Annotated in this window: 49 protein-coding genes and 7 tRNA genes; 18 read left to right on the top strand and 38 right to left on the bottom strand. The window is 65.6% G+C overall.

Annotation, left to right across the window (positions count from 1 at the left end; all coding sequences use genetic code 11):
* Positions 1-178 precede the first annotated feature (178 nt).
* The 3 genes from dsbG to ABE522_RS11790 form a co-directional block, all read right to left on the bottom strand.
* Positions 179-1,015 (bottom strand): thiol:disulfide interchange protein DsbG, encoded by an 837-nt coding sequence (gene dsbG, locus ABE522_RS11800; RefSeq protein WP_346591832.1) that lies wholly within the window; start codon positions 1,013-1,015, stop codon positions 179-181.
* Between the two features lie 29 nt (positions 1,016-1,044).
* Complete coding sequence (locus ABE522_RS11795) at positions 1,045-1,842, bottom strand: TlpA family protein disulfide reductase (RefSeq protein ID WP_346591831.1); 798 nt, start codon at positions 1,840-1,842, stop codon at positions 1,045-1,047.
* A 101-nt stretch (positions 1,843-1,943) separates the two neighbouring features.
* Positions 1,944-2,987: a GlxA family transcriptional regulator gene (locus tag ABE522_RS11790; RefSeq protein WP_346591830.1), complete on the bottom strand. Its 1,044-nt coding sequence runs from the start codon at positions 2,985-2,987 to the stop codon at positions 1,944-1,946.
* A gap of 424 nt (positions 2,988-3,411) precedes the next feature.
* Here ABE522_RS11790 and ABE522_RS11785 point away from each other — a divergent pair.
* The 8 genes from ABE522_RS11785 to ABE522_RS11750 all read left to right on the top strand — a co-directional run bounded on the left by ABE522_RS11785 (position 3,412) and on the right by ABE522_RS11750 (position 5,378).
* Positions 3,412-3,487, top strand: a tRNA-Ala gene (locus ABE522_RS11785).
* Positions 3,488-3,538: 51 nt separating this feature from the next.
* A tRNA-Glu gene (locus ABE522_RS11780) sits at positions 3,539-3,614 on the top strand.
* Between the two features lie 181 nt (positions 3,615-3,795).
* Positions 3,796-3,871 (top strand) — tRNA-Ala (locus tag ABE522_RS11775).
* Between the two features lie 49 nt (positions 3,872-3,920).
* A tRNA-Glu gene (locus ABE522_RS11770) sits at positions 3,921-3,996 on the top strand.
* Positions 3,997-4,040: 44 nt separating this feature from the next.
* Positions 4,041-4,116, top strand: a tRNA-Ala gene (locus ABE522_RS11765).
* A gap of 49 nt (positions 4,117-4,165) precedes the next feature.
* Positions 4,166-4,241 (top strand) — tRNA-Glu (locus ABE522_RS11760).
* Between the two features lie 57 nt (positions 4,242-4,298).
* Positions 4,299-5,246 (top strand): SOS response-associated peptidase family protein, encoded by a 948-nt coding sequence (locus ABE522_RS11755; RefSeq protein WP_346591829.1) that lies wholly within the window; start codon positions 4,299-4,301, stop codon positions 5,244-5,246.
* 46 nt (positions 5,247-5,292) lie between these two features.
* A tRNA-Leu gene (locus ABE522_RS11750) sits at positions 5,293-5,378 on the top strand.
* Positions 5,379-5,487: 109 nt separating this feature from the next.
* Here ABE522_RS11750 and ABE522_RS11745 read toward each other — a convergent pair.
* The 12 genes from ABE522_RS11745 to ppsR form a co-directional block, all read right to left on the bottom strand.
* A complete protein-coding gene (locus tag ABE522_RS11745; protein WP_346591828.1) occupies positions 5,488-5,703 on the bottom strand; it encodes a hypothetical protein in 216 nt (71 codons plus the stop codon).
* A 77-nt stretch (positions 5,704-5,780) separates the two neighbouring features.
* A complete protein-coding gene (locus ABE522_RS11740; protein ID WP_346591827.1) occupies positions 5,781-7,958 on the bottom strand; it encodes a PAS domain S-box protein in 2,178 nt (725 codons plus the stop codon).
* 227 nt (positions 7,959-8,185) lie between these two features.
* The gene (locus tag ABE522_RS11735) at positions 8,186-10,567 is read right to left on the bottom strand and encodes a Tex family protein (RefSeq protein WP_346591826.1); all 2,382 of its coding nucleotides are present in this window, start codon (positions 10,565-10,567) and stop codon (positions 8,186-8,188) included.
* Between the two features lie 182 nt (positions 10,568-10,749).
* Entirely contained in the window at positions 10,750-10,965 is a 216-nt protein-coding gene (locus ABE522_RS11730) for a hypothetical protein (protein ID WP_192083640.1), read from the bottom strand.
* Between the two features lie 253 nt (positions 10,966-11,218).
* The gene (locus ABE522_RS11725; RefSeq protein ID WP_346591825.1) at positions 11,219-11,686 is read right to left on the bottom strand and encodes a hypothetical protein; all 468 of its coding nucleotides are present in this window, start codon (positions 11,684-11,686) and stop codon (positions 11,219-11,221) included.
* A complete protein-coding gene (locus tag ABE522_RS11720; RefSeq protein WP_346591824.1) occupies positions 11,656-11,862 on the bottom strand; it encodes a PspC domain-containing protein in 207 nt (68 codons plus the stop codon). Before ABE522_RS11720 ends, ABE522_RS11725 begins: the two co-directional genes overlap by 31 nt.
* A gap of 74 nt (positions 11,863-11,936) precedes the next feature.
* Positions 11,937-13,004 (bottom strand): class III poly(R)-hydroxyalkanoic acid synthase subunit PhaC, encoded by a 1,068-nt coding sequence (locus ABE522_RS11715; protein WP_346591823.1) that lies wholly within the window; start codon positions 13,002-13,004, stop codon positions 11,937-11,939.
* Positions 13,001-14,077 carry a class III poly(R)-hydroxyalkanoic acid synthase subunit PhaE gene (gene phaE / locus ABE522_RS11710; protein WP_346591822.1) on the bottom strand — a complete coding sequence of 359 codons (1,077 nt, stop codon included), beginning with the start codon at positions 14,075-14,077 and terminating at the stop codon, positions 13,001-13,003. Before phaE ends, ABE522_RS11715 begins: the two co-directional genes overlap by 4 nt.
* Before the next feature lie 13 nt (positions 14,078-14,090).
* The gene (locus tag ABE522_RS11705) at positions 14,091-14,705 is read right to left on the bottom strand and encodes a CDP-alcohol phosphatidyltransferase family protein (protein ID WP_182655747.1); all 615 of its coding nucleotides are present in this window, start codon (positions 14,703-14,705) and stop codon (positions 14,091-14,093) included.
* Positions 14,706-15,023: 318 nt separating this feature from the next.
* The gene (locus ABE522_RS11700; protein WP_346591821.1) at positions 15,024-15,512 is read right to left on the bottom strand and encodes an NUDIX hydrolase; all 489 of its coding nucleotides are present in this window, start codon (positions 15,510-15,512) and stop codon (positions 15,024-15,026) included.
* A 41-nt stretch (positions 15,513-15,553) separates the two neighbouring features.
* On the bottom strand, positions 15,554-16,066 hold the full coding sequence (locus ABE522_RS11695; protein WP_346591820.1) for a DUF1249 domain-containing protein: 513 nt from the start codon (positions 16,064-16,066) through the stop codon (positions 15,554-15,556).
* A 177-nt stretch (positions 16,067-16,243) separates the two neighbouring features.
* Positions 16,244-17,065: a posphoenolpyruvate synthetase regulatory kinase/phosphorylase PpsR gene (gene ppsR, locus ABE522_RS11690; protein WP_346591819.1), complete on the bottom strand. Its 822-nt coding sequence runs from the start codon at positions 17,063-17,065 to the stop codon at positions 16,244-16,246.
* Positions 17,066-17,211: 146 nt separating this feature from the next.
* Here ppsR and ppsA point away from each other — a divergent pair, with 146 nt between their 5' ends.
* On the top strand, positions 17,212-19,590 hold the full coding sequence (ppsA, locus tag ABE522_RS11685; protein WP_346591818.1) for a phosphoenolpyruvate synthase: 2,379 nt from the start codon (positions 17,212-17,214) through the stop codon (positions 19,588-19,590).
* A gap of 253 nt (positions 19,591-19,843) precedes the next feature.
* Complete coding sequence (locus ABE522_RS11680; protein WP_346591817.1) at positions 19,844-20,752, top strand: mechanosensitive ion channel family protein; 909 nt, start codon at positions 19,844-19,846, stop codon at positions 20,750-20,752.
* A gap of 118 nt (positions 20,753-20,870) precedes the next feature.
* Here ABE522_RS11680 and ABE522_RS11675 read toward each other — a convergent pair whose 3' ends face one another.
* The 6 genes from ABE522_RS11675 to ABE522_RS11650 form a co-directional block, all read right to left on the bottom strand.
* A complete protein-coding gene (locus ABE522_RS11675) occupies positions 20,871-21,983 on the bottom strand; it encodes an alkene reductase (protein WP_346591816.1) in 1,113 nt (370 codons plus the stop codon).
* 127 nt (positions 21,984-22,110) lie between these two features.
* The gene (locus ABE522_RS11670; RefSeq protein WP_191768333.1) at positions 22,111-22,959 is read right to left on the bottom strand and encodes an EcsC family protein; all 849 of its coding nucleotides are present in this window, start codon (positions 22,957-22,959) and stop codon (positions 22,111-22,113) included.
* Positions 22,960-23,107: 148 nt separating this feature from the next.
* Entirely contained in the window at positions 23,108-23,677 is a 570-nt protein-coding gene (gene orn / locus ABE522_RS11665; protein WP_101099185.1) for an oligoribonuclease, read from the bottom strand.
* Between the two features lie 66 nt (positions 23,678-23,743).
* Positions 23,744-24,265, bottom strand: coding sequence for a tRNA adenosine(34) deaminase TadA (gene tadA, locus ABE522_RS11660; protein ID WP_346591815.1), 522 nt, complete (start codon positions 24,263-24,265; stop codon positions 23,744-23,746).
* The gene (gene mntR, locus ABE522_RS11655) at positions 24,258-24,713 is read right to left on the bottom strand and encodes a manganese-binding transcriptional regulator MntR (RefSeq protein ID WP_346591814.1); all 456 of its coding nucleotides are present in this window, start codon (positions 24,711-24,713) and stop codon (positions 24,258-24,260) included. The genes tadA and mntR overlap by 8 nt, the downstream gene beginning before the upstream one ends.
* A 235-nt stretch (positions 24,714-24,948) precedes the next feature.
* A complete protein-coding gene (locus ABE522_RS11650; protein ID WP_346591813.1) occupies positions 24,949-26,076 on the bottom strand; it encodes a DNA adenine methylase in 1,128 nt (375 codons plus the stop codon).
* Positions 26,077-26,472: 396 nt separating this feature from the next.
* Here ABE522_RS11650 and ABE522_RS11645 point away from each other — a divergent pair, with 396 nt between their 5' ends.
* The 5 genes from ABE522_RS11645 to ABE522_RS11625 are packed head-to-tail and all read left to right on the top strand — an operon-like array spanning position 26,473 to position 31,113.
* Entirely contained in the window at positions 26,473-27,123 is a 651-nt protein-coding gene (locus ABE522_RS11645; RefSeq protein WP_346591812.1) for a hypothetical protein, read from the top strand.
* Positions 27,123-28,445, top strand: a complete 1,323-nt coding sequence (locus ABE522_RS11640) for an XVIPCD domain-containing protein (protein ID WP_346591811.1) — start codon at positions 27,123-27,125, stop codon at positions 28,443-28,445. Before ABE522_RS11645 ends, ABE522_RS11640 begins: the two co-directional genes overlap by 1 nt.
* A complete protein-coding gene (locus tag ABE522_RS11635) occupies positions 28,438-29,106 on the top strand; it encodes a hypothetical protein (protein ID WP_346591810.1) in 669 nt (222 codons plus the stop codon). Before ABE522_RS11640 ends, ABE522_RS11635 begins: the two co-directional genes overlap by 8 nt.
* Before the next feature lie 22 nt (positions 29,107-29,128).
* Positions 29,129-29,782 (top strand): hypothetical protein, encoded by a 654-nt coding sequence (locus ABE522_RS11630; RefSeq protein WP_346591809.1) that lies wholly within the window; start codon positions 29,129-29,131, stop codon positions 29,780-29,782.
* Positions 29,779-31,113, top strand: coding sequence for an XVIPCD domain-containing protein (locus ABE522_RS11625; RefSeq protein ID WP_346591808.1), 1,335 nt, complete (start codon positions 29,779-29,781; stop codon positions 31,111-31,113). Before ABE522_RS11630 ends, ABE522_RS11625 begins: the two co-directional genes overlap by 4 nt.
* Before the next feature lie 251 nt (positions 31,114-31,364).
* On the opposite strand, the gene ABE522_RS11620 is transcribed toward ABE522_RS11625, so the two are convergent.
* From ABE522_RS11620 to ABE522_RS11560, 14 genes are all read right to left on the bottom strand, one after another.
* Positions 31,365-32,057, bottom strand: coding sequence for a DUF4189 domain-containing protein (locus tag ABE522_RS11620; RefSeq protein ID WP_346591807.1), 693 nt, complete (start codon positions 32,055-32,057; stop codon positions 31,365-31,367).
* Positions 32,009-32,323 carry a DUF4189 domain-containing protein gene (locus ABE522_RS17515; protein ID WP_406846345.1) on the bottom strand — a complete coding sequence of 105 codons (315 nt, stop codon included), beginning with the start codon at positions 32,321-32,323 and terminating at the stop codon, positions 32,009-32,011. The genes ABE522_RS11620 and ABE522_RS17515 overlap by 49 nt, the downstream gene beginning before the upstream one ends.
* Before the next feature lie 254 nt (positions 32,324-32,577).
* Positions 32,578-33,708, bottom strand: coding sequence for a TrbL/VirB6 family protein (locus tag ABE522_RS11615; RefSeq protein ID WP_406846343.1), 1,131 nt, complete (start codon positions 33,706-33,708; stop codon positions 32,578-32,580).
* 64 nt (positions 33,709-33,772) lie between these two features.
* The gene (locus ABE522_RS11610) at positions 33,773-34,564 is read right to left on the bottom strand and encodes a hypothetical protein (protein ID WP_319275042.1); all 792 of its coding nucleotides are present in this window, start codon (positions 34,562-34,564) and stop codon (positions 33,773-33,775) included.
* Positions 34,565-34,597: 33 nt separating this feature from the next.
* On the bottom strand, positions 34,598-37,045 hold the full coding sequence (locus tag ABE522_RS11605) for a VirB4 family type IV secretion/conjugal transfer ATPase (protein ID WP_346591806.1): 2,448 nt from the start codon (positions 37,043-37,045) through the stop codon (positions 34,598-34,600).
* 50 nt (positions 37,046-37,095) lie between these two features.
* Positions 37,096-37,425: a VirB3 family type IV secretion system protein gene (locus ABE522_RS11600; protein WP_080335038.1), complete on the bottom strand. Its 330-nt coding sequence runs from the start codon at positions 37,423-37,425 to the stop codon at positions 37,096-37,098.
* Entirely contained in the window at positions 37,418-37,804 is a 387-nt protein-coding gene (locus tag ABE522_RS11595) for a TrbC/VirB2 family protein (protein ID WP_042612597.1), read from the bottom strand. The genes ABE522_RS11600 and ABE522_RS11595 overlap by 8 nt, the downstream gene beginning before the upstream one ends.
* A gap of 66 nt (positions 37,805-37,870) precedes the next feature.
* On the bottom strand, positions 37,871-38,848 hold the full coding sequence (locus ABE522_RS11590) for a lytic transglycosylase domain-containing protein (protein WP_406846342.1): 978 nt from the start codon (positions 38,846-38,848) through the stop codon (positions 37,871-37,873).
* A 49-nt stretch (positions 38,849-38,897) separates the two neighbouring features.
* Complete coding sequence (gene virB11 / locus ABE522_RS11585; RefSeq protein WP_042612595.1) at positions 38,898-39,941, bottom strand: P-type DNA transfer ATPase VirB11; 1,044 nt, start codon at positions 39,939-39,941, stop codon at positions 38,898-38,900.
* A 27-nt stretch (positions 39,942-39,968) separates the two neighbouring features.
* Positions 39,969-41,192 (bottom strand): TrbI/VirB10 family protein, encoded by a 1,224-nt coding sequence (locus tag ABE522_RS11580; RefSeq protein WP_346591805.1) that lies wholly within the window; start codon positions 41,190-41,192, stop codon positions 39,969-39,971.
* Positions 41,189-41,962 carry a TrbG/VirB9 family P-type conjugative transfer protein gene (locus ABE522_RS11575; protein ID WP_042612593.1) on the bottom strand — a complete coding sequence of 258 codons (774 nt, stop codon included), beginning with the start codon at positions 41,960-41,962 and terminating at the stop codon, positions 41,189-41,191. The genes ABE522_RS11580 and ABE522_RS11575 overlap by 4 nt, the downstream gene beginning before the upstream one ends.
* A complete protein-coding gene (locus tag ABE522_RS11570; protein WP_042612592.1) occupies positions 41,959-43,080 on the bottom strand; it encodes a VirB8 family type IV secretion system protein in 1,122 nt (373 codons plus the stop codon). Before ABE522_RS11570 ends, ABE522_RS11575 begins: the two co-directional genes overlap by 4 nt.
* Positions 43,081-43,165: 85 nt before the next feature.
* Entirely contained in the window at positions 43,166-43,645 is a 480-nt protein-coding gene (locus ABE522_RS11565; protein WP_346591833.1) for a hypothetical protein, read from the bottom strand.
* Between the two features lie 407 nt (positions 43,646-44,052).
* The gene (locus tag ABE522_RS11560; protein WP_406846344.1) at positions 44,053-45,714 is read right to left on the bottom strand and encodes a type IV secretory system conjugative DNA transfer family protein; all 1,662 of its coding nucleotides are present in this window, start codon (positions 45,712-45,714) and stop codon (positions 44,053-44,055) included.
* Between the two features lie 258 nt (positions 45,715-45,972).
* Here ABE522_RS11560 and ABE522_RS11555 point away from each other — a divergent pair, with 258 nt between their 5' ends.
* The 3 genes from ABE522_RS11555 to ABE522_RS11545 all read left to right on the top strand — a co-directional run bounded on the left by ABE522_RS11555 (position 45,973) and on the right by ABE522_RS11545 (position 48,210).
* Positions 45,973-46,449 (top strand): DUF4189 domain-containing protein, encoded by a 477-nt coding sequence (locus tag ABE522_RS11555; protein WP_346591803.1) that lies wholly within the window; start codon positions 45,973-45,975, stop codon positions 46,447-46,449.
* Positions 46,433-47,482 carry a DUF4189 domain-containing protein gene (locus ABE522_RS11550; RefSeq protein ID WP_346591802.1) on the top strand — a complete coding sequence of 350 codons (1,050 nt, stop codon included), beginning with the start codon at positions 46,433-46,435 and terminating at the stop codon, positions 47,480-47,482. Before ABE522_RS11555 ends, ABE522_RS11550 begins: the two co-directional genes overlap by 17 nt.
* A gap of 62 nt (positions 47,483-47,544) precedes the next feature.
* A complete protein-coding gene (locus tag ABE522_RS11545) occupies positions 47,545-48,210 on the top strand; it encodes an NAD-dependent epimerase/dehydratase family protein (RefSeq protein ID WP_346591801.1) in 666 nt (221 codons plus the stop codon).
* Positions 48,211-48,218: 8 nt separating this feature from the next.
* On the opposite strand, the gene ABE522_RS11540 is transcribed toward ABE522_RS11545, so the two are convergent.
* The 3 genes from ABE522_RS11540 to ABE522_RS11530 form a co-directional block, all read right to left on the bottom strand.
* A complete protein-coding gene (locus tag ABE522_RS11540; protein WP_346591800.1) occupies positions 48,219-48,608 on the bottom strand; it encodes a DUF6180 family protein in 390 nt (129 codons plus the stop codon).
* Positions 48,609-48,646: 38 nt separating this feature from the next.
* The gene (locus ABE522_RS11535; RefSeq protein ID WP_346591799.1) at positions 48,647-49,849 is read right to left on the bottom strand and encodes an OmpA family protein; all 1,203 of its coding nucleotides are present in this window, start codon (positions 49,847-49,849) and stop codon (positions 48,647-48,649) included.
* A gap of 190 nt (positions 49,850-50,039) precedes the next feature.
* Positions 50,040-50,546 carry a nuclear transport factor 2 family protein gene (locus ABE522_RS11530; protein WP_346591798.1) on the bottom strand — a complete coding sequence of 169 codons (507 nt, stop codon included), beginning with the start codon at positions 50,544-50,546 and terminating at the stop codon, positions 50,040-50,042.
* Positions 50,547-50,999: the final 453 nt, after the last annotated feature.

The following is a 50,999-nucleotide window of genomic DNA, read 5'->3' as shown; positions in this document are numbered from 1 at the left end:
GGGTTGGCGGGGGCGTTGAGCGCCATGGATGGCGCGAAACGAGGCCCGCAGGAGCGGCTCTTGCCGTCCCCCGCCAATCCACCCCGCCCCGCCCACAGGCAGTCCTGCACCTACTGGCGTTTGCTCTTGCACTTGAGCAGGTGCCGGGCCGCAGGCCCGGCAATACACCAACCCGACCTCAGCGCGGCCCGAACATCAGTTCCAGGTCGTTGCCCTGCGGCATGCCGGAACGACGCTGCACGTGCCCGTCAGCATCCTTGAACAGAATCCCCGGCGTGCCCTGGAAACCCATTTCCACCATCAACGCCTGGTTCGCATCCAGCTTGCGCGACGCGTCGGCACTGATCGCCACCGGTTGGATGCCACCCCGGCCAAAGGCGTGCTCGTTTTCCAGCAGCGCAGCGCTCGGATCGGCCGCGGACAGGATCGCCGCCGCCTTGCCCGGACTGTCCTCGCGGATCACGCCCACCATGATGTGGCGCAACTGCACCTTGCCGGCATCCACCCATGGCCGCGCCGCCTCCCAGAACTTGTGGCAGTACGGGCAGTTGGCATCACTGAAGGTGTACACCACCCGCGGCGCAGTCGCCTTGCCATCGGCCACCCAGGCACTCGCTTCAAGCTGGGACCAGACCTTGACGGTCATCGGCCCTGCGACTTTTTCGGTCAACAGGTCGCGCGCCACGTCATTGCCTTGCGCATCGAACAGGCTGCCCACCACCACATGCTTGCCATCGGGGGTCAGGTAGGCGGCGGCAGGCTGCTGGCCGCCGACCATGCCGGCAAACCCGCGCAGGCCACCGGGCGCCTCGAACTCGGAAACCACTTCGAAGCCAAGCTTCTGCAGGCCCTTGATCGGTGCCGGGACGGCGGAGGGGTCATCGCCGGCGCCAGCGGTCGCCGGCGTTTCCTGCGCCGCGCTCTTCGGCGCCTGCGCCTGGCCACAGCCAGACACCACCAGCAGGATCGGCAACACCAGCGCCGCCGGTGCGGCGCGCAGATACGTGGAAAGCATGGGAACTCCTGGTTGAATGCCCGCGCAGGCTACCGCAGCCGGCGCAGTTTGTGCTCAAGGCCTGCAGCGGTCAGTTCGCCCAGGTGCAGTTCACGAAGATGGCCGTCACGGTCGAAGAACAGCGTGCTGGGATACGCCTGCACGCCCATCGCCTGCCCGGTCAGGCCGGCTTCGTCCAGCAGCACGCCGTGCAGGCCGGGTGCGTGCGCGCGCAGGAATTCCTGCACCGTCGCGGCCTCTTCGCCCTGGTTCACGAACAGGAAACGCACCTGCGGATGCGCCTGCTGTGCCGACGCAAGCACCGGCATTTCGCGGATGCACGGCCCGCACCAGCTGGCCCACAGATTCACCACCACCGGACTGCCCTGCCCGGCCGCCAGCCCGACCGGTTGGCCAGCCAGGTCATGCAGTACCACCTGCGGCAGGCGAACCTGCCCGGCCTGCCAGTGCTGCAGCCCCACGCTTGCACCGCACCAGCCGCCTGCGGCCAACAGCGTTGCGGCGATCACGGCCGGGCGCAGCGGGGGGTGTCGGCGCAGCTTCCACGCACCCCAGCCCACCGCACAGGCGAAAAATCCGATGGGATCGAAACCGCCATCACCGATCCGCAGGATCGACCATGGATCGGCCAGGTACAACGGCGCCGCGCGCAGCACGAACAGCAGCCGTGCAGCCAGCAGCCCCAGCAGGAACATGTCCACCAGCAGCGCAGTGGCCGGCCGCCACGGCACGCCGTGCGGACGTGGCCACAGGCGCGCCACCAGCAACGCCAGCAGCAGGAATGAAATGGCCAGTGCCACCGGCAGTGGCACTGGTCCCAGGCTCATCATCACAGTCCTGTCATCAAAGGGCCCCTGTCCGGCAGGTTCAACGGGAACGAGGGTCCTTCACCGTCGCCGCCGCGGCAAGTCACGGAACAGACGTCCATTCAGGCTGCGTGCCGGTCGATCGGCCGGACCGGGCTGCCCATCGGCGAAGCCCCGGCCTGCGCCGCCCGCTGCTTGCCTGCCACCATGCGCCGGTAGGTCGCCGGGGTCATGCCGACGATGCGCAGGAACAGGCGACGGAATGCGCTCTGGTCCGCATAACCGACCCCCCACGCCACTTCATCGATGGCCCCGCCCAGTTGCAGCAGCAGCTGGGCCTTGGCGATACGCAGCCGCTGGCAGTACTCGATCGGTCGCAGCCCGGTTGCTTTCAGGAAGCGGCGCTGCAGCGTGCGCGGTTCCAGCCCCGATGCCTGGCAGATCGCGCCCAGCGTGGCACCGCGTGCCGCCGTGGTGTGCAGCCAGCGCTGCGCCTTGAGTACGTCGCGATCACCATGCGCGAAGTTGGCGCTGAAACGCTCGAGGTCCTGCTGGATGCCCGCGGGCACGACGATGCCCTGCTGGTGTGCCACCGCCGCCATGACGCCCTGGCCATGCACGCGGTAAAGCAGGCGCAAGGCGAGGAAACGCCATGCCTGGGAGCCGGTCACGGTCAGCAGGTCACCATCGTCCACCAGCAGGCGCTCACTGGGGACCCAGCTTCCGCCCTGGGACGACAGCCCGGGCAAACGGGTGGCGTCCACGCTGGCAACGGTCCGGCCAGCGAGCAGACCGGCGCGTGACAGCACGCCGATTCCGTCATTGACCGCTGCCATCAGGCTTCCACCGTCGTAGTGCGCGCTCAACCAATCCAACAGCACCGACTCGTCACGGATCTGTCCGTTCTGGCTGACCTGCCCGGGCAGGGCAATGATCGCGGGCACCGTCGCATCCAGCATCTCCGCGCCGGCCACCCGCTGCGGCCCGCCTCCATCACTTGCCATGATCCAGCGTGACACCAGGATGCGTGCCGTGTGCCGGCCCTGTTGCTGCGCGAGCCGGTTTCCCACATGCGCCATTTCGGCCAGCATTGACGCAGCCGAAGGGTCTGCGCCCGGATATTCCACTACTGCGATTTCAGTCAGCTCGTTCTTGTTTGCGTCCATCAGCTCCTCCTCTTGCCTCCCGCGAACAGAGCCGCCGCCATTGACGGCGTGGCTCTTCGGTGGCTGCAGGTTAGGAATCGCATACAGGCCGAGGCTATGAAGAAAGCTGCAAACTGCGTCAGAAGCCTTGCTTTTCAGCAGCTACTGACTCTAGACCTCACTCAGTGGTTGACGAAGGTCACATTCGAGCATGTGATGAATCGGGTTCAACGTGCCCGTGGTGCCGATGGGTCCATTGCTCGCTTCGCCGTGCCGGCGCCTGCGGTACCGGCTCATGCGGGGCCCGGGTCGATCCTGTGATCGGCAGCCCATTGCGGCTGCATCCGCAGCGCCCGCGCGCGCGTCCGGATCGGCATGCAGAAAACTGCAATAAAGGCTTGCCAACCCCAGTACCCATCGCTATGATTTCGCACCTCGGCGACGTGGGGCCATAGCTCAGCTGGGAGAGCGCCTGCATGGCATGCAGGAGGTCAGCGGTTCGATCCCGCTTGGCTCCACCAAACTTTCGGCATTAGGCCGTCGGAAGGTCGCGAATAATTGATGAGCAATGCGTCCCCATCGTCTAGAGGCCTAGGACATCACCCTTTCACGGTGGCGACCGGGGTTCGAATCCCCGTGGGGACGCCACTCATCTGGACAACCGGGACCCGGCCGAAACCGGGTCTTTTTTGTTCATCGCCTTCGGCCTTCACGGGCATGGCGCTTGTCGGGTCTTCACTTCGGTGGGTGTACCCTTCAATTGCCGGGAAGCTTCAAAAAAGCTTCCACAAACGTGAATAAGCCGGTATGATAGGCGGCTCGGTTAAACGGGGCCATAGCTCAGCTGGGAGAGCGCCTGCATGGCATGCAGGAGGTCAGCGGTTCGATCCCGCTTGGCTCCACCACTTTCGACATTAGGCCGTCGAAGGTTCTACAACTTGAAGTTTTTCGTGCGTCCCCATCGTCTAGAGGCCTAGGACATCACCCTTTCACGGTGGCGACCGGGGTTCGAATCCCCGTGGGGACGCCAGTTTCAAAACGGGAACCTGACCCATCAGGCAACCGGGTTTCAATGGGGCCATAGCTCAGCTGGGAGAGCGCCTGCATGGCATGCAGGAGGTCAGCGGTTCGATCCCGCTTGGCTCCACCACTCCAGGCATTAGGCCGCCTGGACAGCAGTACAACTCAGGTTTTCGTGCGTCCCCATCGTCTAGAGGCCTAGGACATCACCCTTTCACGGTGGCGACCGGGGTTCGAATCCCCGTGGGGACGCCAATTCTGCAAGAACCCGGCTTCGGCCGGGTTTTTCTTTTCCTGCGCTAAGCTGCCTGCATGTGCTACTCCGCCCAGATCCGCGCCGACTACGCCAAGCTGGTCCGCCATTACGGCGCGACGATGTCGTTGGAGGAGTTCTCCCGTCTTTACACCTTCGACCCCGCCAAGAAGCGGCCGAAGACACCGAAGGCGATGGATGATGGTTTCCGCGGGGCCCGCACCGACGCCGGCCGCGACATCGTGGCGATGATCCAGCAGTGGCATGCCCAGGAGCAGGCCGAACTGGAAGGCGAACTGCGTCGCCAGCATGAGCGCCGCGCCATCGCCCAGGCCGCCGTGGCCGCCAGGCCCACGCAGAAGGCACGCAATGAACTGCGCATCGCCGGCAACCGCATCGAACGCGCCCAGTCCCGCCTGGATGACCTGCAGCGCAGTCAGCAGCTGCCGCGCGACAACCGCATTTTCCCCGGTACCTATGCGCCGGTGATCGTGGCCGAAGAAGGCCGGCGGGTGATCAAGCCGATGCGTTACCAGTGCCGTCTGCCGGACAAGCCGGCACGCAACGACGCACTGTATCCGGGCACCTACAATGCGCGCCGCGACAGCCTGGAAGGCTATTGGCGCGGCGCCTTCGGACACCGCCACGGCGTGGTGGTGGTGCAGTCGTTCTACGAGCATGTGCCGCGCAAGGGCCTGCCGCTGCAGGCCGACGATGACGAAAGCGACGTGGTGCTGGAGTTCCAGCCACAGCCGCGGCGCGACCTGCTGATCGCCTGCCTGTGGGCCGAATGGGAAGGGCCCGAGGGCCGCCTGTTGTCGTTTGCGGCGGTCACCGACACGCCGCCGCGCGACGTCGCCGCCACCGGCCACGACCGCGGCATCGTGCCGATCCGTGAAACGCATCTGGATGCGTGGCTGAACCCGGACCCGGCCAACCTGGCCGCGCAGTACCGGATTCTCGACGACCGCGAAGATATCCAGTACGTCTGGAGCGAAGCGGCCTGAGGCCTACCCGTGGCGCGCGGTTTTGTTTACACTACGCGGCCACGCTGCCGGTGTGGCGGAATGGTATACGCAGCTGACTCAAAATCAGCCGGGGGTGACCCCATGAAGGTTCGAGTCCTTTCACCGGCACCAGCGACACGGAAAAGCCAGGCCACGTGCCTGGCTTTTTCATGGGTAGTGACGACCGCTGGCCGTCATGCCCGGTGGGGGCCGTCATGCCCGGTGGGACGACCGTTGGTCGTCACGCTTTCCGCCACAGCCGCCAGCTCACCCAGCCCCCATGTCCCAGCGTGGCACCCAGCAGGGCCACCACCAACCAGCGCAGCGCGCTGGCCAGTTCCACCTGCAGCGGTGCACCCTGCACCTGCTCCAGCAGCAGCCAACCCAGCACCGCGGCCACCCACGCCGCTGCCGCCGGCCCATAGGCGCGAAGCACTTCCCGATCCCAACCTGCCATGCCATTCCCCGGTGTCTCTGAAGGTGCGGGCAGTGTCCCCTGCCCCGCTCTCACCGGCTGAGACCTTCACGCCCCGATCAGTCACCTTCCGGGGGCGACGCCAGGCCCAACGGTTCGGACTGCACGTTGTTGCGTCCGGCCGCCTTGGCGCGGTAACACTGCACGTCGGCCGCGGCCACCGCTTCATCCACGCTCATCCCGGTACTGATCGAGGCGATGCCGATGCTCACCCCGACCTTGATCCGGTGCTGCTCCCACGGGATGGCCAGCCCGCCGATGGTGTGCAGCAGTTCGCCCGCAATGCGCCGTGCGCGGTGCAGTGAACACCCCGCCAGGATCACCGCGAACTCGTCGCCCCCGAGCCGGGCCACCACGTCCGAATCGCGCACGCCATGGCGCAGCACGTTGGCCACCGCCCACAGCACGGCATCGCCGGCCAGGTGCCCCCAGGTATCGTTGACCGGCTTGAACTGGTCCAGGTCGATGAACATCAGCGAGGCCGCCTGCCCGGTGCGGTCCACGTGCGCGATCGCCTGCTGCAGGTGCGCTTCGAAGCCACGCCGGTTGACCAGGTCGGTCAGCGGATCCATTTCGGCCAGCTGCCGCGCCTCGCGCTGCCGCGCACGCAGCTGGGTCACATCGCGTATCACCCACACCGCGCCACGCAACACGCCGGCGTCGTCATGCAACCAGGCCTGCGAGACATCCACCGGCATGTTGCCGCCGTCGGCCTGCACCAGCAACAGGTCCGAATGCAGGTCCACTGCGTTGCTGTCCGGATCCAGCAGCACCGATATGTCCAGCGGCGAGAGCGGCGCATACTCGGTGGTCAGCTGCATCATCTCGCGCACGTGGTGGCCATGCAGCGCGGCACCGTCCGGCCCGCCCAGGGCGCGCACCGCGGCCGCGTTGGCATGTTCGATGCGCCCGTCCAGATCCACGCTCAGCACCAGGTCGGTCACTGCATCCAGGGTGATCCGGCTGCGCTGCTCGGCCTGCAGCAGGCGCTGTTCGCTGGCATGCTGGGCGGTGACATCCTGGATCTGCGAAACGAAGTGCAGCGGATCGCCCCGCTCGCTGCGCACCAGCGACACCGACAGCCGCGTCCGGATGACATTGCCCTCGCGGCCGATGTAGCGCTTTTCCAGGTGATAGTGCGCCCGCTCGCCGCGCAGCAGGCCCTGCACCATGGCCAGGTCGGCATCCAGGTCATCGGGGTGGGTAAGCCGCTGGAAATCAACCTGCAGCAGCTCACTCCGCGAATAGCCCATGATCCGGCACAGCGCTTCGTTGACGTCCAGCCAGCGTCCTTCCAGCGAAACCAGCGCCATGCCCAGTGCCGCGCTGGTGAACGCACCGGCGAACTTCTCCTCGGCCAGGCGCGCCTCCGCGCGGGCCTGCAGCACTTCGGTGATGTCGGTGGCCATGCCGACGAAGCCGGTGACCTCGCCGCGTGCATCGGCCAGCGCGCTGATGGACAGCCGCACCTGCCGGGACTCGCCGTCCTTGCGCAGGAAGGTCCATTGCCGGGAATAGGTGTGCTCGCGCGCGCGCGCGCTGAGAATGTCGAACAGATCCTTGCCGGCGGTCTCGGCGGCCGGCAGTGAGGCCAGAAAGGCGTCCGCTTCCTGCGCCAGGTGGAACGACGCCGGACGCACCATGCCCACCACCTCATCGGCGCGATAGCCGAGCAGCCGCTCGGCGCCGGAATTGAACAGCGTGATGGTGCCCTGCTCGTCGGTGACGATGACCGCCACCTCATCGGACGAATCGACGATCGACTGCAGCCGCTGGCGTGCGCTGGCCACTTCCTGGCGCGCCTGCTGCAGGTCGGACACGTCCGCATGCGCGCCGGCCATCCACAGCGGGGCGCCGTCCGCATCCCATTCGTAGACCCTGCCGCGGTCCTGCACCCAGACCCAGTGTCCATCGCGGTGGCGCATGCGCACCAGGCATTCATAGAACGGCGTCTGGCCGACGAGGTGGGCCTGTAACTGCGCGTCCGAACGCAGCAGGTCGTCAGGGTGCACCAGGCGTTCGAAGAGATCCGAGGAGATCGGCTGCAGTTCTTCCAGCGAGTAGCCGACGATCTCGGCCCAGCGCGCGTTGACCTGCATGTGGCCGCTGGCCGGATTCCATTCCCAGGTGCCCGCGCCGCTGCCGTCGATGATCATGCGCAGGCGGCGCACCTGTTCCTGCGCCTGCTCGAGCTGCATCTGCAGGTCGATACCGGTGCGTGCGGGGAGATCGCTCATGGGCAAGCCGCGCACAGCGACGCACTGGCCCATGGCGTGCTCAAGCACGCGCCCCTGGACGGCACCTCTGCAGCACTGACGTCCATGGCCCTCCCGGCATCTGGCGGAGGCCCCATCGGCCCCCTCATCACGCAGTGTGCGCAATCACCGGGCGCCGCGTAAGCCCCCCGTCACAGAATGCCGCAACAGGCCCGGCCAACAGCATCGGTCCGGCCGGGCCGGCCACGCTAGCTGCGCTTGGCGCGGGCGAAGGCGTCCGCCAGCGCGTTGTTGGCCGGCGCCGCCGTACTGCCCGGACGCCCGCCGCCCTTGCCGCTTCGCGGGTTCGAACCAGGGCCGCGTCCGCCGCCGCCGTCGCGGCGTCCCGGGTCAGCGCCGTTCGGGCGGTCTTCGCGTGCACCGGGGCGGCTGGTCGACTGGCCGGGCGTATCGTCCAGGCGCCGGGTCAGGGCGATGCGCTTGCGCGCCACGTCCACTTCCAGCACCTTCACCTTGACGATGTCACCGGCCTTGACCACGTCGCGCGGATCCTTGACGAAGGTGTCCGACAGCGCGGAGATATGCACCAGCCCGTCCTGGTGCACGCCGATGTCGACGAACGCGCCAAAGGCCGCCACGTTGCTGACCACGCCTTCCAGGATCATCCCTTCACGCAGGTCCTTGATGTCCTCCACGCCGTCGGCGAAGCGGGCCGCCTTGAACTCCGGGCGCGGGTCGCGGCCAGGCTTTTCCAGTTCCTTCAGGATGTCGCGCACGGTCGGAACGCCGAAGGTTTCGTCGGTGAACTGCTCGGCCTTCAACCCGCGCAGGAAGCTGCCATCGCCGATCAGCGCCTTGATCGGACGTGCGGTCGCGGCGACGATGCGCTCCACCACCGGGTAGGCTTCTGGATGCACCGATGAAGCGTCCAGCGGCTGGTCGCCATCGGCGATGCGCAGGAAGCCGGCGCATTGCTCGAAGGTCTTTTCGCCCAGGCGCGGCACCTTGAGCAGGTCCTTGCGGCGCTTGAACGGGCCGTTGTCGTCGCGGTGCCGCACGATGTTCTCGGCCACGGTGGAGGACAGCCCGGAGACCCGCGCCAGCAGCGCGGCGGAAGCGGTGTTGACGTGCACGCCGACCGCGTTGACGCAGTCTTCCACGCGCGCTTCCAGCGCACGTGCCAGGCGATACTGGTCCACGTCGTGCTGGTACTGGCCCACGCCGATCGCCTTCGGCTCGATCTTCACCAGTTCGGCCAGCGGGTCCTGCAGGCGGCGCGCGATGGAGACCGCGCCGCGGATGGAAACATCCAGGTCCGGAAACTCTTTCGCTGCGAATTCAGACGCCGAGTACACCGACGCGCCGGCCTCGCTGACCACGATCTTCTGCAGCGTGGTGCTGCCGACGGCGGCGATCACCTCGCCGGCCAGCTTGTCCGTTTCGCGGCTGGCGGTACCGTTGCCGATGGCGATCAGTTCCACCTCGTGCTTGATGCACAGGTGTTTGAGCGACTGCAGCGACTGCTCCCACTGCCGGCGCGGCTCGTGCGGGTAGATGGTGTCGGTGGCCACCAGTTTGCCGGTGGCGTCCACCACGGCCACCTTGCAGCCGGTGCGGATGCCCGGGTCCAGCCCGAGCACGGTCTTCGGACCGGCCGGTGCGGCCAGCAGCAGGTCCTTCAGGTTGTCGCCGAACACGGTGATCGCCTCGGCCTCGGCCTTTTCACGGGCCTGGTTGAACAGGTCCAGCAGCAGGTGCATGTGCAGCTTGGCGCGCCAGGCCAGGCGGCAGGCATCGAGCAGCCAGCGATCGGCCGCACGCCCCTTGTCACTGATCCCGGCCCTGAACGCGACGCGGCCTTCGCCGTACTGGTGGCCGGCCTCGGCATCGGTACCCGGGTCCAGTTCCAGGTGCAGGATCTCCTCGCGGCGCGCGCGGAACAACGCCAGCAACCGGTGCGAAGGGATCTTCGCCAGCGACTCGGCGTGTTCGAAATAGTCGCGGTACTTGGCGCCCTCGTTCTCCTTGCCTTCGGCCACGCGGGCACGGATAACACCGGTGTCGGACAGCCAGCCGCGCAGCTCACCCACCAGCGCGGCATCCTCGCCCCAGCGCTCCATCAGGATCGCGCGCGCGCCTTCCAGCGCGGCCTTGGCGTCGGCCACGCCCTTTTCGGCATCGACGAAGGTTTCGGCGAACAGCTTGGGATCGCGTGTCGGATCAGCCAGCAGGCCGTCGGCAAGCGGCTCCAGGCCGGCTTCGCGGGCGATCTGCGCGCGGGTGCGGCGCTTGGTCTTGTACGGCAGGTACAGGTCTTCCAGCCGGCTCTTGGTGTCGGCGGCCAGGATCTCGCTGCGCAGTGCGTCGGTCAGCTTGCCCTGCTCGTCGATGCTGGACAGCACCGCCGCGCGCCGGTCTTCCAGTTCCCGCAGGTAGGTCAGCCGCGATTCGAGGTTGCGCAGCTGGGTGTCGTCCAGCCCACCGGTGACTTCCTTGCGGTAGCGCGCGATGAACGGAACGCTGGCGCCCTCGTCCAGCAACGCGATGGCGGCACGCGCCTGGGCAGGCTGGGCGCCGATTTCATCGGCGATGGTCTGGGCGATCTGCTGGGCAAGCTGGGTATCTGACATTGCGTCCGGCCGTGGCCTTGATGCGGGAAGATCCCATTCTGGCCCCGCGCGGCTGGCACGGGAAGGCGTTGACAGCGGCATGGGTGGCGGGGCAGGAATCCTGCCGGCGCCGACATCCTTGCGTGAGGCTGGGATGTCGGCGCGGACACGCCCTCGATACGTGTCCAGGCCAGCTGCTGCGATCAGCGGTAGTGGCGTGCGGCGTGCTGCATGACGATGTCGTCGCGCAGTCCTTCCAGTGCCATCAACCGGACCTTGCCCACGCCCTGCAGTTCCATGAACCGCTCGGTATAGATCTCCGGCCCCAGCGCGGTATCGGCGCGGGATTTGCTGAAGCCATAGGGCATCACGCCCTTGTCGCCGTCCTTGCTACCACCGACATATAAAACGATTGCCATGTGATGTGTTCTCCAGGTTACGTACTGCGTGTTGATGCAGGTGGCCGCTGCAGTACTGCCTTCACGACCGCCCGGATGCAGCTTAGCGCGCCCAAGCTGACTCGAACGTCACGAATGGTAATGACGACCGGTTGCACGGAAATGACGGAAGATCCGTGCGAAAACCTGACGTTTTCTTAACGTCCTGATAACGTGCCGATCACACTCGCCGCAGGAGGCCCGACGCTGACGGCAGCGGCCCGTGGCGTTGCCGTCAGGGCCACCAGCCACGGCCGAAGCGCGCGTAACGGTCGGCGGCGCGTTCGAATGGGTTGCGCACGCTCACCCCGCCGCACAGCAGGTAGACCGGGAGGTACAGCGGCCCCAGTACCAGATACTGGTAGACATGCGCGCGCTCATGGTCGTCCAGCCGGATGGTCGGTTCGACGCCCCGCCCGGCGCGATGCGCATAGGTGTGGCAGGCCACGCCGAGGTCAGTTCCGGTATGCAGGATGACGTTGCCCAGGGTGATCGCACCGCCCGGCCCCCAGGGCCACCGCTGGAACACCAGGGCGCGGTCACGGCCGCTCCAGCGCGGGCGTGCACCCGCCAGCAGGCCGACGGCACCAGCGACCAGTCCGATCAGCGTGTTGGGCGATGTCCACAGCGCGCCGACCCACTGCAGCAGGCGCAGCCAGGACGGCGTGGGAATCAGTTGGCTTCGTTGGGGATCAGCAGCCACAGGATCAGGTAGACCAGGATGCCGGGGAAGGCGGCCGAAGCGATCGATACCACCACGAACAGGATGCGCAGCAGCGTCGGGCTCCAGCCGAAGCGATGGGCGATGCCACCGATCACCCCGGCGATCATGCGGTCATTGAGCGAGCGCGACAAGGTGCTGGAACGGGGGGTACTCATGGCAAGGGCTCCGTTGGGCTGGATACTACCCTAGCCAAGCCGGTGTCTACGCCATGCGTTGGCGTGGCGGCCCCTCAGCCAGCGCGCGCCAGCAGCCATGCGTGCAGCGTCGCCGGGACCTCGCGCTGGGCGCGGCCGGATACGTAGATGCCGATATGCCCGCCGCGGAAACTGGACTCGGTGTAGTCGGTGCTGCCCAGCCGCCCGCGCATCGCGCGCGACGCGTCGGGCGGCACCAGGTGGTCCTGCTCGGCATACAGGTTCAGTACCGGCAACGTCACCGTGGACAGGTCCACTGCATGCCCGCCGATGCGGACCGTGCCGTTGACCAGGCCATTGTCCTGGTAGAACTGCTTGATGAACTCACGGAAGGCTTCGCCAGCAAGGTCAGGCGAATCGAAGATCCACTTCTCCATGCGCAGGAAGTCCTCCAGCGCGGCCTTGTCATCCAGGATGTCGAGCAGGCCGACGTACTTCTGCACATTGAGCCGGAACGGCTTGAGCATCAGGTAACTGCTGTTCATCAGGTCGGCGGGGATGTTGCCCAGCGTGTCCACCAGCAGGTCCACGTCCACCTGGCGCGCCCAATGCGACAGCATGTTGTCGGCGGTATGGAAGTCCACCGGCGTGACCATGGTGACCAGGTTGGCCAGCTTGGCCTGGCGCAGCGCGGCGTAGCACAGCGCGAACACACCGCCCTGGCAGATGCCGAGCATGTCCACGGTGCCGCCGCTGCGCGCGCGCAGGGCATCCACCGCGCCATCGATGTAGCGCAGCAGGTAATCTTCAAGGGTGAGGTAGCGCTCGGAGCGGTCCGGGTAGCCCCAGTCCAGCACGTAGACGTCGTGGCCCAGCGCCAACAGCTTCTGCACCAGCGAACGGTCGGCCTGCAGGTCCACCATGTACGGCCGGTTGACCAGGGCATAGACGATCAGCAGCGGCCGCGCGTGGACCGGCGGCTGGTCGCCCACGAACCGGTACAGCACCACCTTGCCATCGCTCCAGACCGCCTCGCGCGCAGTGACGCCGTAATCGACGTCCTCCACCGATGGCAGCAGCTGCAGGCCCTCCATCAGCTTGCGCTGCATGGCCAGGGTTTCCTGCATCAGGTCGTCGGCGTTGAATCCCAGCGGTCCTTTCATGTGCGCGGCTTCCGCACGCGAGGCTTGGCCGGCTTGGTTGCTTTCGCCGGCTTGGCCGCGGGGACCGCCGCGGTTTTCGCACGCGAAGCGCGCTTGCGTGCCCGTGGCACCACCTTGGCGACCGCCGGTTGCACCGCATCGGCCCAGTCGTCAGTTGCCGCAGCCGTTGCCGAGGTACGCAGCAGCGGCTCCACGCTGGCCTGCAGGCGGCGCAGCTGGCGCTCCAGCTCGGCGATACGCTTGTGCGCGGCATCCATTTCGGTCCGCGTCGGCAGGCCGACCCGTTCGCTCAGCTGCTCCACTTCGTGCTGCACGGCCGAGCGCAGGCGCATCTGCGCGTTGCCCAGCGAGGCGAACACCTGCTGGAAAGTCTCCGACAGCGCCACCTTCGCATAGGCCTCTTCCGCCACTTCGATCCACAGGTCGAACATCGCCCGCGCACTGGTCAGCTGGCTGCCCGGCGACTCGTGTTCGGCAAGCCGCTGTTCGAACAGCGCGAACGCCGCGTCCAGCGCCTGCTGGATCTGCGCTACATACTCCCTGGAGTGGCCCTGGAACGCCTGCTGGGCCTGCAGCAGCTTCTGCCAGCGCGCCTGGTGTTCGCGCGCCGGGCCAAAGGCGGGACTCTGCAGCCACGGCCCCAGGCACTCCTGCCACTGCTCCAGCACGGCCACCACGTCATCCATGCCACCGCCGGCGCCGGCACTTCCCTGCGCACCCTGCAGCATCCACTGCAGCAGGCTTTCGCCCTTGCCCTGCCCCATCACCGCATCGCGCCACGCCTGGGCCACGTCCGCACTGCTGGCATCGCGGCCGGCAAACTGCGCGGCCACCTGCTGCATCGTGCCGTACCAGCCGCCGGCCTGTTCGCGGAAGCGATGCAGCGCGTCGTCCGCCGGACCCGGGCCGCGCTCGGGCAGCAGCTGCGCCCACCAGTCCAGGACCTGTTTCCACTCGCCCGGATCGGTGCCACCGGCACCGCCCTGGCGCAGCGAATCCCCCCACGCGCCGTAGTACTGACGCGCAAGCTCCTCGAAATTCATGCCGCCGGGCTGGTTGGTCGATCCGCTCATGCCGGTGCCTGTGTCATGGCTTGGGAATGTGCAGGGTCTTGCTGATCATCAGCGACCCCGACAGCGCGAACAGCAGCACCAGCGGATGCAGCTGCCACGGACCCAGCTGCCACTGGCCCAACCACAGCTCCTGGCCGATGCCGCCGGTGGCCGCGGCAATGGCCAGCACGATCACCAGCAGCAGGCTGCTCGGGATCGGCGTGCCTTCGAAATACGGCACCTTGTCACCGCCATCGGACAGCGCCTCGGCGGTCACGTTGTAGCGCGCCAGGCGGCTGACGCCGCAGCAGACGAAGTAACTCAGCACCAGCCAGTCCCAACCCCCCTGCATGCCGCAGGCGTAGGCCAGCGCGGCCGGCGCCACGCCGAATGAAATGACATCGGACAACGAATCCAGCTCGCGGCCCAGGGTGGAGCTCGACTTGCGCCAGCGCGCGATGCGCCCGTCCAGGGCATCGAAAATGAAGGCCAGCGGTATCAGCGCCATGCCGAACAACAGGTAGCCGTGCGCCCCGTCCTGCAGGAAGCGCATGGCCGCGAACACCGCGCCGGTGCCGCAGAAGGCATTGGCCAAGGTGAACCAGTCGGCCAGCTGGAACTCGCGCAGCATCGAGAAGTGTCGTTTCATGAAGGCTCACGGGCAGCAGTGGGCTACAGGGTACGCGAGGGCGTGCGAAGGCAACAGCGGGTGCGGCGCTGCCGCATTCACCCCGCCATCACCGACCCTCACGTGCGGTGAATTTTTGGCCACCCATCTTGACAGCGTTGCCCGACGGGGGCGTACGGCGGTTATCCACAAAGTTGCTCACCAACAATCCACACCCCCTGTGGACAACCTGCGCCACTGATGTGGCGCAGGTTGTCCGCGCATCCCCTGCATCCCCCCGCCTTCGGCGCGCTGGACTCGGTAGCGCCGAGCCATGCTCGGCGGTGCTGCCCGCACCCGTCAGATCCGGCTGTAGCTCCAGGACTGCATCCGGCCGTCGCGGTATGGCATCACGCCGTGGAAGGCGCGCGGATCGGTGTCGAACACCAGTGGCAGGAAATGGCGGTCGCCTTCCCACATCGGCAGGCTGTCCAGCTTGTCCACGTCCACCCACTCCAGCGTGCCTTCGTGGTTGCCGCCGTGCGGAGTGCCCTGGTAGCCATCGACCACGAACACGAACCCGAACCAGTCCTCGCCGTGCTTGCCGAAGCCCGGCCAGCTGATGGTGCCGCGCAGCTGCATCGAGGTGCAGTCGATCCCGGCCTCTTCCTGGATTTCCCGGCGCATGCCGGTGGCGACGTCTTCATCAGGCTCGACCTTGCCACCCAGTCCGTTGTACTTGCCCAGGTGATGGTCACCCGGCCGCGTATTGCGGTGGATCATCAGCACCTGGCGACGATCAGGCGACAGCACGTAGCCCAGGGTGGCGACGATGGGGGTGTACGGCATGCGAGGGGTCCAGCAGCGGGTGAGCTGCTGATTATGTCCGATCAGGGCACGACCGACAGGCGCTTGCCGGCGCTGGCCGCCGGTTCCGCGCCAAGGTCCCGCACCAGCGTGGCCACGCCGTGGCCGCGTTCGGCCAGGTAATCCAGCCACTTGCCCAGGAAGGTGTTCATGCGCATGCGGTGGCTGATCAGCTCGGCCGGCGGCGGGTACATGCCCACCACGTCCTGCCAGCGTCGCCCCACGTAGCAGTGCGTGGTCTCGGCCTGCCGGGCGTCGCGGTACAGCCGGATGTAAGCCGAAGGGTCCGGCTGCCCGGTGACCGGGTCACACAGGTCGTAGGTCAGCCGCAGCTCCACCGTGTAGGCATGGCGCGCGATCACGTCCAGGCGCACGTCCAGCCCATCCCCGACCGAGGAAACATAGCTGCCAACCTCCAGGTCACCGGGCGCGAACAGGCGCACCAGGTGCCGGTGGTTTTCCGCGTACAGGCCCATCAGCCAGCTGAGCCGGCTGAGACGGGGAATGCGATCTGCGAGGGGACGTGCCTGGGCCATGGCTTGATCCTACACAAAGCCGGCGCGGCGCGGCAGCTTGTGCAACACCGGTGTTGGGCGCACGATCAGCGTTCACACCGCCGCAGTAGTGACGGCCGCTGGCCGTCAGCCCCTCAGCCGGTAGTGACGGCCGCCGCTTTGGTGGGTGACGACCGCTGGTCGTCACGCTTTTCCCCCTCAATACAACTCCCGCCGCAGTCCCAGCGTCGCCAGCACCTTGCTGGAAATCTCCTCGATCGAGGTATGCGTGGTGCTCAGCGTCGGCACCCGCTCCAGCTGGAACATGCGCTCGGCGATGGCCACTTCGCGACGGCAGGTTTCAGCGCTGGCATAGCGCGAGTTCGGTCGGCGTTCCTGGCGGATCTGCTGCAGCCGCTCCGGGTCGATGGTCAGCCCGAACAGCTTGCGGCGGTAATTGCGCAGGCGCGGCGGCAGCTGCTCGGTTTCCAGGTCTTCGTCGGTCAGCGGGTAATTGGCCGCGCTGACCCCGTAATGCAGCGCCAGGTAGATGCAGGTCGGGGTCTTTCCCGCCCGAGAGACGGCCACCAGGATCACATCGGCATCGTCGTAATTAACCGCGATGCCGTCGTCGTGACTCAGCGCGAAGTTCATCGCGTTGATCCGGCGGTGATAGGTCTCGAAGTCGACCATGCCGTGCGCCTGGCCTACCCGCGACAAGCGCGGCGAGGACAGCTCGGCCTCCAGCCGTTCGATGAAAGGCGCGAAAACGTCCAGCATCAGCGCCCCGCTGCTGGCCAGGATCACGCTCAGGCTCTGGTCCACGCAGGAGTTCACCACGATCGGCCGGACCTGGTAGCGCTCCCCGGCCGCCTGGATCCGGGCACAGGCCTCGGCGGCTTTTTCCGGGTCGTCTATGAACGACATCCGGTCGGTGATGAAGCTGAATCCGGAGAACTGGGTGAGCAGGCTATGCCCAATGGTTTCAGCGGTGATACCGGTTCCATCGGAGACATAGAACACCGGTCGGATGGTCGTCATATGCGCATTTTCCCAGTCCGAAACTTAAAACAGCTGCTGTCACAAGCTTGTGCCGACGGCAGTCCGACCGGCATCATAGCGGCTTCTTCCTACGGACGCGGCCATTCCCAGCCCGCCTCGGGCGATGGCCAAACGGAGCATCGCGCTTGAACGAGAATATCCTGTGGTTGCACGAACTGCGCTTGGCCGACCTGGCCCGCGTGGGTGGAAAAAATTCGTCGCTGGGCGAAATGATCGGCAACCTCGCCGGTCTCGGGGTGTCCGTGCCCGGGGGCTATGCCACGACCTCCGAAGCCTTCAAGGACTTCATCGCCCATAACGATCTGTCCAAGCGGATCTTCGACAAGCTGGCCACGCTGGATGTCGAAGACGTTGCCGCGCTGACCGCTGCCGGCAAGGAAATCCGTGGCTGGGTCATCGACGCGCCGCTGCAGCCGCAGCTGGACCAGGACATCCGCACCGCGTATGCGCAGCTGAGCGCGGAGAACGGCGGCGGCGACATCGCCGTGGCCGTGCGCTCGTCGGCCACCGCCGAAGACCTGCCCGATGCATCCTTCGCCGGCCAGCAGGAAACCTTCCTCAACGTGACCGGCGCCGACGATGTCGTGCTGAAGGTCAAGGAAGTATTCGCCTCGCTGTACAACGATCGCGCCATCGCCTACCGCGTGCACCACGGCTTCAAGCACGAGGATGTGTTCCTGTCCGCCGGCGTGCAGCTGATGGTGCGCTCGGGCGTCGGTTCGTCCGGCGTGCTGTTCACCCTGGACACCGAATCCGGCTTCCGCAACGTGGTCTTCGTGACCTCCTCGTTCGGCCTCGGCGAGATGGTCGTGCAGGGTGCGGTCAACCCGGACGAGTTCTACGTCTACAAGCCCACCTTGAATGCCGGCAAGCCGGCGATCCTGCGCCGTTCGCTGGGCAGCAAGGCGATCCGCATGGTGTATTCGGACGTGCCCGGTGAGCGCGTGCGCATCGAAGACACCCCGGCCGACCTGCGCAGCACCTTCTCGATCAGCGACGAAGACGTGCAGGAACTGTCCAAGCAGGCGCTGGTCATCGAAAAGCATTACGGCCGCCCGATGGATATCGAGTGGGCCAAGGATGGTGTCAGCGGCAAGCTGTTCATCGTCCAGGCCCGCCCGGAAACCGTGAAATCGCGCAGCCACGCAACGCAGATCGAGCGCTTCGCGCTGAGCCAGAAGGACGGCAAGGTGCTGGCCGAAGGCCGCGCGGTGGGTGCCAAGATCGGGGCCGGTACCGCCCGCGTGGTCAAGACGCTGGACGACATGGCCCGCGTGCAGCCCGGCGACGTGCTGATCGCCGACATGACCGACCCCGATTGGGAGCCGGTGATGAAGCGGGCTTCGGCCATCGTCACCAACCGCGGTGGCCGTACCTGCCACGCCGCGATCATCGCGCGCGAGCTCGGCGTGCCGGCCGTGGTCGGTTCGGGCAACGCCACCCAGCTGATCCAGGACGGCCAGCAGGTCACCGTCAGCTGCGCCGAAGGTGATACCGGCTTCATCTACGAAGGCATCCTCGACTTCGAACGCACCACCACCGATCTCGGCAACATGCCGCCGGCGCCGCTGAAGATCATGATGAACGTGGCCAACCCGGAACGTGCCTTCGACTTCGGCCAGCTGCCGAACGCGGGCATCGGCCTGGCGCGGCTGGAAATGATCATCGCCAGCCACATCGGCATCCATCCCAATGCGCTGCTGGAATATGACCGCCAGGACATGGCGACGAAGAAGAAGATCGACGAGAAGATCGCCGGCTACAAGGATCCGGTTAGCTTCTACGTGGACCGCCTGGCCGAAGGCATCGCCACCCTGACCGCGTCGGTGGCCCCGAACCCGGTGATCGTGCGCCTGTCGGACTTCAAGTCCAACGAGTACGCCAACCTGATCGGCGGCACCAACTACGAACCGCACGAAGAAAACCCGATGATCGGCTTCCGCGGCGCCAGCCGTTACGTCGACCCGAGTTTCTCCGCCGCCTTCGCGCTGGAATGCAAGGCCGTGCTGCGCGTGCGCAACGAAATGGGCCTGGACAACCTGTGGGTCATGATTCCGTTCGTGCGCACGCTGGAAGAAGGCCGCAAGGTCGTCGAAGTGCTCGAACAGAATGGCCTCAAGCAGGGCGAGAACGGCCTGAAGATCATCATGATGTGCGAGGTGCCGTCCAACGCGCTGCTCGCCGATGAATTCCTCGAGATCTTCGATGGCTTCTCGATCGGCTCCAACGACCTGACCCAGCTGACCCTGGGCCTGGATCGCGATTCGTCGATCGTCGCGCACCTGTTCGACGAGCGGAACCCGGCGGTGAAGAAGCTGCTGTCGATGGCGATCAAGGCCGCCCGCGCCAAGGGCAAGTATGTCGGCATCTGCGGCCAGGGTCCGTCGGACCATCCGGACCTGGCCGAGTGGCTGATGCAGGAGGGCATCGAATCGGTGTCGCTGAATCCGGACACCGTGGTCGATACCTGGCTGCGCCTGGCCAAGTTGAAGCAGGCCGGCTGACGGCCGCCGAGGTAGTGACGGCCGCTGGCCGTCATGCCTGCCCCGGTGGGTGACGACCGTTGGTCGTCACGATCCTCCGGTGCCGCTGCGCTCGCCGAGCATGGCTCGGTGCCAGCGATTGCGCTTGGTAGTGACGGCCGCTGGCCGTCACGCTTCTACAGGATCTTTACCGCTTCACCCGCATACTCGTGCCACACACACAAGCCCCGCCTATGCGGGGCTTGTTGTTTCCAGCGCCCGCCCAGGAGTCCGCATGTCCACCACCGCCCCCACGCCTGACCCCACGCTTGTCCTCCCCGGTTCGTCGTGGTGGCACGGCCTCAACTGGGAACGCATCTTCGAAACCTACGGCGTGCCGCTGATCGCTGCGGTCGTGGTGCTGCTGGTCGGCATCTGGCTGGCCCGACGGGTGTCCAACGTGCTGCCACGCGCCACCGCGCGGGTCGGCATGGACCCGATGCTCGGCAGCTTCATGCGCAACGTGGTGTATGCCGCTGCGCTGGTGATCGTGGCCGTGTTGGCCATCGCCACGCTGGGCGTGCCGATCTCCCCGCTGCTGGCGGTGCTGGGTACCGCCGGCCTGGCGATCGGCCTGGCGTTGAAGGATTCGCTGTCCAACATCGCCTCCGGGGTGATGCTGGTGACCCTGCGGCCGTTCCGCGTCGGCGATGTGGTGACCGTGGCCGGCCAGACCGGCACCGTGCGCGACGTGCGCATCTTCCAGACCGTCATCACCGGCGCCGACAACCAGCACACCACCATCCCCAACACGCTGATCACCGCCGCCCCGATCATCAACCTCACCGCCGAGCCGACGCGCCGCGTGGAGCTGGTGATCGGCATTGGTTACGAGGACGACATCCAGCTGGCGCGTGATACCGCGCTGTCCATCATGAAGGCCGACAAGCGCGTGCTGGCCACCCCGGCGCCGGACGTGGTGGTGTACGAACTCGGGGCGCATTCGATCAACCTCGGCATCCGCTGCTACGTCAATGCCGCCGACCACTTCGGCACCAAGGTGACCCTGCTGGAACAGCTGAAGCTGGGTTACGACAAGGCCGGCATCAACATCCCCTACCCGCAGCAGGACATGCACCTGTACCTCCACGGCAAGGACGGCAGCGTCACCCGCGCCGAGGCGCTGGTGCGCGACCCACGCTGAGACCCGGCAATGACGGCCGCTGGCCGTCATGCTCCTGCTGCTGGTGGGTGACGGCCGCTGGTCGTCACGCTCCTGCCTTCCGCTGCGCTCGCCGAGCATGGCTCGGCGCTACCGCCCGCTATGCTTCCGCGGCTTCCAGCACCGGGTAATCGGTGAATCCTTCCACCCCACCGCCGAAATACGTTGCCCGGTCCGGCTCGTTCAACACCGCACCGGCCCGCAATCGCTGCGGCAGGTCCGGGTTGGCGATGAACGGCCGGCCGAAACCGATCAGATCGGCCCAGCCCTTCGCGAGCGCTTCTTCGGCACGCGCCACGGTGTATTTACCCGCATAGATCAACGTGCCGCCGTAAATCATACGCAAGGCCTCCTTGAAGGCCACCGGCATCACCGGTGCGTCCTCCCAGTCGGCCTCGGCGATATGCAGGTAACCCACGCCCAGCTGGTCCAGCACGTGCGCCGCAGCCAGATACGTGGCCTGCGGCGTGTCATCCACCGCGCCCTGCAGTGTGGTCAGCGGCGCCAGGCGCACCCCTACCCGCTCGCCGCCGGCCACCTCGACCACCGCCGCCGCCACTTCGCGCAGGAAGCGCAGGCGGTTGCCCAGCGCGCCACCGTAGCCATCGGTGCGCTGGTTGGCCTGCGAATCGATGAACTGGTTGATCAGGTAGCCGTTGGCACCGTGCAGCTCCACGCCATCGAAGCCCGCGGCCAGCGCATTGCGGGTGGCCTGCGCGTACTCGGCGACGATGCCGGGGATCTCCTCCTCCAGCAGCGCCCGCGGCATCGAGTGCTGGATCATCTCGCCCACCCCGGACTGCGGACCGGCACCAGCAGGATCAACGAACACCTTCACTCCCTCGGCCTGCAGCGCGGACGAAGAAACCGGTGCGGCATTGCCCGGCTGCAGCGCCACGTGGGACACCCGGCCGACATGCCACAACTGGGCGAAGATGCGCCCGCCCGCGGCATGCACCGCATCAGTGACCGTGCGCCAGCCTTCGATCTGCGCGGCACTGTGGATGCCCGGCGTCCAGGCGTACCCCTGGCCCTGCGGGCTGATCTGGGTGCCTTCGCTGACAATCAGGCCGGCCGAGGCGCGCTGCGCGTAATACGCGGCCATCGCCGCGGTGGCCACGTTGCCTTCGGCGGCCCGCGAGCGGGTCATCGGCGGCATCACGATACGGTTGGCCAACCGCAGCGGACCGAGGGAGTACGGGGAGAACAGCATGGAAAATCCTTGCGCGATGAGCATGCAACAAGGATGGGGGCCGGTCGCCGTCGCTTACAGACCCGTCCGGGCAATACAGTTGTGCCTGTGGCGCAACGATCAGCAACGAACCGGCAGCGCCGCCCGGTCAGCCTTGGGCGATACGCTGGTAACACGCCTGCACGACATCCTCACCGTACTTGCGCTCCAGCCGGCGAACGATGAAATGGCCGCGCGCCACGTCCTGGTAGTAGTCGGTGAACATGGTGTTCAACGCCGCACCGGTGGCTGCGCCGACGATCGGCACCGCCTGCGCGGCGAACTTCTCGGTGATCACCACGCCGAACCGAGCGGCTACCTTTTCCACCAGCTTGGCCAGCAGTTTGCCGGCTTCCTTCGGCGCTACGCCGAGGGTCAGGTTGCGGCCGGTCACCACCCGCCCGGCCAGCTCGGCCGACAGGTGCCGCACCACGTCGGCAGTGAAGCCACGGGCCAGGTAGTAGCCGGTTTCGCTGGCGTCATCGCTCTTGGCGTTGCCGCCCAGCGCGAACACTTCCAAGCAGGCCTGGCGGGTGGACATGTCGGCCAGGTCAAAGCCTTCGCTGCGGGCTACGTCGGCCACCGCTCGCATCATGATGGTGGTCGACACCGGCAGTTCAATCAGCAGCGCGGCGAAACCAAACGCACCGCCGACCGCACCGGATGTGGCCGCCGCCAGCTTGTGCCAACGCGTCGAGGCGGACTTGCCCGGCGTGTTGTCCATGCTCATCAGCGCGCCCTGCACCGCCTTGTACAGCGCCGCCTGCACGGCGCCATGGATACGGCTGGATACCGCGTTGGGCAGGCGGCTCACCGCGAACTCCAGCGGCGTGCCGACCAGGTTGGCCATGCGCGCGGTGATGGTCGGGGCCTCCAGCAGGCTCACCGCCCGCTGCAGGTCGGCCCAGTCCTGGGGCTGGTGGGCGATGTCGCGGGGAAGCAGGATCGGCTCGTTCATGGGCCGATCTTAGCGCTGCGCGGTTGAACGGCCGGGTGATGACAGCCGGGTAGTGACGGCCGCTGGCCGTCTACTCTGACATCGGCCGCTGGCCGTCAGCACTGTCATCGACCGCGCCCCGTTGACGGCCAGCGGCCGTCACTACCCATCAGCCCGGCAGGCCCGCCAGCGTGCCCATGAACTGCCGGTAGTGCTTCAGTTCGTTGATAGAGTCGTGCACGTCGCTCAGCGCGGTGTGGTTGCTGTTCTTGCCCACCCCGGCGGCTACCGCCGGGGCCCAGCGCTTGGCCAGCTCCTTGATGGTGGACACATCCAGGTTGCGGTAGTGGAAATACTTCTCCAGCCTCGGCATCTCACGGTGCAGGAAACGACGGTCCTGGCAGATCGAATTGCCGCACATCGGCGAGGCGCCCGCGCCGATCCATTCGGCCAGGAAATTCACCGTGGCCGCTTCGGCCTGGCCCAGGCTGACCTGGCTGTCGACCACGCGCTGCCACAGACCCGAGCGACGGTGCTGGTTGCGGTTCCACTCGTCCATCGCGTCCAGCCGCTCCACCGCGTGGTGGATGGCGAACTCCGGGCCTTCGGCAAGCACGTTGAGCTGGGCATCGGTGACCACCGTGGCGATTTCGATGATGGAATCGTTGTCGGTGTCCAACCCGGTCATTTCCAGGTCGATCCAGATCAATCGGTCATTGCCCGCGCCGGTGTCGGCCATCGTGTTGCCTCGCTGTGGGCGGGCCGCAGGCTCGCCATGAATGGATGCGCCATGATAGCGCGCCGTTCAGCCTTCGTCGGCACCCGGCGCATCCAGCGACAGCAGCGGGCGGCCGCGCTTGGCGCGGAAATAATTGGTCAGCCGGGTGCTCGCCTCGCGTGCCAGCACGCCGCCGTGGATCTCCACGCGGTGGTTGTGGCGCGCATCGCCGAGCAGGTCGAACACGCTGCCGCAGGCGCCGGTCTTCGGGTCGGTCGCCGCATACACCAGCCGGCCCACGCGCGCATGCACGATCGCCATCGCGCACATCGCACAGGGCTCCAAGGTGACGTACAGGGTGCTGCCCATCAGCCGGTGGTTCTGCAGCGCCCTGCCCGCCCGCCGCATCGCCACGATCTCGGCATGCGCGCTGGGGTCGTGCTCGGCGATGTTGAGGTTCCAGCCTTCGCCCAGCACTTCACCTTCGGCACTGACCAGCACCGCACCAACCGGAATTTCGTTGAACTCGCGCTGCGCCCGCTCGGCCAGCGCCAGCGCGTGGCGCATCCAGTGTTCGTCGCCATCGTGGACCGGCAGCGCGTCAGACATGCGGCACCGCCTTTGCCAGGAAGGCCTCGAACGCGGCCAAGGTCGCCTCACTGACGTGGTGTTCGATGCCTTCGGCATCACGCCGCGCCGAATCGGGGTCCACGCCCAGGGCCAGCAGGAACCGCTCCACGGTCTGGTGGCGCACGCGCACATCGCGCGCCAGCTGCTCACCGGCCGGGGTCAGGAACACGCCGCGGTACGGACGCTGGATCGCCCAGCCTTCCTTGACCAGGCGCTTGAGCGCCTTGGCGACCGTCGGCTGGGCCACCCCGAGGCGACTGGCGATGTCCACCTGGCGCGCCTCGCGGCCATCGGCGATCAGGTCGGCGATCAGCTCCACGTAGTCCTCCACCAGCTCGGACCGGCGCGCCTCGCGCACCTGCGCGAAGCCCTCCATGTGGACCTGGGTGGCGGGCAGGACGGATTTCGGGCGGGTGCTGTCTGGCATGCGGCTATTGTACGCGGGCGCCTGCAGGGCCGCCGAGCATGACGGCCAGCGGCCGTCACGACGCTGCCGCCTTGGTAGCGCCGAGCCGTGCTCGGCGAGCGCAGCGGAAGGCACAAGCGTGACGACCAACGGTCGTCACCCACCACGACCAACGGTCGTCACCCACCATGACCAACGGTCGTCACCCACCACAGCGCAAGCATGACGGCCAGCGGCCGTCACTACCGGGAGCGGTTCATCGCTTGTCCAGCAGGTACAGGAACTCGGTCACATGGGTGTCCCGGGCGCCGAGGTTGCGGCTGCCGCGGAAGGTGTTGTAACGCGTGTCCATCACGCTCAGCGCGCCCATACCTTCCAGGCCGGCAAGGAAGCGCTCGTGGCTGATGAAGCCCTCCGAGTTGTACGAGATCAACACGAACCGCGCGCGCACCTGCGCCACCGCGTCGAACAGCGCGGTCCCGGCCAACCGGGCTTTGTTGTAATCCGACCGGTTCCAATCCGTTGGAATGCCCGACACCCGGCTGACCTGCGACGGCCGTTGGTAATCACACAGCAGGTTCAACATGAAGTAATTCGAACCGTACGGATGCTCGTTGTAGGGCGGATCGAAGTACGCCACGTCCACCATGTCCAGCTCACGCACCAGCGCATTGGCATCGCGGCGATGCAACTGCACCGCGCATGCGAAGCGACTGAACACCGGCGCCTGCACCTCGATCGGGCGCAGGATGCGGGACAACGCGTTACGTGCCGTGCCACCGAACTGGCCAACGCCGTCGCGGTTCTTGTGGAAGCCTTTGAACACGCCGGAGGTGTTGGTGTACATCGACGCCTGCGCCAGCACAGGCGCCAGCAGGAATGGCCGCAACTCCGCCGGCGTATCCACCAGCACCTGGCAGAAGGTATCCAGGAACATCGCGTTGCGACGCGTATAGAACACCCGCTCGCCGGGCTGGATGTCGTCGTCGTCCAGCGGCGCATACAGTTCGCACAGGAAGCCCGGCGCCAGTTCGCGCTGCACCCGGCGTGCAACGCGGGAAATCTCTTCCTCCAGCGCTGCCGCATCCACATCCGCCACGTTGGCCTGGTGGCAGCGGTTGCCGACCTCGCTGTAGCGCTCCAGGTCGTTGCACTGCAGGGTGGCGGCATGCCGGCGCGCCAACCGAGCCACCACGCCCGAGCCGGAAAACAGATCCAGGAAATCGATCCGCGTCTTGCCCAGGCAGTCCTTGGCGTGTGCGATGCCCGCCTCCACGAACGGCAGCAGGGCGCGCTTGTTGCCGATGTAGGTGATCAGCTGGCTGCGCAGGTAGGCCGCGTGCTCGACAGGCACGGAGTCGGTGGAATCTTCCTGCGGATTCAAACGGTTCCCCTGATCACATGATGGCCTTCGAAATTCCCCGCCATGGTAGCGCCGAGCCACGCCCGGCGGGGTTTGCAGTGCGGCCGGTCACGCCTGGGATCGGGCATTTCCGCCGAGCATGGCCCGACGCTGCCGATGCGATCCCGTGACTCGTGCGCCAACGTTTTGACGCAAACGAAACATGAAACTGGTAAAAAGGACGATCTATTCGTCACGAATCGAGCACATGTCGCCAAGGAACGGAGACAACATCGCAGCCCCGCACACCGGTTCGAGCCCCAGGCTCCCGCGTGTGCGCCCTGCCCTGCGCCCGCTACCGGCGCGCTCGATGGCTTGCGTGGCCACCGCATGACCGCATCGACTTCCCCCTTCCCACCCGCAGCCAGGAGGCCCCCCGTGCGCCGAACGTTTCTGCCGTGCGCTGCCCTGCTCCTCCTCACCGCCTGCCACCCGGAGAACGCCATGAACCAGGAAATCACCACCGCCGAACAGGACGTCGAGAACGGCGGCCGCGGCCTGGCCAAGCTCAATCCCAGCCCGCGCCAGGCGTTCGAGCTGGTGCTGCACATCGCCGATGCCCCCGGCGCATTCGCCGTGGTGGAAGGCGTGGCCCAGTACGACGTCACCAACGAGCAGGAATGCGGTCGCATCGTTCCGGCTACCGGCATGGCCGCGCGCATCACCAGCCAGGAGCCGGTGCAGCTGAAGAAGGTGTCCGATACCGAGTACCGCGGCACGGTCTACCTGGACCGCATGCTGGATGAGGATTACTACGGCCGCGGCGTCTGCAAGTGGACCTTCAGCGGTGCCGGCGCGATGTTGAAGGCCACCGGCGCCGATGGCGAAACCCGCTTCACCTCGTTCATCGAAGCCGATCAGTTCATCGCCGGCAAGGCGCTCACCCGTCATTACCCGGACCGCGATTACCCGCGCGTGGCGTCGGTGCCGGACTTCGGCCAGGCCGGCCACGAAGATCCGTCGCGGTTCCGCCCGGAGCTGCAGGACGCGCTGTTCACCGCCACCCTCACCGCCCATGAGGTGCGCTGATGCCGCTCACCCACCGCGACTACGCCGCACTTGCCGCCGATGCCTATGAAGACCACAAGGTCGGCCGGCACGCCCCTGGCCAGGAAGAAGTGGTGCCGCTCAACGGGCACAACTACAAGGTGCTGGAGCACGTAAACAACCGGCAGAACGGCTACCAGGGCACGATCTACCAGCGCGAGGACACCGGCGAGATCATCGTCTCCCATCGCGGCACCGAGGAGATCCTGCAGGATGCCGTGCTTGCCGATGGCGGGATGGTGCTGGCGCGCTACAACCTGCAGGCCGACGATGCCATCGCGCTGACCCAGCGTGCGGTCGCGTTGTCCAAGCACATCGGCGAGAACGAAGGCCGGGCCCCGGAAGTCAGCGTCACCGGGCATTCGCTGGGCGGCGCGCTGGCCCAGGTCACCGCCCACCATTTCGACCTGAAGGGCGAGACCTTCAACGCCTACGGTGCGGCCAGCCTGGGGCTGCGCATCCCCGAAGGCGGCACCAGCGTGCTCAACCATGCCATGGCATCGGATCCGGTGAGCGCGGCCTCCGGGCATTACGGCGAGGTGCGCCTTTACGCCAGGCCCGATGAAATCAGTACGCTGGACAACGCCGGCTTCAGCAACAAGTGGTACAACGGCGTGATTCCGGATTCGGCGCTGGTCGCCGCCGCCGGTTCGCTGGGCGCGCACAAGCTCGGCAATTTCGCTGATACCGGTTCGGTTCTGGATGACCCTGCCACGCAGGCGTTGGCCAAGCAGAACGCGCGGATGATCGACGAATACCGCGACAAGATGGAGCTGCTGCGCGGGGCGGTCACCACCGGCGCGCGCGGCATGCCGGGCGTGGCCGTGGACCTGTACGACCGGATCCGCGGCCCGCTGGATCCGGGCGAGCCGGCCCGCAAGGCGGCCGAAGACGCGCACAAGCGCGAAGGCGCCCTGCGCATGGACAGCCCCGGCCATCCCGGCAACCTGCTGTTCCAGGACGCATTGCGCGGCGTGGAGGCACAGGACCTGCGCGTGGGCCGCACGCCGGACCAGCACAGCGGCCAGTTGGCCGGCAGCCTGGCGGCGGAAATGCACGCCAACGGCGGCACCCGCATCGACAGCGTGCTGATGAGCAGCGATGCCTCGCGCACCTTCGGCGTGCAGGGCCAGGCCAACGATCCGGCGCACCTGCGGGTTTCGGTGGCGACCACCGAGGCCATGCAGGTGCCCCTTGAACAGAGCAGTGAGCGCGTGCAGCTGGCAGCCAGCCAGCGCACCGGACAGGAGCAGGAGCGGCAGCTTGCGCAGCAGCAAGACAGCGCCAGGCAGATGCATGCTTGAGTCGCACGCTTCTGCAGAAAGGCTTCGGCCGCGGTGGCAGGCCCTGCTGCCCTGCCTCGCCATTGTTGCGCTTGCAGCCTGCCATCCGCACGGTGCGGAACAGGACGCTGGGCAGAACGAACGCGGCCTCGCCAAACTCAATCCCACCCCGCGGCAGGCCCATGAGCTGGTATTGAAGATCGTCGATGCGCCCGGCCCTTTCGCGGTGGTGGAAGGCAGCGCGCAGTACGACGTCATCAACGAACAGGAATGCGGGCGCATCGTGCCGGCCACCGGCCGCGCGGGCCGCATCACCAGCAAGGAAGAGGTGAAGCTGCAGCAAGTCAGCGACAACGAATACCGTGGCACGGTGTATCTCGAGCTGATGCAGGACGAGGACTATTACGGACGCGGCGTCTGCCAGTGGAAGTTCAGCGGCGCCGGCGCGATGCTGAAGGCCACCGGTGCCGATGGAGAGACGCGTTTCCTGTCCTTCATCCAGGCCGACCGTTTCGTCAAGGGTGACACCGAAACCCAGCATTACGCCGATATGGGTTATCCGCGCGACGCCATGGACAACTACGCCGATTACGGCGAAGACGCACCCGAGGGCTTCAAACCGGAGCTGCGTGGGTCGTTGTTCAGCGTCACCCTCGTCAGCCCACAGCCACCATCGCACTGACTTCGTTCCGAGAAGGCACCCCATGCGTAGAACGATCCTTCCCTGCCTCGCCCTGCTGCTCATCACCGCCTGCCATTCCGAGACTGCCATGAACCAAGAAATCACCACCGCAGAAAAAGACGTCGAAGAGGGCGGCCGTGGCCTCGCCAAGCTCAATCCCACGCCACGTCACGCCTATGAGTTCGTGCTGAAGATCAACGACGCCCCCGGCCCGATCAACGTGGTGGAGGCCGTGGCGCAGTACGACGTGACCAACGAAGACCAGTGCGGCCGCATACAGCCGGAAACCGGCACCGCTGGCCGGATCACCAGCCAGGAGCCTGTCGAGCTGCGAAAGGTGGCCGATGGCGAATACCGCGGCATCGTCTACCTGGACCGCATGCTCGACGAGGACTACTACGGTCGCGGCGTGTGCCGCTGGGAGTTCAGCGGTGCCAGTGCGATGCTCAAGGCCACCGGGGCCGAAGGCGAAACCCGCTTCACCTCGTTCCTCGAATCCCCGGCCTTTGCAAAGAGTGAGCCGCTGACGCGCTACTACGCCAACGCCGTATACCCGCGTGCCGAGGCGCTGCCCGACTACCGTGCCGGCGGTGAAGCCGCGCCCACCGACTACAAGCCTGAACTGCAGGATTCGATCTTCTCCGTCCAGCTCTCCGCGCGGCAGGTCCAGCCATGAGCCTGACCAGCCAGGATTACGCCGCGCTTTCCGATGATGCGTACGAGGACTACGCCGTTGGCCGCCGTGACAATGGCAAGGACGAACTCGTCACGCTCAATGGTCACTCGTACAAGATCATCGAACATGTAAACAACAAGAGCAACGGTTATCAGGGCACGATCTACGAGCGCGCCGACACCGGCGAAGTCATCGTTGCCCATCGTGGCACCGAACAGATACTGCTGGATGGCGTAGTGACGGACGCCGGCATGGTCGTCACACGTGCCAACCTGCAGGCGCCCGATGCCATCGCGCTGACGCAGCGTGCGGTGGCCCAGGCCGAGGTCAACGCCTCGTTGAACGGGCGTGCGGCCGAGGTCAGCGTCACCGGACATTCATTGGGCGGTGCCCTGGCACAAGTGAGCGCGCACCACCACGGCCTGAAGGGCGAGACCTTCAATGCCTATGGTGCAGCCAGCCTGGGCTACCGCATCCCGGAAGGCGGCAACGCCATGGTCAACCATGTGATGGCCGCCGATCCGGTCAGTGCCGCCTCCGGTCACTATGGCCAGGTCAAGACGTATACCAATGAGACCGAGATAAAGAACCTGTACGGCTCCGGCTTCCGCAACGGCGCGGTCGCTGGCTTCCTGATGCCCGATTCGGCGTTGCTGGCCGCCGGCCGCTCGCTGGATTCGCACAAGATGGGCAACTTCCTGGGCGAGGGCTCGGTGCTGGACAACCCGGCCTCGCAGGCGTTGGCCAAGCAGAATGACGGCATGATCAGCGAGTACCGCGACAAGCTGGAATTCCTGCGCGGCGGCCTGACCACTGCGACCCGCGGCGGGATCGGCAATGCGGAGGACATCATCAACCGCATCCGCGGCCCGCTGGAGCCGGGCGAGCCCGCGCGCAAGGCAGCGGAGGAAGACGCGCACAAGCGCGACGGCGCGATGCGCATGGATCAGCCTGGCCATCCCGGCAACCTGCTGTTCCAGGACGCGCTGCGTGGCGTGGAGGCACAGGACCTGCGCGTGGGCCGCACGCCGGACCAGCACAGCGGCCAGCTCGCCGGCAGCCTGGCGGCGGAAATGCACGCCAACGGCGGCACCCGCATCGACAATGTGCTGATGAGCAACGATGCCTCGCGCACGTTCGGCGTGCAGGGTGAAGTCAACGATCCTGCGCACCTGCGCGTGTCGGTGGCAACCACCGAGGCGATGAACACGTCACTGGATCAGTCCAGCGAGCGCGTGGCATCACACCAGGCCGCGCAGCAGGTGGCCTCGCAGGAACGTGACCTGCAGATCGAGCAGAGCCAGGTGGCTGCGCGCAGCATGAATGCCTGAGCCGTTCCCCGGCGCCTTGGTTGGGGCGGGCCGAAGGTACGCGTCCGTGGCTCCCTCAAGCCGATCTCACGCACTGCTTGCGGCGTGGGATCGGCTCAAGACCAGGCCAGATGGACATTCAGCGCGGCCACTGGGAAACAGGTTGAACGAACAGGTTCATCGCTCAGGGTAACTGCAGGCCTCATAAGTAGCTGTACACCCGGACCCGGCAGGATCGATGCACAGCTGGCAGGTTGATGTGCAGCCAGCAGTCAGATCGGCTCGATCTCAGGCAGGCTGCAGGCACTGTAGGCCACCTTGCAGCCATTACCTGCGCGGTTCTCGCAGTAACTCTGCGCCTTCTTCAAGGCCAGCTCAGGCGTAGCGCCTTCGCCCAGACCGCCGAGCGCCGTGGCATCCCCGCCATCCGGCACGACCCATGCCACGCACTGGTTGCTGTACTCGGCCATCACTTTGCAATCCGTGGCGCCATTGCGTCGACATTTCGCCATTGCTTCGCTGAGCGCGTCGCTTTTCGTCAGACGGCCCATCGCAGCCCCTGCATCGGACGTGGCTGCGGAGGCCACTATCGCCCCCCACCGCGTGCCCCAGCGCGTGGTCGGTGCAGCAATCTGGGGCGCAGCAGGCTGTTGCTGGCGCGCTGAGGACCCCGGAATCGGTGCGCAGCCACCTACGCCTTGGCCGCCCACAGGATATTGACCGGGTGGGCAGCGGCCTTCTGCGGATGCGGGGTCAGCAGGAATCAAGGAGCTGACGATAACTGCTGACAGCAATAGCAACGCCCACGAAGACTGTTGCACACGATTGACCAAGGGTGGCGGTGCACTCAACAGATGCCAACCCGCATGCGCTGACTCGCGTGCCGGCGAGGATGGACTCGACGCCCGGCCGTTGCTTATCGCGTCCACTGGGGGAGACTGCACGCGCTGTAAGCCAGAACGCATGAACCACCGGGGGCGTGTTTGCACTTCGAAGTTGCATTATCCACCGCAGCCTGCTCGGACAATCCAGCTGAAATGCCTGTTTTCGCCCCTGGCGCGTCTGCAGATGGAACGACCCACGCAGCGCACTGATTCCGGTAGGTAAGGAGTATCCGACAGTCTTTCAGACCGTTCCGGGCACATTTTTCGATGGCGACACGCTTGGCATCACCTTCAGTCAACTGGTCGACCACGACGCCGGCATCGGGAGTTGAATCAGACAGCGCCATTGCGCCCCAGCGGTCCTCGTAACGACCCGGATCAATCGGCGGCGGCGCGGGCTGCGCCGCCTGGTTGCCGCCGTAGCCTGGAATCGGTGCGCATCCGCCAACGCCTTGGCCGCCGACAGGGTACTGGCCCGGAGGGCAGCGCCCCTCCGCGTAGGCACCCGCGCTGCCCAGTGAGAAGAAGAATGCGATGAAAAGCATCCAAGCGCCCCGCGGTCTCCAGTACGTCATTGCCACACCTCCATCCCTATACCGTCTCAACCAATGGGCGCATTACCGCGGCTACCTGCTGGTGCCACATTACCGGCGCCCGCCTCTCCTCCCATATTAGGCATCACTACCCGACTCTGAGCTGTCTCACCGGTGGCTGCCGTGCTTGCTGGCGCGGCCTGCTGCGGCGCATAAGAACCCGGCGGCTGACCCTGCGGACCCGGCGCCGTAGCACCCGGCGAACCGCCGATCTGCGAGTACGCCATGAACGCACCCAGCGTGCCCTGGAAGAACATCGCCGCCATGGGCGGTGCGGTCAGGATCAACGTGGTCAGGATCAACCCCATGCCGCCCTGCTGCAGCGCCATGCTGGTCATGCCCTCGGTGAAGTTGGAACCCATCAGCGCGCCGGCCGCGGCGGTGCCCCAGAACGCCAAGGCCACCTTGGACACCATGCTCATCGCAATCCCGGTCATGGCCGCCAGCACCGCCATCGAGAACATCGTGCCGATGCCATAGAACAGCCATCGCTGGAACAGCGATTTGGTCTGCTCGAACAGCAGGCACAATATGAACAACGGTGCGAAGCCAATGAACAGCGCCATCGCGACTTCATACAGCAGCAGCATCGCACCTGCGGTTACGGCGGGCCCGCCCGTGCCCAGGCCGATGAACCACATGGCACGGGTCTTTGCGTTGTCCAGCGTCACGTCACCGGCCACATCCAGCACGTCCACCGCCGACAGCGCCACCTGCATGTACGCCAGGTTTTCATCGATGAGGTCCTTGGCCGTGTCTTCCTCACCGGTGACCACGTAGGTGATCTCGTCCTGCACGTAATGGGTCAGGAAGGAATGCACGTTCTGGCCGAAGATGGCCATCGTGGTGGCGGTGATGACGATCAGGGCGGCACGCGCCATGTCCGTCACCAGCGCCATCATCGAGTCCCGGCTGCGGCCGGTCACGATGCGGTAGCCCTGCAGCAGCAGCCAGATGGTCATCACCACCAGGGCGATGATGCCCACCCACTCCATCATGCGGCTGAGGAAACCCAGGCCGAACTCGGATATCTCCCTGCTGAGATAGTCGAAGATCAGTTTGAAGAACACGAAATCGCCGATCGACGAGGTCGCGATCGGTCCGTGCAGCGCTCCTTGTGCCCACATACTGTCCATCATCCCTAGACTCATTGCTTCACCTGCCCCTTTTCGGGGCCTCGCAGGGGTGCATTACGCACGGTTTTCAATCGAGTGCCGTCTTCAACGCTGCAGCTTTGATCACCGAGCCGATCGGATTGGTTTCACCCTTCAGCGCACGCTGCGCCAGCGCACGTTGCTGGCTCTGCAGTGCCACGATCTGCTGGTCGTAGATGCGCATCTGGTTTTCCCAGGTCTTGAAGTTCGCATCGATCTGCAACTGCGATGCGGTCGCGTTCGCGGTGGTTTCCGCCAGCGCGCCTTCGTTGTCAAACAGCCGACGGATGTTGCGCAGCGTTCCCAGCGTCTGCTGCATGAGCGGCAGGGACTGCTGTACGACCGCGACGGTCTCGTTGTACTTGCGGTTCTCCAGCGCCTGGATGTACGAGCATATCGTCCGCTGCTGCGCACCGATGTCGCCACCAGGGCTGATCCCCGCCATGGCCATGATGCCGGTGATGCTGAACGCCGAACCGCCGCCGCAGCGCTCGGCAATATTCCAGTCATCCGGAATGGTGGTAAGCGTCGGCGTCGCCGGCATGATCGGGTTGGCGATGATCTGCGACCAGTTCTGCAGCTTCTGCAGCCAGTTGTTCAAGGTCGCGGTGTAGTGCGAAGCGGTCTGGGTCCAGCGCCCGGCCGTTTCGATGTATTCCAGGCCGGCCGCGATATCGGCTTTCACGCTCTGGAAAAGCGCCGGCGGGTCATTGACGATCCACTGGGCCTGCACCGGTGCAGGCGCCATCAGTGAAAACGATGCGCACAAGGCAAGCGTGGCCGTCGCCAGTGGCATCAGGCGACGACGAAGGGCAGGACGTTGCGGGGCAACGGTATTCATGGTGGCCTCCGGAATGAGGTGGGTGGTCATGGGTCAGGCTGCTTTGTCGCGGTCGTTGCTGGCCGGCTTTCCCGAACCCTTGCGGCGGCGGTAGAAATCCTCCAGCCACTGCTCTGGTGTCAGCATCGATTCCGCCACATTCTCGCGGGTAGCGGCATCCTGAAGAACTCGGTGCATCACATCGATATTGTCAGTTGATGCGGAAATCACCGAAAGGATGTCGTCCATGCCGCGCATGTTGAGCTGGCAGACATTGGAGGCATGCCCCTGCTTGACCAGGAAGCAGCGTGAGCGTTCGTCCAGCGCGGTGACGACCTTGAACTCGGCATCGGTCAACTTCAGGCCGTCGATGTAATCGGTGCGGCTCGCATTCGGATTGGGCAGCAGGATCAGCGTGGCGGTCTGTTCGATCAGCGCGGCGGAAATATCGCTCTTCAGCGCGTCTTCCGGGCTCTGCGTGGCGAAGATACCCAGGCCGTTCTGCTTACGGATGGTCTTCTGCTTGTTCTTGGCGAACTCCTTCAGTCCACCCTCGCCATCGAGGATCTTCCAGAATTCGTCCATCACATAGATCAGGCGACGCCCGTCGATGAGCGATTCAAGCCGGTGCAGCAGGTAATTGATCACCGGCACGCGCACTTCCGGATTGTCGATCACGTCGGTGTAATCGAAACCGATGATGTTCGCCCGCTCCAGGTCGATCGTGTCCACCGGATTGTCGAACACCCAACCCAGCGAGCTGCCGGCGGTCCAGCGGCGCATGCGCGCGTACAGCCCATCGTCACCGAGGTTCGGCAGGCTCTTCTGGAAGTTGGTCATGCTGCGCAGGTGCATGGGCGTATCAAGCATGCTTTCCACCGCGCGGAAGATGTCCTCTTCTTCGCGGGCGCTATACTGGCCCTTGCCGGCCAGCACCTTGACCAGGTCGGCCAGGAACTGCACGTTCGCTTCGGTGCGTTCGCACTGGAAGGGATTGAAGCCGGTCGGCCGCCCGTTTTCCAGCGCCAGGTAGTTGCCACCACAGGCACGCACGAAGATCTCCGCGCCGCGGTCCTTGTCGAAGAAGAAGATGGTCGGCGCCGGATCATACTTCTGCACTTGGCTGAGCAGGAAGTTGATCAGCGCGGTCTTGCCGGTACCGGACTTGCCGATGACCATCGTATTGGCGATGGCCTTCTCGCCCAGCGAGTTTTCCGCCGGATGGGTGGCGTGGAAATTGAAGTAGTACGGCTGCCCGTTGGTGGTCTGCAGCGTGGTCAGGCAGTCCCCCCATGGATTGTTGTGTTGCTTGCCGGTAGCGAAATTGTGCAACGGCGACAGCCCCAGGAAGTTCAGCGAACTGACGTTGGCCAGTCGCGTGCGGTAGCGCCAGTTCGCCGGAATCTGCGAATAGAACGATGCCGTGATCGCGATGTCTTCCTTTGCCGACACGAAGCCGGCGTTGGACAACTCCGCACGCGTGGTGGCCACGTTCGCCGAGAGCTGGCCCTGGCTGTCTGCGAACACGGCGACGGTGAAGTGATATTCGCCGAGTACGAAGTTGCCCGAGGACAGATGGTCCATCGCCTGGTCCAGCTCGATGATCTGGCTCACCGCCTTGTCGCCGGAGGAGATCATCATGCCCTTGGTACGGTCCAGGATCTTCAGCGCATCCTGGCGGCCCATCGGGCTGAAGGACTGGGTGACCACGTACTCGAAATCCAGGTACTTCAAGCCGTTCAGGATGCCGGGATAGGTGCCCTCGGCGTATTCTTTGATGTTGAGGATCGCGCCGAAGTGATTCTTGCCGTTGGGCGTACTGATCACGAAATCGCCGGTCTTGGCCGAGAACATGTGGCGGCTCACCGGCAGGTATTCCTTGACCGGCGCGGCCAGCACCGGCACCGGCTCATCGATGCGGTTGATCAGGTAGCCGAAGAACTCCAGCGTCTCGGAAAACACCACGCCGTTGGCCGCTTCGTACATGCCAAGGCGGTATGGCGCATAGTCGCGCAGCACCGCTTCGACGTTGCCGGCCAGCTCCATCAGCTTTTCCACGGCCTGCTCCTGCTCGGCCTGCAGGCGTGGCACGTCGGCTGATTTCTCCACGAAACGCTTACCGGCCACCACCGGCCGATAGATCATGGTCAGGTACAGCTCGTTCTGCATGATCCGCTGGCTGGACAGCATGTCCAGGTAGGTATCGGACACGTCCTGGTTGAAGCGCTGGGCGAACTTGCTGCGCTCCTTCAACTGCCGGCGGCGGCGGACGTCGTGCGTCCAGAACGCCACGTTGACGAAATCCGGCGCGCGCAGCGTCTGCAGCAGTCGGTTGAAGGTGTTGTGCTTGTGCTCAAGCTCCCATTCTTCCCGACCCACGAACGGCAATCCCTCGAGGTGCCACGTCAACAGGTAGTCGCCACCGCTGGTCTTCACCACCGCTGGGGCCACATGCGAGGACAAGGGAATGAACTCGCTGATCGACGTATCCGGACTGAACATGCCTACTCTCCAGGAACTGCCATATGCCTGCTGCTACGCCGCTGAAACATTCAGCGGCGGTTTCCACCCGGTGCCTTCGCAGGCGCCGGCTTGTCGCGGTAGTGGTTCGGAGTGAACACCCACATACCTTCATGGTCGCGCACGTTCCGCGCCCGGAACTTGAACTGCAATCGCAGTCCCATCAGCCGGAAGATCATCTCGTCCCGACGCGCCATCTGCCGCATGATCATCACGGCCACCGGGATGCTGAGCAGAACCCAGAAATCCCAGTAGATGGCGAGCAGGAACAGGCCGCCGCATACCATGAAGAAAGGTACGTAGGGCACGCCCAGGAACATCGGTGGGCGCGTGCAGCCGCGGAAGACGACGTTCTTATGCACTGTAGTACTGGGCAGCGGTGCTCAGCATGCCGACGGCCGAGCATTCGCCGTACTCATCACCCAGCAGCATGCGGGCGATCTGGCCAGCCGCGCCGATCAGCACGCCACCGATCAGGATTGGCGACACGTCGCTGATGCGCTTGTGGGCGAAGGCGATCTGGTAGCCGGCGAAGATCACCGCGATGGTCACCACGGCGATCGACACCAGGTTCAACAGGCCCTTGACGCTGTCGAAGAAGCCGCACACCTTCTTGTCGGTGCCGCCGAATTCCTGCGCGAAAGCCTGTGGGACGAACATCATGCCAACGAAGGCAACGGCCATCGCCAGGGTCTTCAGGGTGCGCTGGGCCTGGGCGAGATCATGGGTGTTCAGCTTCATGGGGACTTCCTTATTGATGGACGAAAAACAACATGTGCGGCCCCTGCCCGGCGGCCAGTGAACTGCTCAGAACACGAAAGCCGCGTCCCTGGCAGGTGCATCGGTGACAGGCGCGGCAGACGCGGGCATTGCCGCCGCGCCGGTTGCCGCGGGTTGGTTGCGTTCACTCCAGGGACGCAGCAGCACCGGAGCCCCGGGGCTGCCAGCGGGCGCTTGCTGCGGGCCCATGGGCGGTGCGGGGACGACCGGTTGACCCTGCGGGTAGCCTTCGTCGGCATAGCCGGCCATCGGCGCTGCCGAAGGCACCGCTCGGTCGACCAGGTTGGTCACCGCACGGGCCAGCCCACCATCAGCGGCGCGCAGCAGGCTGCCGCGCACCATGGCGCCGGTGTTGGGATACACCACGTAAGCGCGCGCGGGGTCTTCCGGGAGCGGCATCACTACGCCGCCGCCTTGGGCGAGCATCTGTGTCTGCAGGCCTTCGATCCGGGTGCGCAGGCGCGCGGCATCGGCGGATTCGGCCGGCGCGCGGGCTGCCGCAGTGGGTGTACGCGGCGTGCGATCCACCACTGGAATCGGCAATGCACCGTTCGCGGAGGCGACCATCCGGCCGCGCTGCATCGAACTGAACACCTTCTGCACATAGCCGTGCCGGTAGCCGGTTTCAAAATTGCCCGAGTAGTAGCAACTGAATGCCTTGCCCCAGTCACCCTTCGAACGCGAATGGCATTCGGCCAGGATGCGCGATCCCGCCTGCAGGTTCGGGCATTGCTGGAAGGCTTTTTCGTAGCTTTCCAGCCCGTATTTCCGCAGGTTGTAACGATTGACCTGGGCCAGCCCCAGCGAGAAGTTGTAGCCGTTCTCTTCCAGCATCCGTGCCGTCGCCACCGCCTCGTCCAAAGCCTGCGGCTGGCGCGCAAGACGACCACCCACCACGCCGATGGCGTACGGGTTACGCGACGATTCCACGTTCACCACGTGGGCCATGACATCCATCGACACGGCCAGCTCGGGGCAGGCCAACGCTTCCAGTCCGGGCAGCATCAGCGCGCCTCCTGGCGAGCATGCGGGCAGTGGCCGCCATGACAGGCATTCATACCGCGCCCCCTTGGCCCTGGGCACGCCCGGGATTGAAATCGATGCCGGTGATGTGCCGGTCGCCAGCGTGCGCCTTCACGTGCACAACGACGTCGATGGTCATCTGCAGCAGGCGCTTGATGACCGGGAACTCCAGCCCTGAGCCTTCGTTGGATGCCTTCACCATCAGCGCCAGCTGGTCCCAGGTCTGTTCCGGGCTGCCCGCATGGCAGCTGGTGATCGACCCGGGATGGCCGGAGGCGCAGTTACGGATGAAGTAGAACGCTTCATCGCCGCGCAGCTCGGCCAGGATGATCCGGTCCGGCTTCATGCGCAGGCAGGCTTCCATGCAGGTTTTGGCACTGACATTGCTGCCACTCTGGCCACCCTTGGAATACAGCAGGTGCACGACGTTGGGCTGCTCGATGAACAGCTCGCGCGCATCTTCGATGGTGACCAGGCGTTCCCCTTGGGGAATGTGGTGGACCAGCGATTTCATGAACGTCGTCTTGCCGCTGCCGGTGGCACCGGACACCACGATGTTCTTGCGGTACTGCACCGCACGACGGAAGAAGCCGGCGAAATCGCGCGCGCGGCGCAGTTCCATCAACTCCTCATCCTGCGCGCTCAGGCTGCCGTCGTGTTCGACGATGCGATCAAAGAAGCCATCGTCCTGGTACTGCTGCAGGGTCCGCATCTGGCGCGAAGGAAGGCGGATGGTGATGGAAACCTTGCCCGCGTCACACGCGGGCGGAATCACGAACTGCGCACGCTGGCCGCTGGGGAAGGTCAGCGACACCATCGGATCGGCATCGGTGATGCGCTGCCCCGTGTTGCTTTCGTTCACCACTGCGGTGCAGAACTGGCGGGCCCGTTCGAAGGTCAACGTGGGCACCGCCACCTGCTGCCAGCCATCACGCGTCTCCAGGTAGATCTCACCAGGCCGGTTGACGCAGATTTCGGTGACTTCGGACGACCCCATGTAACCCGCAATACCCAGCACTTCGTACTGGTATTGCAGGAATTCGCTGGAAACCAGCGCGAGGGGTGAAGTCTCCATGTCCACGACGGGTCCTGTGCTCCTGGATCAGCGACGCGCCAGCACGGCGCTGAAGTCGACGTCCTTTGCGACGTAGACGTTGATGATGGTGCCTTGGTTGACCGTCACGGTCGGCGCGCGGCGCTGGCTCGCGGCCTGCTGTGCGAGGCTTTCCATGGTGCGGGCGGTTGCACTTTCATACGGCGACTGCATCGCAAAGCCACTGCTGTTGACCGTGGTGGTCTCCGGGCCATTCTCCGCGGCTGCGTATTTGAAGGCATCAGCGAGCAGGCTGATCATCAGGGCGCTGGCGATGCGCTGGCCCCAGTGGGCGGTGTACTGCCCCGGGATGCCTGCCCCGCCCAGCCCATCCGTGCCCGGGCTGGACATGGCAACGTCAATGCCGTTCGGCGTCGTGATGCGATCCCAGATCACATCCACGCGTTCGCCGATCGGGCCGCCACCGTAGCTGCCGTAGATCTTGGAACCCTTCGGCAACAGCAGGGTACGGCCGTTGATCGAGTAGACCGGTTCGGTCACCAGGCAGGAGGTGAACCCGGCCACGTCGGTGATGATGCGCGTTTCAAGCACGCAGCGCAGGTAGGTGCCGCGAACCAGAAGTGCATCCGGGCTGCGGATGAAAGCGGCGTTGGACACATCGTCCACATCCGCACCGCGACGCGTTTCTTCCGGCGCCTGACGGCCGTTCATCTGCTGCAGCGCCAGCAACGTCGGATCGACCGGCGCCTGGCGTTCGGAAGGATCACCGCCGCCACCGCTACCGGTGGCCGCAATGCGGCGATCGAGCAGCGAAGGCATGCGCGGCGCCTCGCCGATGGTGCGGCTGTTGCGCTCCATCGGCATCGGCATGTCGTTCGGCATCGGCGGCGGCGGCAGCATCGGAATCGGATCGGCCTGCATCGGCGGGGGTGTCTGCACCGTCGGCGCCACGCTCGGAAGGTCCGGCGTGCTCGGACGCGAAACTTCGGCGCCGCGCGCGGGGGCCTCCGCGTCGTCCCTGCCCTTGCGCAGCAGCAGGAAGCCCATCAGCAGCACCAGGGCGAGGATGCCGCCGATGAACATCAACGCCTTGCGATTCAATCGGCGTTCTTCCGCTGTGCGCAGCTGCGGCGCGCTGGCATCCAGATCCGGCGCATCCTGCGGCTGCACACGGTTGTAATACGGGTTACCCGGCTCCTGCGCGGTGCCTTCCTGGCGGTAGGCATCGTCGTCCTGGCGGGGGTCATTCCCTGGAGGCGTGTTCTGGCTCATTTCTTGGTATTCCTCCGCAGGCCGACCACGTTGTCACCGTGTCGGATCACCAGGTACGGGTGGGTGCCATGCACCACCAGGGTATTGCCCTCCACCGTCGTGTTGATGACGAAGTCCTCGCCATTCTCGGTCTCGCGGCCGAACACGGCCGGGAAGATGCCGGTCTTGAACTCCGGCGAAGACGGGAGGCGCACATAGGTGAAGCGGCCATCGTCGTAGGCATTGACCGGGATCAGCCAGCCCATCCGCTTGGCCTTGCGGGTCGAATAGGAGTAGTCGAAGTTGTAGCGACGATCCTTTGCGATGGTGGTGCTGAGCAGCGGCTTGCTCTCTTCCACCGACTCCTGGGCAACGGTGAACTCACTGTCACTGGGGTAGGTGAAAGCGATCTTGTACTGCACGCCGGCCTTGCGCGCCTGGTCCAGCTGGCGCCAATCAGTCGCCACCACCTTCAGTTCGAAGATGTACGAGTTGGTTTCCGTGCGCACCATCATGTTGGTGTCCACGTCCACGTTCTTCGGCTTCAAGTAGAAGACGTTGCCGCGACGCGTCAGCTCCCAGCCACTGCTGAAGCCGGTGCTGTAGTCGAGGATCTTTTCATGCGGGCTCAACTCGATCTGGGTGGTGAGGCCCAGGCCGGTGCGGACCGTGTAGATCTGGTCCGGCACATAGGCATAACGGTCCACGGCCTGGGCCGAGACGGTGGTGGCATACCCTGCCAGCATTCCCGCCAGCATCCAGGCACATGCCTTGTTTCTGCGACTACTCATCGGTTGCTTGCTCCATCAGCAGTTCCGGTGGAAAGGTTGCGCGCGGGGACCGGCGTGCCGCGGCCTGGCGCTTGTTGAGCGGGTGCACCGGGAACCGGTGCGGTCTGCACCGGGTAGCCCTGCGCAGGTACGGCCTGTCCCGGCCCGGCGGCACCGGGAATGCCCTGGGCAGGAATGCCTTGCTGGGCCGGAAGCATCTGGCCCGGGGGCGGCGGAGCCGGCGCCACCATGGGCTGGCCGGACACCGGATCGATCGTGCCCTGGCCCATCTGCTGGCTCGGGTCAAACATCGCCGGGTCGGCCTGCACGGCCGCCTGCTGTTGTGCCTGCAGCATGGCCTGCTGCTGCGCCTGCGCGTCGGTGGCGGCCTGGTCAGGCAGCGGAACCGCGGCGGCGTAGTCGCTGTCCACGCGGTATTCGGTAACCTGGAAGCCCAGCGGATTGAGCAGGCGGTCCTGGTCGTTGAGCGCCAGCTTGGCGTCGTAGTTGAAGCGCAGGGTCACCAGGCGGTTGTCCATGAAAGTGGACGCACCACTGTTCTTGTCCACCAGGGTGCGCTGCACGCGCACCGATGCGCCACGGAAGCCGCCGTTGTCCAGCTCGCCGATCGGGGTGATGCTGAGGATCTTCACCCGGATCGCCTTCGTGTTGCCGTACAGCACCACCGGGCTCTGCGGATTGGTGCGCGCATAACGTGCCCGCAGCTGCGCGGCGATGTTGTCGGCGGACATGGTGAACACCAGGTTCCAGTCACGCAGCTGCATCAGCGCCAGGTCATAGGATTCGTGTGCCAGCACGTACTGCGCCACGTTGCTGCGGTTCACCGCCTCGACGTGAGTCACTGAACTGCTGCCGAAATCGCCCTGCAGGCGCGCCACCGATGCGGTGCCGGTGTAGGCGTCGGCCATCACCAGGAACGGCACCTTCTCCTTCAGCGGCAGCATGTAGTAATAGCCGCCGGCGAGCGCCAGGGACATCACCAGCGACGCACCGGCGACCCACCAGGCACGACGCTCGCTCTTGCGCGCCATGTCGGCCACGGTCAGCTCATAGCTCACCGCCTTGGCGACGGCCTGCTCCACCTTGGGACTATTGCCTGGGTCTTTCTTACGGAACATGGGGTTTTCCGGACTGCATGATCGTCAATGAGCGCCATGCCCCTGCGGCCAGCGCAGGAGCATCACGACGGGAAAACGGCAGCAGTCAGCTACCGCTTGGCGCGGTTTCGGCGGGTGCGGGTGCGGGGTTGGCGTTGGGCGCGCTGGCTGGCGTGGTGGCCGCCGTCGGCACCGCGGCGCTGCTGCCGGCCACGATCTTGTTGCCCACGATGCTCACGTACACGCCCTGCGCCGCATAAGCGGTGGTGACGTCGGCCACGGCCTGCTGCGCACTGGTCGTGGAGATGCGGGAAACGCCGCCGTGCAGCGTGTAATCCGACCCCAGCCGGTAATCCAGCGACATCCCCGAATCGGCCGCCCAGCGCTCGAGCATGGCCTTCAACGTGCCATCCATCGGCGATGCCTGGAAGGCATAGCTGGTGTACAGGGGAATTTCCGTGGGTGCAGCGTCAAAGCGATTGACCGGCTTCCACCGCCCGCCGAAATCCGGCGCAGGCTTGGTGGCACAACCCGACATCGCAACCGCCGCCACGGCGATGAAAATCTTCAGCAACGCTTGCCGCATACGAACATCCTTTGACGTACGAATAAGCAGCTTCGATACGGGTGGTTCGGCAGTCCAGCGTTGCATCTGCACGCTGGAACCGGTTACGCGGCGGCCTGTGCCGTCATGTGCAACCGTCTCCCCTGCGGCCAAAGCCGCCTGCCCAACGGGCGTTGCACCGCCACGTGGGCATGATGCATCGCCTGACACCTTGTTCGAAGCCATCCCTGTTCCGGTGATGTTCTGCACCACCTGATCGACTCCATCGGCTCGATGAACTGAACCGATGGCGAAGAGTGGCATAGAACGAGGTCAAGGATGCGTCAAGAACGCATGAAAGTTCAACGCATGCACGACAAATTGTTGACGCCAGTCACCACTTCACGGGAGTGAATGCATTTATTTTCCGTGCTTTCGTCTCAGCTGATTCATATCTGCAAGCTGGGAACGTCAACCTTTGCTAGCAGGCGGGAAGTGAAGTGACGATCCTTGTAGTAGCGGATCTTGTCGCACATCACCGGATGCGGAATGCCCTCGTAGAGGAACACTTCCTTGTCCGTGCCCATCGCCTTCAGCTCCTGCGGCAGCATCAGCGCACGCCGCTCCTCACTGAAGCTGTGGCTCTTCTCGCGGCCCTTGGTGATGTTCTTCTTGCGCAGGGTGGTGTAGCCCAGCATGTCCGAATAATCGTTGGCGTCCTGCTGCTCGCGCGGGGCGAACAGGATCTGCAGGGCGTGGTTGGTGATGATGGTGCGAGACACATCGCGGCCGTAGGTGGCATCCAGCTGGGCCATGCTCTGGATGATCGGCAGCAGCCGCACGTTGTAACCGGCCATGTAGGACACCGCCGAAGCAATGATGTCGACCTTGCCGATGGAGGTGAATTCGTCCATCAGCAGCAGCACCTGGTGCTTCAGGTCCGGATTGGACTTGGGCAGCTCCTTGGTGTTGAGGTTGATGATCTGGCTGAAGAACAGGTTGATGATCATCCGGCTTTCGGCCAGCTTGTTGGGCTGGATGCCGATGTAGATGGTCATCTTCTTCTTGCGCAGGTCGGTCAGCAGGAAGTCGTTGCTGCTGGTGGCCGCATCCAGAACTGGATTGATCCAGGCGTTCAGCGGCTCCTTGAAGGTGCCCATGATCGAGGCGAAGGTCTCGTCCGCCTGCGACAGCAGGTTGGCAAAGGCCGACTTGGCGTTGCCGCTCAGGAACGGCCGGCTGGCCAGGGTCTGCAGGTACTTGCGCAGGTCCGTGCCGTCGCCGGAGGAGATCCGGTAGATCGCGCCCAGGGTCGGCACGCCCTGCCCGCCCGGGAAGCCACTGCGGCGCTCGTCATCGTAATTGTCGAACAGGTACAGCGTGAGGGCCATGAACGCATTGCGCGCCTGGCTGACCCAGAATTTCTGGTCGTCCGAACCATCCGGGTACAGCATCGCGGCGATGCTCATCAGGTCGGAAACGCGGAAGGCCGGGTCATCGGAGACGTAGCTGAGCGGATTCCAGCGATGGCTGCGGCGGTCTTCGGCAAAGGGGTTGAACAGGAAGACTTCCTGGCCCTGCTTGGCGCGCCAGCCGCTGGTGAGCTCGTAGTTTTCCTGCTTGATGTCCAGCACCACCACGGACTCTTCGTATTCCAGCAGGTTGGGAATCACCACGCCCACGCCTTTGCCCGAACGGGTCGGCGCGGCCAGGATCACGAACTGCTGGCCGGACAGACGCACCAGCTTGCCCTTGTAGCTGCCCACCACGATGCTGTCGCCGGTCTTCTTGAACAACCCGTGTGAAGACAGGTCCGAGCCCGTTGCGAAGCGTGCATCACCGTGCAGGCCCTTCTTCTTGCGCCGGAGCAGCAGGAAGCCGGCGACCACCACGAACAGGAACAGCGGGATGCCGAAGCCCACGTAACCGGCGGCCTTGATCTTGCCCACGAAGGGCGCGACCTGCGGCTGGTCCAGCGCACTGACGTACGGGTAGTAGGTGTTCCAGCTGAAATGGCTGGTATCCAGGCCAAGGAACAGCAGTACCAGGTAGCCCGAAAGCAGGTAACCGATGACGAGCGTCGCGACGATGGCGACCGAGTAGCGAACCAATTTCTGCGTGGACAAACCCGATCCTCCGTGAGCGCATGATGGGCCGGACTCTACACAACTGGTCGTGACACGGGTAGGTGCATCCTTCCCTGGAAACCTTCCGGTGGGTGTCGACCGCCCCCGATGGGTGACGACCGGCTCCGGTGGGTGACGACCGTTGGTCGTCACGCTCTTCTTCCCCAGCCCCTTCACATCACACCATCCGGACCGCGATCCGGGTATGCTCCGCGCGCCAAAAACAAAACCTGGAGCAAAGGAATGCAACGATCCTCGTCGTGGACGCGCTGTGCGCTGCTGGCCACCCTCGCCCTTGCTGGCCCTGTCTTCGCCGTGCCTCCGGCGAACGCGCCGTCGCGTACCTCGCCGGCACCGGGTGAAATCAGCAAGGCCATGCCCGAAGGCATGGACCTCTACACCAGCCTGGCCGTCAGTGACAGCAAGCAGGTCGTAGGGACCGGCAACGGCATGGGCGCAGCGGAAGCCAAGGTGCGCGCGCGCAAGGACTGCCAGGACAGCGGCGCCACCGACTGCGTGGAACTGATCACCTTCCCTGTCCGCAATCACTGCATGGCGTTGGCCGTGGACAAGGGTGCCAAGCCTGGTGTCCGGGCCATCTTCGCCAGCAGCGCGCAGGCCGGTACGCCGGAAGCGGCAGCGCTGGGCAAGTCCTCGCTGGACAAGTGCGTTGCATCCGGCGCCAAGCAATGCGGGGTGAACGTTGAACATTGCCTCTGAGCGGATGATCCGCGCGGTACTTGTGGCCGCGGCGCTGCTGGCCAGCGCCGATGCGGCACACGCACAGAATGGTGCGCAGGCCCGACAGCAGGCCCACGCCGCGCAGATGAACTTCCTGGGCTGGCAGCAGAGCCAGCAGGCCGCAACCTATATCAGCGCCGAAGAAGCCGCAGCGCAGCAGGCTGCATCCGCGGCCGCCGCCGCCGCCGCGCGTCGTGTGCGCGACGACGCCAAGCGGGACTGGTGGGGCGCGCTGGTCGTCAACACCGCCGACGGCAGCTGGAACGTAATCCTCAACGAATACGACCCGCGCACCGCCACCCGTAACGCCATGGGCAAATGTGATGGCACCTGCTGGCCTGTCGCCACCTTCGCCAACACCTGCGTGGCGCCGGCTTACAGCCAGCAGGGCGGCATGTACGTCAACACCGGCGAGAACAAGAAGAAGGCGGCCGAATCGGCGTTGGCCAGCTGCCAGGCCGGCGGCGGAGCGCAGTGCCGCAGCGCGGAGGAACAGACCTTCTGCACCGGCTGGAAGTACGCCTATTCGGCGCTGGACCGCATCAGCTACCGCATGGAACTGATCGCGATCAACCGCGTGGCCAAGCCAAAGCTGGAGTTCTTCCCGGGCGGCGCCGAATTCGTGGCCAAGCCGCCGGAAGCCCGCGGCACCGCCACGCGCATGGCCGCTGGCGAGGGCCAGGATCCGAAGATGAACATCGCCCAGCCCTGGAGCGCCATTGCGGTAGAGCGCGGCGGTGACGCATTCGCACTGCACCTGGGCGTCAACGAGAAGGACGCCAAGGACACCGCCATCAGTAAATGCGGCAGGCGCGGCTGCGAAACGGCCGTGGCATGGACCATGGGCGAATGTGCCGCCATCGTGCGCAGCAAGGCGGCGGGAGGCGGCTGGTCCACGTATGGCGCCAAGGCCAGCAGCAAGGCGGCGGCGGAAGAGGATGCGGTCACCCAATGCGTCGAGAGTGGCGCAAATGCCTGCCCGGTAATGCTCAACGAGTGCATGACCCGCTGATCGTCACCCCCTGTTCCTTCTGCTGCTTGTAGCGTTCCAGCAATCGACCAGGGGTTTCTTCCATGCATATCCTCCTCACCGGTGCGACCGGCCTGCTCGGCCAGGGCGTCCTCAACGCCTGCCTTGCCTCGCCTGACGTCACCCGCATCACCGTGCTGGCGCGCCGACCGCTGGACCGCGCCAACGCGAAGGTCGGTGTCGTGCTGCTGGAAGACTTCAGCCGGGCAGCCGACGTGCAGTCACAGCTGGCCGGTATCGACGCGGCCTTCTACTGCGCCGGTGCCCCGCCCATCGGCACCGCCGAAAAGGAATACCGCCGCGTCACCTTCGAGCTGACCTTGGCAGTGGCGCGGGCCTATGCCGCGGCCAATCCACAGGGGTGCTTCTTGTACATTTCCGGCGCCAATTCCGATCCCGAAAGCCGGCTGATGCCGCTGCGCATCAAGGGCGAAACCGAGGATGCGCTGCAGCGGCTGCCGATCACCACCGTGATGCTGCGGCCCGGCGGCATCCTGCCCGAAGAAGGCACGCACAGCCCGCACGGGGTGATGCGCATGTTCCATGCGCTGGCCAGCCCGCTGCAGGGGATGATCGTCAAGAACGTGCCGGGGGCGGCCACCACCAACGGGGCCATCGGCCGGGCGATGATCGCCCTCGCCCGTTCCTCCAGCCCGCCTGCCATTGTCGAAAACCGCGAGATCAACCAGCTCGGCCAGCCTGGCGCGTAACGCGGGGCTCAGCCGCCGCGCGCGGCCTTGCGGACTTCCGCACCGACGCGCGCCTTGACCCGGTCCACGTCCGGATTGTTCGGACCCGAATAGTCGAACGCCTGGATCACGAACACGGTGTGGTCGCCTGCGCTGATGCAGTACGAGATCAGCGAGCGCCCATCCTCGCGCGGGGCGGACACGTGCAGGACCAGCGTCTTCTGGTCCTGGTCCACGCGCGTGCTGTAGCCCACCGCGGCGGCCCCACGCGTTACCGCCGCGCGGCACGCCTGCATGCTCAGTTTGGCCGCCGGAAAGCGGTCCACGTCGTAGCCGAGGCTGAAATCATTCGCCTTGGCCTGCGAGGCCATTCCCAAGGCCGCCACCGTGCCCAGCGCTGCGAATATCGCTGCCTTCATTTCGTTCTCCTGTCAGTGTTGAACGTGCGCCGCCGAACTCACGAACGCACGAAGATTTCCACGCGGCGATTCAACTGCCGGCCGCCGGGGTTGTCCTTGCCCTCCAGCTCGTTGGGCGCCACCGGCTGCGTTTCGCCGTAGCCCTTCGACGCCGCCTGCTGGCCCGCGCCACGCTGGCGCAATGCGGCCACTACCGATGCCGCGCGGCGTTCGGACAGGCTCTGGTTGTAATCGTCCGCGCCCTTGGAATCGGTATGCCCGCGCACTTCCATGCCGGTCGTTTTCACTTCGGCCAGCGCACCGGCCAGGGTATCCAGCAGATTCGCCGCATCGGGACGGATGTCGGACTTGTCGAAGTCGAACAGTACCCGGTCGTTCAAGGTGATCACATAACCGCAGGGCGCACCGGGCGGAGCGAACTTTTTCAGCGGCGGGAACTTGCCGGCAGGCGCCAGGCGGGCCAGCGGCGGCATCCTGACCGGTCGCGCGGGCGGACCGATCGTCCCGGTGCCATCGCCATTGTTGGTGATCAGGCCTTCGTCGCCATTCCAGGTGCCCGAGCCATCCGCATTGACACGCACCAGGCCCATCGGCCCATTCCACGTGCCGCTGCCGTCGCCATTATTGGTGATCAGGCCACTGTCACCATTCCAGGTGCCCGCACCCTTGCCGTCCAGCCGGATCAGGCCGGCCACGCCGTTGTAGGTACCGGATCCATCAGCTTCCACGCTGATGATGGCATCGTCGCCCCCGCCCCCAGGATTACCGTTGATCGTGCCGCTGCCGTCGGCGTTCACGCGCACCAGTCCGCCCTCGAAATTGGCGGTGCCGCTGCCATCGGGGTTGATCACGAAGATGCCTTCGTCGCCATTGCGGGTCAGCTTGCCCTGCGCGTCCACGCTGGTGATGCCGGCATCGTTGATCAGGCTGCCATCGGTACTGCAGCGCGCCGGGGAAACGGTAATACCTTCCACCGGGTTGAGGATGGACTGCAGCGAACTTTCCAGCGCACGCTGCGCCGGGGTGACGCCGATGATCTCCGGCACCACGATCGTCGGGATGACCGGGAATTCGGGGACGTCACTGCCCTGTTCTGCGTCCACTTCCTCATTGGAAGCCGCAGTGGCGCTGCCGGTTACAGGCTCCGGAACTGCCGCATCGGGCCCCTTGGAACACCCCCCAAGCGCAATCAACAGCACGGAAACAGCGGACAGCGGCAACACACGCGTGGATGAGCTCATGTACTGGATCGATCCGTGATGGCAGTGAGGCCAGCATCCTATCCGGCGCCCATTTGCACGGCGTGAACGGCCACAAATCGAACACATCGCCCCGCTTTGGTAGCGCCGAGCCATGCTCGGCGAGCGCACCGCGCGGCCTGCGTCGGACATCGCGCTGCCGGAACGGAACGCCGCCGAGCATGGCTCGGCGCTACCGCGCTGGATTCTCCGCCACCACCTTGTCATACGCCGCCAGGTCCAGGAAAGCCTCGGCCTCCACCACAACGCCGCCTTCCATCCGGAATATCCACACATACTGGTTCCTGTATGGGTGCCCTCCGGTGGTTGTGGATTCGGCTTCAAACCGGCTGATCACCGTATCGCCCACCGCCCAGATGGCATGCACCTTCGGCACCAACGGCCGCGCCAGCCGGCGGGTCAGCGGTACCGCCGCGCCCTCCAGGAACGCATCAACGCCCTGGTAAGTACCCGACACCGAGCCGGAGCCATGCACGGTCCAGACGACCTGCGGGGACAACAGCGCAAACACGGTGCCGTTTCCGGCCGACCAATCAACAAAGGCCTTCCGGACCAAGGCTTCGTTGTGTGCGGCGGTGGCGTGCAGGGGCTCGGACATTGAGGCGTGGGCGGAGCTCAGCGCCGCAATGGCCAAGATCAGGACCAGCGCCAGGCGATTATTCGTAGTCGATCGGTCCACATGATTCTCCTTCCTGTTTCGTGGCAACGACAATGCGCTCCGCCACCCCGTGGCGGTATCCATCCGCCGCTGGACACGACGGTTAGCCGCTCTGGACAATCCCGGGACAGGCCATCGACTGCCCTCCGCGGCCCATCACGATGGATATCGCCGCCGCCATCATCGGTCGGCCATCCGCTCTGGTAGCGCCGAGCCACGCTCGGCGAGCGCACCGCGCGGCCTGCGTCCGGCATCGCGCTGCCGGAACGGACTGCCGCCGAGCACGGCTCGGCGCTACCCAGCCCACCTCCGCACGCCCATCACGATGGATATCGCGGCCGCCATCATCGACCTGCGCCAGGCATCTCGGCCGTCCGCTCTGGTAGCGCCGAGCCATGCTCGGCGAGCGCACCGCGCGGCCTGCGTCGGACATCGCGCTGCCGGAACGGAACGCCGCCGAGCACGGCTCGGCGC

The sequence above is a fragment of the Stenotrophomonas lacuserhaii genome (assembly GCF_039674585.1).
In the GTDB taxonomy this organism is placed as follows: Bacteria; Pseudomonadota; Gammaproteobacteria; order Xanthomonadales; family Xanthomonadaceae; genus Stenotrophomonas; species Stenotrophomonas pennii_A.
This window is presented reverse-complemented; position numbering and strand designations above follow the sequence as displayed.

What these genes read in the sequence shown, in the direction of transcription:
- dsbG (WP_346591832.1), bottom strand. Translation starts at nt 1,015, where the DNA reads ATGCTTTCCACGTATCTGCGCGCCGCACCGGCGGCGCTGGTGTTGCCG.
- ABE522_RS11795 (WP_346591831.1), bottom strand. Translation starts at nt 1,842, where the DNA reads ATGAGCCTGGGACCAGTGCCACTGCCGGTGGCACTGGCCATTTCATTC.
- ABE522_RS11790 (WP_346591830.1), bottom strand. Translation starts at nt 2,987, where the DNA reads ATGGACGCAAACAAGAACGAGCTGACTGAAATCGCAGTAGTGGAATAT.
- ABE522_RS11755 (WP_346591829.1), top strand. Translation starts at nt 4,299, where the DNA reads ATGTGCTACTCCGCCCAGATCCGCGCCGACTACGCCAAGCTGGTCCGC.
- ABE522_RS11745 (WP_346591828.1), bottom strand. Translation starts at nt 5,703, where the DNA reads ATGGCAGGTTGGGATCGGGAAGTGCTTCGCGCCTATGGGCCGGCGGCA.
- ABE522_RS11740 (WP_346591827.1), bottom strand. Translation starts at nt 7,958, where the DNA reads ATGAGCGATCTCCCCGCACGCACCGGTATCGACCTGCAGATGCAGCTC.
- ABE522_RS11735 (WP_346591826.1), bottom strand. Translation starts at nt 10,567, where the DNA reads ATGTCAGATACCCAGCTTGCCCAGCAGATCGCCCAGACCATCGCCGAT.
- ABE522_RS11730 (WP_192083640.1), bottom strand. Translation starts at nt 10,965, where the DNA reads ATGGCAATCGTTTTATATGTCGGTGGTAGCAAGGACGGCGACAAGGGC.
- ABE522_RS11720 (WP_346591824.1), bottom strand. Translation starts at nt 11,862, where the DNA reads ATGAGTACCCCCCGTTCCAGCACCTTGTCGCGCTCGCTCAATGACCGC.
- ABE522_RS11715 (WP_346591823.1), bottom strand. Translation starts at nt 13,004, where the DNA reads ATGAAAGGACCGCTGGGATTCAACGCCGACGACCTGATGCAGGAAACC.
- phaE (WP_346591822.1), bottom strand. Translation starts at nt 14,077, where the DNA reads ATGAGCGGATCGACCAACCAGCCCGGCGGCATGAATTTCGAGGAGCTT.
- ABE522_RS11705 (WP_182655747.1), bottom strand. Translation starts at nt 14,705, where the DNA reads ATGAAACGACACTTCTCGATGCTGCGCGAGTTCCAGCTGGCCGACTGG.
- ABE522_RS11700 (WP_346591821.1), bottom strand. Translation starts at nt 15,512, where the DNA reads ATGCCGTACACCCCCATCGTCGCCACCCTGGGCTACGTGCTGTCGCCT.
- ABE522_RS11695 (WP_346591820.1), bottom strand. Translation starts at nt 16,066, where the DNA reads ATGGCCCAGGCACGTCCCCTCGCAGATCGCATTCCCCGTCTCAGCCGG.
- ppsR (WP_346591819.1), bottom strand. Translation starts at nt 17,065, where the DNA reads ATGACGACCATCCGACCGGTGTTCTATGTCTCCGATGGAACCGGTATC.
- ABE522_RS11680 (WP_346591817.1), top strand. Translation starts at nt 19,844, where the DNA reads ATGTCCACCACCGCCCCCACGCCTGACCCCACGCTTGTCCTCCCCGGT.
- ABE522_RS11675 (WP_346591816.1), bottom strand. Translation starts at nt 21,983, where the DNA reads ATGCTGTTCTCCCCGTACTCCCTCGGTCCGCTGCGGTTGGCCAACCGT.
- ABE522_RS11670 (WP_191768333.1), bottom strand. Translation starts at nt 22,959, where the DNA reads ATGAACGAGCCGATCCTGCTTCCCCGCGACATCGCCCACCAGCCCCAG.
- orn (WP_101099185.1), bottom strand. Translation starts at nt 23,677, where the DNA reads ATGGCCGACACCGGCGCGGGCAATGACCGATTGATCTGGATCGACCTG.
- tadA (WP_346591815.1), bottom strand. Translation starts at nt 24,265, where the DNA reads ATGTCTGACGCGCTGCCGGTCCACGATGGCGACGAACACTGGATGCGC.
- mntR (WP_346591814.1), bottom strand. Translation starts at nt 24,713, where the DNA reads ATGCCAGACAGCACCCGCCCGAAATCCGTCCTGCCCGCCACCCAGGTC.
- ABE522_RS11640 (WP_346591811.1), top strand. Translation starts at nt 27,123, where the DNA reads ATGCCGCTCACCCACCGCGACTACGCCGCACTTGCCGCCGATGCCTAT.
- ABE522_RS11635 (WP_346591810.1), top strand. Translation starts at nt 28,438, where the DNA reads ATGCTTGAGTCGCACGCTTCTGCAGAAAGGCTTCGGCCGCGGTGGCAG.
- ABE522_RS11630 (WP_346591809.1), top strand. Translation starts at nt 29,129, where the DNA reads ATGCGTAGAACGATCCTTCCCTGCCTCGCCCTGCTGCTCATCACCGCC.
- ABE522_RS11625 (WP_346591808.1), top strand. Translation starts at nt 29,779, where the DNA reads ATGAGCCTGACCAGCCAGGATTACGCCGCGCTTTCCGATGATGCGTAC.
- ABE522_RS11620 (WP_346591807.1), bottom strand. Translation starts at nt 32,057, where the DNA reads ATGCGTTCTGGCTTACAGCGCGTGCAGTCTCCCCCAGTGGACGCGATA.
- ABE522_RS17515 (WP_406846345.1), bottom strand. Translation starts at nt 32,323, where the DNA reads ATGGCGCTGTCTGATTCAACTCCCGATGCCGGCGTCGTGGTCGACCAG.
- ABE522_RS11615 (WP_406846343.1), bottom strand. Translation starts at nt 33,708, where the DNA reads ATGATGGACAGTATGTGGGCACAAGGAGCGCTGCACGGACCGATCGCG.
- ABE522_RS11610 (WP_319275042.1), bottom strand. Translation starts at nt 34,564, where the DNA reads ATGAATACCGTTGCCCCGCAACGTCCTGCCCTTCGTCGTCGCCTGATG.
- ABE522_RS11605 (WP_346591806.1), bottom strand. Translation starts at nt 37,045, where the DNA reads ATGTTCAGTCCGGATACGTCGATCAGCGAGTTCATTCCCTTGTCCTCG.
- ABE522_RS11595 (WP_042612597.1), bottom strand. Translation starts at nt 37,804, where the DNA reads ATGAAGCTGAACACCCATGATCTCGCCCAGGCCCAGCGCACCCTGAAG.
- ABE522_RS11590 (WP_406846342.1), bottom strand. Translation starts at nt 38,848, where the DNA reads ATGCTGCCCGGACTGGAAGCGTTGGCCTGCCCCGAGCTGGCCGTGTCG.
- virB11 (WP_042612595.1), bottom strand. Translation starts at nt 39,941, where the DNA reads ATGGAGACTTCACCCCTCGCGCTGGTTTCCAGCGAATTCCTGCAATAC.
- ABE522_RS11580 (WP_346591805.1), bottom strand. Translation starts at nt 41,192, where the DNA reads ATGAGCCAGAACACGCCTCCAGGGAATGACCCCCGCCAGGACGACGAT.
- ABE522_RS11575 (WP_042612593.1), bottom strand. Translation starts at nt 41,962, where the DNA reads ATGAGTAGTCGCAGAAACAAGGCATGTGCCTGGATGCTGGCGGGAATG.
- ABE522_RS11570 (WP_042612592.1), bottom strand. Translation starts at nt 43,080, where the DNA reads ATGTTCCGTAAGAAAGACCCAGGCAATAGTCCCAAGGTGGAGCAGGCC.
- ABE522_RS11565 (WP_346591833.1), bottom strand. Translation starts at nt 43,645, where the DNA reads ATGCGGCAAGCGTTGCTGAAGATTTTCATCGCCGTGGCGGCGGTTGCG.
- ABE522_RS11555 (WP_346591803.1), top strand. Translation starts at nt 45,973, where the DNA reads ATGCAACGATCCTCGTCGTGGACGCGCTGTGCGCTGCTGGCCACCCTC.
- ABE522_RS11545 (WP_346591801.1), top strand. Translation starts at nt 47,545, where the DNA reads ATGCATATCCTCCTCACCGGTGCGACCGGCCTGCTCGGCCAGGGCGTC.
- ABE522_RS11540 (WP_346591800.1), bottom strand. Translation starts at nt 48,608, where the DNA reads ATGAAGGCAGCGATATTCGCAGCGCTGGGCACGGTGGCGGCCTTGGGA.
- ABE522_RS11535 (WP_346591799.1), bottom strand. Translation starts at nt 49,849, where the DNA reads ATGAGCTCATCCACGCGTGTGTTGCCGCTGTCCGCTGTTTCCGTGCTG.